Here is a 45970-nt window from a genome sequence, read left to right as displayed (position 1 = left end):
CAGCGACGCCATCGTCACCAACCAGGTCCGAGACCTGGCCTGGAGGATCGACCACGAGGGCGTGCGTCGGATGACTCCCGAGGGACTGTACGGCCGTCGCAAGATGACTGCGCTCGTGCAGCGCGCCAGCCCGGGCACCTCGCCTGGATCGGTGGACCGGGCGATGAGGACCCTGTCCCTGCAAGGGGTTCGACGCTCCAAGGGGATCCGGACCACGATTCCCGGCAAGGACGGCAAGAGAGCTGGCGACCTGCTCGACCGCAACTTCACGGCCGAGGCCCCGAACCGAACCTGGGTCATGGACTTCACCTATGTCAGGACCTGGGCCGGGTTCGTCTACGTCGCGTTCATCCTCGACGTCTTCGCCCAGAAGATCATCGCCTGGAACATCGGCTCGACCAAGGCCGTCGAGCTGGTCGACGTCCCGCTGCGGATGGCGCTGTGGCAGCGTGGCCGCGAAGGCCACCCGATCGTGCCCGGCGAGCTGATCGGTCACGCGGACGCCGGCAGCCAGTACACGTCGATCGCGTTCACCGACCACCTCACCGACGAGGGCATCCTGCCCTCGATCGGGACGGTGGCTGATGCGTATGACAACGCGCTGATGGAGTGCGTGATCGGCCTGTTCAAGACCGAGTGCATCCGCACCACGGTCTTCCACGCCGGCCCCTACCGGACCATCGCCGACGTCGAGTACGCCACCGCCGGATGGGTCGACTGGTACAACACCAGGCGCTTGCACGGGTCGCTTGGCATGATGACACCAACAGAGTTCGAGCAAGCCCACTACGCGACTCTCAACCGAGAGCCGCAACCCGTATAGGAGCGGCAGCGAACCTGGGGCGGTTCAAGTCGCTATCGCGGCCCGCCGGAGCTTCACCACCTCCCATTGAGTCACCGCTTCCTTAAGGAAGCAAGAGGTCTGCTCGTCGCGTCTGCTGGAAAGCTCTATCGAGACGGAGTGGAGCACGTACCGTGTGGAACGTTTGGGAGGCGAAGCGGCCGGTCGATTGTTAGGACGCGCCTTCGAGAGGGTCGTGCGGCAGGCCGTTGGCGTCCTCCCAATCCCAGAGGGCTCGCGAATACCCAGACCGGAACGGAGCGGGCGTGGGGTTCAGTTGCAGCCATCGCCGTGCGGAGTCGGCACCTTTGGTCAAGCAGATCGTGCGTCCGCGTTCGTAGCCATTGAAGTACTCGGTCTCGGCGTACCTTGGATCAGAGGGGGTCACCATGGATCTATTCGAACATTTGTTCGAGTGATTGCGCAAGCTGGATCTGGATCGTCCACGAGGCTCGTGGCCTCTGTGGCGGTTGGTGCCGTGGATCTCAGGATGACTTGATCGGTGGGCGAAATGTGGGCGGGCAGGTGCTCCGAAATCTCCCGAGCTGGATCGAGGTAACTGGTAAGATGACGAGCGATCGTTGTCATTCAGGCCGAGAGCTCTTTGGTCTGACCTGCGGGTTTCGCGTCGTTGGTTCGCCTTCGGGCAGGGGTGCACGGTAGGGATCGCTCTGATGGATTGCTCGGCACATAATGAAAAGGTCGTCGGTTCGATTCCGACAGGCGGCTCCATTAGCCTAGGCGTGTGTCGGCTATCGATGTGAACCAGGAGCGCCTGCGCGATGTGTGCGAGCGCTATGGTGTCGCGTCCCTTGAGCTGTTCGGCTCGATCGCCCGCGATGAGAGCAACGAGGATAGCGATGTCGACCTGCTGTACGTCTTGAAGCCCGGAGTTCGGCTGGGATTCAGGCTTTTCGAGCTGGAAGACGAACTCGCGGTGATCTTCGGCCGGCCGGTCGACCTCGTCGCGCGCACCGCGATCAACAAGTACATCCGCGCGCAGGTGCTCGCCGACGCGCAGCCCCTCTATGCGGCGTGAACTCCTGTTGGTGCGCGAGATGCGCGACGCCGCGGTGATGATTCGCGACCTGGTGGGAGAGCGCGAGGTCGAGGAGATTCAGGAGGAGAATCTTCGGCGCGCCGCCCTCTTGTGGCACTTCACGGTTCTCGGTGAGGCGGCCAGCCAGGTGCCCAGTGAGCTCCGAGCCTCTCACCCCCACATCGCCTGGCGTGCTGCAGCCCGTCTGCGCAACCGGATCGTCCACGGCTATTGGGATATCGACGTGGCCACCTTGGTCGCCACCTCCGCCGACGATCTCCCACAGATGGTCGATGACCTCGAGAATTTGATCGAGGCCCTCGGGTCGGTAGGAGATTCCGACCCTCCAGCTTGAACGGGCTGCCGCCGGTGCCTGCGCCGGTCAGCTCGCGTCGTACCGCTCGCGTGCTGACAGCACCGCGGGCGCGTTCTCGCGGGCCCACGCCTCGACACTGAGCAGCACCGGGCGCAGTGTTCGGCCGAGGTCGGTGAGCTCGTAGACGACACGAGGGGGCACCTCGGCATATGCCTTCCTGGTCACGAGGCCATCGCGTTCGAGCGCCTTGAGGGTGTGAGACAGCATCTTCGGTGAGATTCCGCCGACACTCGCCGCGATCTCGCCGTACCGGGCCGGGCCGTCCGAGAGCACGCCGGTCACGAGAATGGTCCAGCGATCGCCCACCCGGTCGACCAACTGCCTACTGGGACAGTCGGGGTGATACGGATCGAAGTCCGGCTCCTCGCTCACGGCGTCCTCTCGAATCATCGAGCTCTCAGTATGCGACGCTGAAGCGTGCCCGGCGGTGCCGGGGGTTCTCGATCTCGTCGACATAGGCGATCGCGTAATCGGCACCGGAGATGCTCGAATCGCCGTTCGCATCGGTGAGAAGCACGTCGCCGCCGATGCGGAACTCGCCGGTTCGCTCGCCGGGGTTCCACGAACCGAAGCTCGCGGCCGGGCTGACGTAGAACCAGTCCAGGTCGTCATCGGTCTCGCGCAGGGCATCGAGGATCGCCCCGTGCTCGGTGGCCTCGGTGCGGTAGTCGGCCGGGAAATCGGGCGTATCGAAGAGGCGCGGTCCGCCCTCGCTGACATCGAGGGATCCGGCCCCGCCGACGAAGCTCAGTCGCGCGTTCTCGGCGATCGCTGTCTCGATCAGAGTCGGCAGCGCGTCGATGAGCCGTGAGCCGTTCTCCTCCAGCGCGCGAGCCGGGAGGGCCACGACGATCTCGTCGACACCGCGCGCGGCATCGCGCACGAGGTCGGCATCGAAGATCGAGCCGGCACGGGCGGTGACGCCATCATCCACCGACGACACATCGCGGGCGACTCCCGTGACGTCATGGCCGCGGCTGAGCAGCTCAGCGGTGATGTGCCGGCCGGCGTAACCCGTGACGCCGAAGACGAGGACGTGTGCCATGAAAAGATCCTAACTATGAAGGAGATACTTACTATCAAAAGTATAGTGAAAGGACACAAGCTTCCGCCGCCAGCCTCTACGAGGTGGTCGCGGACTCGAGAGGGATGCGAAGAGATCGCTCCGTTGAGCGCGTGCTCGATTCCCGCAGTAGGTTGCGAGGGTGGAACCACAGGTGGGAACGCTCCGTGTCCGATACGACTTCGACGGTGCCGTGGCCGGCAGTGAGCAAGGTGACTGGATCGAGCCCGAGGACGCACTCGCATGGGTCGAACTGCAGAAGTTCGATCACGCCGAGCTCTTCGAGCGCTGGGAGATCTGGCGCTTCGACGGACAGGACTGGGTCTTCGACCGCGGTGTCGACGACACACCGCCCGCGTCCTGACGCGATGGTCGTGACCCACCTCTGAACCAGTAGCGTGAGCGGGTGGATTCTCCCTTCCGCCGCTGCACCGAGGACGAGATCGTCCAAGCCGCCGCGGCCCTTGCCGCCGCCTTCGACGACTATCCCTGGACCCGCTGGACCGTGCCGAAGGACGAGTATCCACGGCGGCTCGAGGAGCTCCAGGCGATCTATCTCGCCCACGCCGTCGATCACGGGCTCGTCCTCGTCGACGAAGGCGTGCGCGCCGTGATCGCCTTCGTCCCTCCCAGTGCTCCGGAGCCCGGAAGCGCGGCGCTGGGGCGTATCGTCGCGCTGCACGGCGACCGTCTCGACGCTGTCGCGGGTGCTGCCACCCCCTCGCCGCCGACGGGAGCGTGGGAGCTCGCCACATTGGGCGTTCATCCGGACCACCGCGGCGAGGGGCTCGGGTCGCGGATCACCACCGCCGGACTGGACGTGGTCGCGGAACTCGATCCGGGCGCGTCGGTCGCGCTGGAGACCTCCGATGAGCGCAACGTGCGACTCTACGAGCGTCTCGGCTTCCGTCTCACGGCCACGACTCCTATCGATCGGGGGCCGACGGTGTACTCGATGCTGCGTGCCGCCGCCGACGCGCACTGAGTGGTCCCGTCCCGAGAGGCGGGACCACTCTGCCGTGCGTGACGGCGGTGCGGCCCCGCGAACACTGGTAGGTGGGAGTGACCGTGGCGCGGGGCCGCGGCGATCTGGTACCCCCTACCCGGCAGGGTGAAACGTGCCCGGGTCAGGCGAGTCCGGCCTGGCGCCGCCGCGACCGGCCGATGATCCACAGGATGATGCCGACGACGAGGAGGGCCACCCCGCCGAGGCCGCCGAACACGGCGAGCAGGATGCCCCCGACACCCGCGAAGATCCCACCGATCGACAGCGGCGGTGCCACCAGCACGTCGCCGCCCGTGCAGCTCAGGCGGTAGTCGCCCGCCGTCGTCGTGCGGAAGGAGTCGAAGCTCCGCCAGGTGTCACCGTGCACGGTGACGCTGCTGGACTGGCTGGTGCCGCGTGCCGGCGGCTCGCCGTCGGGAGTCTGCATGGTGCACGAGGGAGTGGCGTCGCCCTGGCGGCGGTACAGCTGCAGGTCCTCGTCGGCCTCCAGCGTGATCTGGCCGGCCCCGGAGATCACTTCGCCGTCGCCGACCTTGGAGACACTGCCGCCGATCCCGATCACGCCCAGGGCGATGCCCCCGCCGACGCACACCACCGCCGTCAACGCGCCCACGATCGTCAAGACGATCCCGGTGATGCGGAAACCCCGTCCGGGGTCGGTCGGCGGCGGTGTCGACATGAACTCGGCTCCTTCGATCGGCTGACACTCCATCATGGCGCATCGGGCTCCGATGCGGACAGAGGCGATGCCCCGACCCTCCCTCCGGGCCGGGGCATCGCCTCTGCCGGTCAGCGGCGCGCGGCGCTGCCGAGCACGCCCTGAGCCTCGATCTCCACGGTGAGAACCGGGTCGACGAGCGCGCTGACCTCGACGAGCGTCGAACACGGGAAGTCACCGGAGAAGAACTCCGCACGTGCTCTGCCGACCTCGGCCTTCTCGCCGATATCGGTCAGATAGATCCGCAGGGTCACAAGATCGTCCATGACCCCGCCGGCCGCCTCCACCAGATGCCGGATCTTGATGAAGGTCTGTCGGGCCTGGTCATAGGTGGAACCGTCGCCGAGCACCCCACCCGAGCCGTCACCGGCATGCAGTCCGGAGAGGAACAGCTGGCCGCCGACCAGCCGGGCATTGCTGAACATGTCAGGCCGGGGCGGCTCGGCCACCTCGGGTGAGTTGATCGCCGTCATGCTCGCTCCCGCCCGTCTGTCGCCCGGCGCGCGATGGACTCGCGCGTGAGCCGCTCGCGCACCGGCACGAAGTCGTAGGTCGCGTAGACCTCGGTCGAGAAGGTGCCCCACGCGCGCCGCTCGAGCTCCACATTGACGGCATTGAGCCGGCCCGAGGGCAGCCGCAGCGTCACGATCTGGCCGAGACCGACCGCGACCACCCACGAGACGATCTCGACACCCTCGGGCGGGAAACCGGTCCACCACTCGCGTTCGTCCAACTGGCGCTGGAACTCCTCGAGGTGACGGGACTGGTCGTGCCGGAGGACGACGGTGAGCATCAGCTCACCGTCGTCATTCCCCTCCAGATCGCCGCGCTCGCTCATGCCTCGCCGGCGATGCGCTTCGCCTGCTCACGGGCAGCGGCCTGGAACATGCGCCGGATCCGCGCGACTCCGAGATCGTGCTGGTAGAGGTGCTCGCCCTGATCGGCGTCGACGGCGAAGTTCTCCAGCATCATCCGGTCCTGCTCCAGGACCTCCCAGTGCTTCTCCTCGAGCGTGGTCTTGTACAGGAAGCGCCACACCTCGGCCTCCCAACCGGTCACCTCCCGTGTGCGCCAGTGGAACACCGCCGTGACGTTCTCGGTGATCGGCGTGGGGATGCCGACGATGCCGAAGGGCCCGCCGGGGCCGGCGTCCGGGCCGTACGGGATCTCCAGGTCGACATAGGAGAGGCCGTTCTGCTCGACGTACTCGACCCAGTCGAAGTTCTGGCCGCGTTGGTCGGTCTTCTCGAAGAAGAACCCGCGATCGGTCTCGCGGATGCGGAACCGGGCGGTCGTGTCGCCGCGGTACATCGAGTGCGAGTCCGCGTGCAGGAACGCCCCGTGCATCGGGTCGAGCACATTGTCGAGGTAGTAGCGCCAGGGGGCCTTCCACTCGACATAGTTGAGGAAGTGCGTGTGCTCGTCGGAGGCGAGGCGGTCGGGCAGCTTCAGCTCGGGCGCCTTGCTGTCCGGAGTCGCCGGGAACCAGGCGAAGATCGCGCCGGCGCCCTCAGCGACCTCGAGGCTCAGCGTGGCCTGCTTGCCCTCCAACGCGCACCCCGGCATGCCGGGCACCTTGACGACGGTGCCGGTCGGATCGACCTCGACCCCGTGGTACTGGCAGCGCACCCGGTCGCCCAGGTGCTGCCCGATGGACAGCGGGGCGTTGCGGTGCGGGCAGCGATCGGCGAGCACCGAGACGCGTCCCCCGGCATCGCGGAACACGAGCCAGTCCTTGCCCAGCCGGGTCACCTTCTGCATCTCGCCGGGCTTCACGAGCCGCGACGGCAGCACCGGGTACCAGTGGTCGCGGAGGCCGGTCGCCTGCAGTTCCTCGACGGTGAGGGGTCCGGAGTTCTTGCCCGCGGAGTTGACGCGCGGCGCGGTGGTCAGGGTGCTCATGTCATTCTCCCAGTCGTCGCATCTCGGCACGGAAGGTCTCTTCGGTCCACGCGCTGCCGTCCGGCGCGGTGGAACCACGTTCGTTGAGGGCCTCGACGAGCGCCGGAAGCGTCTCGTGGCCTTCGGCGAAGATCGCGTGGATGAGTCCGGCGAGCTTCGTCTCATAGGGCGTCGGCGGCTCGTCCCGGGTCTGCATCGGTTCGAGGTACAGCGGTGTTTCCATGATTCCTCCGGTGGTGATCAAGCGGGGGTAGCGGGAGCCGAAGAGACAGTGACCGCGTCGCTGTCCAGCGATCGCAGGCCCTCGACGATGGAGATGAACGAGTTCGACCACGCGCTGAACGACGCCGGCCGCGAGTCGTGTGCGGGTAGTTCGACGTGGTCGATGACGACGAAGACGCCATTGGGGATCTGTCCGGCGAGGGTCTGGGACTCCTCGAGTCCGCTGGTGCCGTCCGGGCAGGCGGCGACCACGAGGGCAGGCACGGTCACGGACGGCAGATCGTCGGTGACATCGCCGAGGTCGTTCGCCGGGCTGCAGTCGGCGAGCACGAGTGACTTGACGAGATCGGGACGGGTGACCGCGAGCCGTACGGCCACGGCCCCGTCGGGGCCGCTGGCCACGACGTGCACGGGGGAGCCGAACTCCTCGACCGTCGATGCGGCCGCGGACGTGCGCTGGTCGAGGTCCTGGCCGGCCTCAAAGCTCACCGTGAGGTGCGTGTGCTCCTCCAGGCTCGGCCGGGACCAGCTCTCGTGGCTGTGCAGGGTCAGCACGGCGGCCTCGGGCGAATCGATCGCGCCGACGCCGTGGGGGCTGACGGGGGTCTCAGTCACGGTCTTCCTCCTTGCTGCGGGGCTCTGCGGTGGGGCGCTCGGGGACGTGCACCGGCGGTACGAAGGGGGCCGGCGTCGGCGACAGCGCGGTCACGTCGACCTCGATCACCATCGGGGCGCGCAGGTCGACGGCCTTGTGGAGCGCGCTGCGGAACTCGTCCGCGTCGCGGGCCAGCGCGTAGGGCAGCGCGAGGGCGGAGGCGAGGTCGCCGAAGTCGGGGGTGAAGAGGTCGACACCGTGGCGTTCGCCGGAGTGCGCCTCCTGCAGATTGCGCAGCACCCCGTAGCCGCCGTCGTTGAAGATGACGAGCACGCACCAGGGCGCCTCGCCGGCGAGCGTCGCCATCTCGCCGAGGTGGACGACGAGACCGCCGTCGCCGGCCATGATCAGGGTCGGCACGTCCGGTCGGCCGACCGCCGCCCCGATGCCCATCGCCAGCCCTTGGCCGATGCCCCCGCCGAGCGGGAAGATGTTCGACCGCGGGTCGACGATCGGCAGCAGCCGGTTGCCCCAGGAGCTGGACGGGATGGTCACATCGCGGGCGATGATGGATCCGGTCGGGAGGACCTCGTCGATCGCGGCGCAGATGTCGCCATAGGCGCCGATGTTCTCGGTCATCACCGTGCGGACCTTCTCGCGCGTGGCGGTGACGCGATCGGTCCACCCCGCCTCGGCCCCGGCATCGTCGCCGAGCGCCGCGAGTAGCCGGGGGACGATCTCAGCCGCGTCCCCGACGAGGCCGACCTCGGCGGGGTACACCCGGCCGATGGCCGCCGCGTCGACATCGATCGCGATCTGGGTCTGAGGGAGCGGCAGGTGATAGGAGCGCGTCTCATTGGACCGGAAGTGCGTGCCGATGCTCAGTAGCAGGTCGGCATCGCCGATGAGCTCGTCGAGGCCCGGGTTCGAGGCAAAGTTGCCGAGCACGAGGGAGTGGTCCTCCGGAACGCTGCCGCGTCCCGCGTTGCTGGTGAGCAGGCCCGCCCCGACCCGCTCGATGAGCTCGCGCAGCGGAGCACCGATCGTGCGTGCGCCGCCTCCGGCCCACAGCAGCGGGCGTCGGGCGGAGCGCAGCAGGGCTGCCGCGGCCTCGATCTCGTCGTCCTCGGGGCTGCGCGGCTCGCCGATGACGGGTGAGGCCGCGACCTGGCGCTCGGGCTCCCCGAGATACTGCAGGTCGATCGGCCACTCGATGCTCGCCGGCGCATGGGGCAGGGTCTGTAGATCCGCGATGGCGTCCTCGAGCACCCGCTCGGCGTCGTCGACGTGCTCGACCGTGCGGGCGAAGCGCGAGATCGACTCCAGCATCTGCAGCTGACGGGGCACCTCGTGGATCACCCCGCGGCCGGAGCCGAGATGCTCGCTGTCGATCTGACCGGTGATGTGCAGGACGCGGCTGCCGGCGGAGAGTGCCTCGAGCATCGAGCCGGCGGCGTTGCCGGCGCCGGTGCCGGTGCTGGTGATCGCCACGCCGAAGCGGCCGGTCGCCCGGGCGTACCCGTCGGCCGCGTTGACCGCGGCGGCCTCGTGCCGGACCGGCACGAAGCGCAGCTCGCGATCGACGGCCTCGACCAGCGGGAGATTGTGGATGCTGACGACGCCGAAGGCGACCTCGACACCATGCCGGCGCATGACGTCGACGAGGATGTCGCCGCCGGTGGGCTGCTGAGGATCGGACATGGGTTCTCCTGGGGGTCAGACGTAGCGGGCGACGCCGCCGCCGACGTCGATACAGGCGCCGGTGGTGTAGCCGGACAGGGGGGACAGCAGCGAGACGATCGGGAAGGCGACCTCCTCGGCGGTGCCGAGCCGGCCGAGGACGATGCCCCGGTCGGCCGCGAGCCGGCCGGTCCACTCGGCGTAGTCGAGGTCGCTGCCGGAGGACTCGTACCGCCGGGTCCACTGGCCGGTGTCGACGAGGCCGAGCAGCACGGAGTTGACGCGGATGCCGTCGGCGCCGAGGGAGTGGCTGAGCGTCTGCGTGAGGTTCAGCAGTCCAGCGCGCGCCGCGGAGGTGATCGCCAGCTTCGCCTCGGGCTGGCGGGCGAGGATCGCGTTGACCGCCACGACCGAGGCGACCTCGGAGGCCGCGAGATGCTTCGCCGCAGCCCGGACGATGTTGAGGACGCCGAACAGCTTCAGCTCGAACTCCTCGCGGATCTGGTCATCGGTGGTCTCGTCGATCGTCGCCATGAGCGAGCGCCCGGCATTGCAGACGACACCGTCGATGCCGCCGAAGGCCTGGACGGCGGAGTCGACGAAGGAGCCCATCGCGGCGGCATCGGTGACATCCGCGGAAACCGCGTGGATCCGGCCCGGAGCCTCGGTGTCGGCCTGGGCGGCGCGCAGGGTCGCGTCGAGGCGCTCGGCGTCCCGTGCGCAGGCGGCGACATTCGCGCCCTCGGCGAGCAGCATCCGGGCGGTGGCCAGCCCGACGCCCGAGCTGGCACCGGTCACCAGGACGGTGCGGTCGCGCAGTCGCAGATCCATCGCATTCCCTTTCAGTCGAAGATCGAGGTCAGTGCATGACGAAGCCACCGTCGACGACGAGCGTCTGGCCGGTGACGTAGCGGGCATCGTCGGACAGCAGGAAGGCCACGGCCCCGGACATGTCCTCCGGGGTCTGGTCGCGGTCGAGCGCACGGCCCGTGCGGTACAGGTCGTAGCGCTCGTCGGGCACGGTCTCGGTCGCCTCGACGCGGGTCAGCCCGGGGGCGACCGCGTTGACGCGCACCTCGTCGGGCCCGGCATCGCGGGCCATCGCCCGGGTCATGGAGATGATCGCTCCCTTGGAGGCGATGTAGTGCGCGAGGCGCGGGGAGCCGTAGAGCGCGGCATCCGAGGCGAGGTTGACGATCGCTCCGCGATGCTGCGCGATCTGCGAGTAGAGGGCGCGAGACACCAGCCAGGTGCCGCGGACGTTCACGTCGAGAACGCGACTGAAGGCGTCCTCGGGGATCTGGTGGAAGGGCAGGCCGCCGACGCCATCGGCGAGCGCGGCGTTGTTGACCAGGCCGTGCGCGCCGCCGAGGGCGCGGACGGCCTCGCCCAGTGCGGAGACCGAGTCCGCATCGGCGACATCGGTGTCGACCCGGTGCGCCTCGATGCCGAGGCCGGCCAGATGCGCGAGCCCCTGCTCGGCGACCTCGCTGCGCAGCTCGGCCACCACGATACGGGCGCCGTCGCGGCCGAGGCGTTCGGCGATCGCCAGGCCGAGGCCGCGCCCGGCGCCGGTGACCACGTACAGCGGAGTCTCGCTCATCGGCTCATCCCCTCGGCGACGGGAAGGTCGGACAGGAAGGCCAGCAGCTCGGCGGTGACCTCGGCGGGCCTTTCCTGGGAGGCGGCATGGCCGGCGCCGGCGATCTCGGCGTACCGGGCTCCCTGGATCTCGCGGGCGAGCAGCCGGGACTCGTCGACACCGGTGACGCGGTCCTCGTCGCCGACCACCACGAGCGTGGGTACGCGGAGCGTCGGCAGCAGCGGACCGGTGTCGCTCTGGGCCATCATCTCGGCGGCGCCACGGTAGCCGGGCACGCGGACGCTTCCCATGTGGTCGGTGACCTCGGCCGCGATCGCCGGGTCGGCGCCGTCGGCGAGCAGCCGGGGGGCGCGGCGCGCCGCGAAGTCGGGTCCGCCGAGCTCGATCAGCTCGTCGACCCGCGCTCGCATCCCGGCGGCCTTCTCCTCGGTGGTCCCGGAGCCCCGGGTGCTGTCAATGAGGGTGAGGGAGGCGACCCGCTCGGAGGCGCGCGCCGCGACGTGGGTCGCGATCACCCCACCCCAGGAGACGCCGACGAGGTGAGCCTCGGCCGCACCCATCTCGTCCAGGAGCCGGAGAACGGCGTCGACATAGGTGCCCGGAGCATCGTCCCCGGGCATGTCGGCACCGGGGTCGGGGGATGCGCCGTAGCCGGGAGCATCCCAGGCGACGGTGTTCCAGCCCGCCTCGGCGAGCAGCTCGCCCATCGCCGAGAACGCGTCGGCGCGGCCGCCGATGCCGTGCAGGAGGAGGATCGGGGTCGTCCGGGGAGAAGAGGAACCCGAGGGGGCCCAGGTACGCACGGCGACATCGGTGGGCTGGGGGCCGGTCACAGCACGGTCTCCTTCCGCCCGGCGAGGTCGCGGATCGCACGCAGCACGCTGAGCGGGACCAGACCGGAGGTCGCCGGATTCTCCGGAGACGGCCGGTTCGCGATCTGGAAGCGATAGGTGCCGGTGGTCGACTCGACGGTGATCTCGTGGGTCGTCACGGTACATGTGGGGTCGGCGAAGACCGCTGCCTCGACGAGCGAGCGGGAGCCCGCGGCTGCCGCCACAGCCATCGCGACATTCGCGGAGGCCGGGAAGGCGCCGGCGATGTGCTGGGGGCTTCCCCGCAGCACCTCCACACGGCTGACGGCGTCGAGCAGCTCGGCGCGCTGGCCTTGGGACATCCAGTCCTGGATCAGCGTCCGGGGCTTCTTGGTGGTCTCGATACGGGCGTACTGCAGTGTGCCTGCATCTGCGACGGCCCGGAGCACGTCGAGTCCCCCGATCGCCCCGGTCGACAGGTAGAGCCGGCCGGGCCCGGCAGAGAGCCGGTCGTGCAGGTCCTCATCGCCGAGTGCGCCGATGGAGAGTACGAGCAGGTCCACCCCGGCGGCGATGACCGAGGTCCCGAGGGAGGCCACGGCCGGCTGCCCGGCCGCCTCGACGACCAGATCGGCCTCGCCCAGCCAGGTATCGCCCTCAATGGGCTCGCCATCGGGCCGAGTCGCGCCGCGGCGGTCGACGATCGCGGTCAGCTGGGCCCCTTGGACATGTCCGGACGCGAGCGCCTCGCGCACCGGCGCCCCGATCGCCCCCTTGCCCAGCACGACGACCCGCAGGTCGCCCTCGCGGGGACGAGGCGCGGTTGGCACGGGAACGGCTACGGCTTCGCTCATCGTCGTGCTCGCTCAGGCGGTGGTCGAGAGGCGGGCGAGGTGGCCCGAGTCGGGGATGCCGGCCATGTGACGGCGGATCTTCTCGGTCGGGGGACCGGCGGTGCCCCACTGATCGGACAGCTCGGGGGTTCGCTTCCACACGCGGCAGAGCCAGCTGTCCTCGTCGATCTGCGCGACCTCGGAGGTGTACTCGCACACCAGCCCGGCCGGATCGGTGAAGTAGGAGAAGGTGTTGTCGCCGGGTCCGTGGCGACCCGGCCCCCACTCGGGGCTGACACCGGTCTGCTTGAGCTTGCCGATGCCGCGCATGAAGTGGTCGACGGTCGGCATCTCGTAGGCGACGTGGTTGACCGAGGTCCACGGGGCCTGGTTGAAGGCGATGACGTGGTGGTCGCTATTGCAGCGCAGGAAGGCCATCTGGTGCTCGGACCAGTCCGAGATCCGCATGCCCAGCACCTCGGTGTAGAAGGCACAGGCGGCGTCGATGTCGACGGTGTTGAGCACGACGTGGGCGATCTTGCGGGGGATCGCCTCGCGACCGTTGGCGTCCTGAGCGGTGACCGCGTAACGGTCGGCGCTGAGCTCGATGAGGCGTCCCTCGGGGTCGACGAACTGCACGCCGTAGCCGCCCGCGGCATCGTCGAGCGGGCCGGGCTCGTGGATGATCGGCACGCCGAGGGCCTCCAGCGCGCGGGCAGCGTCGTCGACCTCCCGGCGCGTGGCGACGGCGAAGACGATGCGGCCGAGGGCGTTCTCCTCATGGTGGCCGAGGTGCAGGATGTGGTGCTCCTCGCCGGTGCCGCGCAGCCAGGCGACGTCATCGCCCTGGTCGACGGCGCTGAGTCCCCATGAGCCGGTGTAGAAGTCGATCGCCGCCTGGGGATCGGGCACGAGCAGCGAGACCGAGCGCAGCGAGCGCACGGTGGCGACGGGAGGTCCGGGGTTGACGATCACGGAATCGGTCACGGTGGGCTCCAAAGGGGTCGAAGGATCAGGAGACGTCGAGGGTGAGCTCGGGGGTGAGCGCACGCGAGACGCACACGAACATCGTCGTCTGCGCGCTCTTCTCGTCCTCGGTGAGCAGGAAGTCGCGGTGGTCGACGGTGCCGGCGATCACGCCGGTCTCGCAGGTGCCGCAGATGCCCTCCGTGCAGGAGCTCGGCATCGGGACCCCGGCGGCCTCCAGCGCGGCGAGCGCGGTGGTGTCGACCGGCACGTGGATGCGGCGGCCGGAGCCGGCGCAGACGATGTCGAAGGGCTGATCCCCGCCCTCGGGCGGGGCGATGGGCTCGGGCGCCTTGAAGCGCTCGAGGCGCAGGCGGCCCGGATCGGCCAGCTGCTCCTCGACGGCGGCGAGCAGCGGCTCGGGGCCGCAGACATAGACGAGGGTGCGGCCGTCGACATCGGCGAGGGTCGCCGCCAGATCGGGCGGGCCGCCGGCCTCGTCGTCGGCATGCAGCTCCACCTTGCCCGCGCCGATCCGATCCAATTCGGCGAGGAAGGCCATGGTGGTGACCCAGCGGCCGGCGTAGAGCATGCGCCAGTCGGCGCCGCGGCTCTCCAGCTCGCGGGCCATCGCGAGGATCGGGGTGATGCCGATGCCACCCGCGATGAGCAGGTAGCGCTCGGCGTCCTCGAGGCCGAAGTTGTTGCGGGGCCCGTCGACGGTGATCAGGTCGCCGACGCGCAGCTGCGTGTGCACATAGGCACTGCCGCCGCGTGAGCTCGGCTCCCGCAGGACCGCGACGGTCCAGCCGTCGCGGTCCTGCGGATCGGAGCAGAGAGAGAACTCCCGGACGAGACCCCCGGGGAGATGCAGCGCGAGGTGAGCGCCGGGCTGCCAGGAGGGCAGTTCCTCTCCTGACGGGTCGCAGAGCCGGACGCTCAGGACGCCGTCGGCCTCCCAGCGCATCTGGCTGACGCGCAGCTCGCGTGAATCATTCCTGGTGTCCATCGCAGGTGTGCCTCCCTGTGGTGGTGAATCGGGTCAGTCGCGCGTGACGCCGTACATCTCCGACGTCTTGGGGTAGGTCGGCAGCTGGGGCTTCTGGGTGCCGATGATGACGCAGAAGAGCGCGTCCTCGGTGCCCGGATTGCGCAGGCTGCGCGGCACGCCGGCCGGCACGACGATGAGGTCGCGGTAGCCGAGCACGCGGGTGGCGGTCTTGGTGCCGTCCTCGACATCGTGGACGGTGACCTCGACCTCGCCCTCGAGGACGAAGAAGGCCTCCTCGACGTCATTGTGCGTGTGCTCGGGGCCGACCGCGCCGGAGGGGAGCCGCATGTTGGAGAAGGTGAAGCCCTTCGAGGGGATGATGTTGTCATCGCCCTCGTGGTTGCCCGTCGCGCCGGAGCCGACGTAGCGGATCTGGGCGCGGCGGAAGCGATCGCCGCCCTTCTGGGCCTGGAAGCCGAGCGTGTCCCAGTCCTCGTTGCGGGTCTCACGCGAGGCAATGCAGGAATCGATCAGCTGCTCGAGCTCGGGGTTGGCGTCGACATTCGCATCGGTGGTGGTCATCGGGTGACTCCTTCAAGCTGTTGTTTCAGAGCTAAGATATTTAGTACTATGAGGCGTGTCACGCTGCGCGTCAAGGCGTGATCGCTGAGAAAAGCGATATCCGAGCACGCGTGAGAAGCCGATCGGCCCAGCTTCCCAGGGTTCACCGGTCCTTCAAAAATATCTTTGCCCTAAGGAGATTTTCATGACTCTATCCACGGTCGACGGCATCGGTCCGGTCACCGGGTGGTCCGATGAGATCCTCGTGGCCGGCCGGTGGCGCCGTGGCGGCGGCGACCTCATCGAGACGCGCGACCCCGCCACCGGTGCCGTCGTGCACGCCTTCCACGGCGCCGCGCTCGAGGATGTCGAGGAGGCGGTCGCGGGCGGCCACGCCGCGGCACGCGAGAGCGGCTGGCGCGATCTGCTGCCCCATGAACGGGCCCGTGTGCTGTACCGGATCGGCGATCTCATCGAGGAGCGCGCCGACGAGATCGCCCGCGTCCAGACCGCCGACACCGGCAAGACGCTCGGCGAGACCCGCGCCCTCGCGGCGAGCGCGGCCGGCACCTTCCGCTATATGGCCGCGGCCCTCGAGACCATGGAGGAGTCGGTCACCCCGCAGCGCGGCGGCAGTCTCACGATGACCGTGCACGAGCCTTATGGGGTCGTCGCGGCGATCACCCCCTGGAACTCGCCGATCGCCTCGGACGCGCAGAAGGTCGCTCCGGCACTGGCGGCGGGCAATGCGGTGGTGCTGAAGCCGCCGGTCTGGGCACCGCTCGTGTCCCTGCTGCTCGGCCGCATCTGCGAGGAGGCGGGTCTCCCGCCGGGTCTGCTGTCGGTGCTCCCCGGCTCGGGGCGCATCATCGGCAATGCCCTCGTCGCCCATCCGGGCGTCGGCAAGATCTCGTTCACCGGCGGCACCACGACCGGTCGCAGCATCGGTCGTGTCGCCGCCGACAAGGTCATGCCCGTCACGCTCGAGCTCGGCGGGAAGTCGCCGACGATCGTCTTCCCCGATGCCGACCTCGATCAAGCCGTAGCCGGCGTCGCGTACGGGATCTTCTCGTCCAGCGGGCAGAGCTGCATCGCCGGCTCTCGGGTATTCGTCCATGCCGAGGTCTACGACGAGTTCGTGCGCCGTCTGGTGGAGCGTGCCGAATCGCTGCGGGTCGGCCCGGGCACCGACCCGGCGACCGATATCGCCCCGATGGTCCACCACGACCATCGCGATCAGGTTGCGGAGATGGTGCGGCAGGCGGTCGAGGAGGGCGCGCAGGTGCTCACCGGAGCCCGTGTGCCCGAGGACGAGGTGCTGTCCGAGGGCGCCTACTATCTGCCGACGATCCTCGGCGGGGTCCGCAATGAGGACACCATCTGCCGTGAGGAGATCTTCGGCCCCGTCGCCGTGGTGCTGTCCTTCGAGGACGAGAGCGAGCTCATCGCCCAGGCCAATGACAACGACTTCGGTCTCGCCTGCGGCATCTGGACCGCCGACTACCGGCGTGCCTGGCGTATCGCGCGGGCCGTCGAGGCGGGAACGGTCTGGATCAACACCTACAAGCAGTTCAGCATCTCGACGCCGTTCTCCGGGCACAAGGAGAGCGGCCTGGGGACGGAGAAGGGCCGCGACGGCATCGCCCAGTACATGCGGCAGAAGAGCCTGTACTGGGATCTCACCGGCGAGCCCATCCCCTGGGGCCGCCACTGAGACCACACTGGCGGTGAGCCTTCGGTGGTCGAGTAGCCCAAGGGAGGACCCGGCCCTCGGTGGTCGAGCAGCGAGACCACGGTTGCGGTAGGTGGTTTCGATACGCCGCTCGTTCCTCGCGGGCTACTCAACCACCGACCCGGCCCTCGGTGGTCGAGTAGCCAAAGGCCGTCCACGGCCGACGCGTATCGAGGCCACGTTGGGTGGGGATGGTTTCGATACGGTCGCTCGCTGAGCGAGCTTCCTACTCAACCACCGAACGTGGCCCTCAGCCTTCCGTCAGCCGGCGTCGAGGTTGGGTTCGTCGCGGCGGCGTTCGGCCATCTCGAGGGAGACCTCCAGTCGCGACAGCAGCTGGGCGAGCTGACGCTGTTCGGCCCGGTTCAGTCCCGCTAGGAGGGTGTTCTGCTCGTCGAAGTGCCGCTGGAGGACGGTATCGATGAGGTCCTTGCCTTCCGCGGTCAGTTGGATGTAGACGATCCGGCGGTCGTGCGGCTCCTTGGAGCGCTCCACCAGGCCGGCGTCGACGAGTCGGTCGATGCGTTGGGTGATGCCGCCGCTGCTGACCAGGCCGATCTCGGCCAGCTGCCCGGCGGTGCGCCGGTAGTCCGGGCCGCTGCGTCGCAAGGAGGCGAGCACGTCGAAGGAGGCGGTGGTGAGGTTGAACTCGGCGAGGATCTCGCTGACGAGCGCCTGGTAACGCAGGTCGCAGCGGTGGAGGCGTCCGAGCACGCCGATGCTACCCACGTCCAGATCGGGGATCTCCCGGCTCCACTGGTCGATGATGAGGTCGACCAGGTCCGATGATCGCCTGGGGCGCGATGTCGCCATTGTCGAAATCTCCTCAGCGGTAAGGTGTCGCACCGTCCTCGGGCGCTACCCGACAGTACCTCGCGGGTGGGGTCACGTCTGTGGTTTGCCTACCCTCACAAAAGGTACTCGATCCAGTGGTAGTTGTCTCTCATTTGATGTCGGGCAGGTAAAAAAAGTCTCTTAGAGCTTGACCTCTTAGATAAAAGATGTCCACACTGGTGCGACATCAGCGACGTGATCGGGGACACACCCCGGTCCACCCCCCAGGAGTTCACGGATGCGCACACGCTGGAAGCTCGCGGCCCTCGCCGCCACCACGCCCTTGCTACTCACTGCCTGCGGGGGTGACGGCGGCGACGGAAGCGGGGACGGTGACGAGCTCACCGAGATCACCGTCGGCGTGCTGCCGCTCGCGGACTACGCCCCGGTCTACTGGGCCGAGGACCACGGCCAGTACGAGGAGCAGGGCCTGAAGGTCACCTTCGAGCCGCTGCAAGGCGGCCCGGTCGGCATCCAGCAGGTCGTGGCCGGCGAGCTGGACTTCGCCTTCTCCAATGCCATCAGCTCCACCGTGGCCAGCGCGCAGGGCGCCCCGGTCCAGACCGTCGCCCTCGTGAGCGGTCTCGGCGAGGACGAGCTCGGCGTCTTCGTCACCCCCGAGTCGCCGATCGAGGAGCTCGGGGACCTCGACGGCGCGACCGTCGGCATCAACACCACCAACAACATCGGCGACGTGACCTTCGCCCGGCACGCACAGGAGGAGGGCGTCGACGCCGAGCCCGAGTGGGTCGAGGTGCCCTTCCCCGAGATGGTCGCGGGGGTGCAGAACGGATCGATCGAGGCCGGCTACCTCCCCGAGCCCTACGCCACCGCGGCGCGACAGGCGGGTCTTCGCCAGGTGGCCAATCTCGTGCAGGGTGAGACGGTCGGCCTGCCGGTCTCGACCTTCGTCACCAGCACCCAGTTCGCGAACTCCGATGCCGACACCGTCGAGCGCTTCGCCAAGGCGCTGAACGCCGCCCGCGATGACATGGAGGGCAAGGACGACGAGTTCCGCTCCTGGTGGCCCGAGGCGACGGACGCCGACCCCGAGGCGACCGCCGAGATGCACCTTCCCGTGCTCGACGTGCAGCTCAGTGTCGAGGGCATGCAGGACATCGCCGACTTCATGGCCGAGCTGGGAATCATCGACGAGGGCTATGACGCGTCCGAGTTCACGATCGTCAACGAGGACTGACGTCCCCCGGGCCGTGCCGCGCGGGTCCCAGGCTCCGCGCGGCACGATCCACACCACCAGAGGACTGATTCGATGCAATTGATCCACGATCCGCTCACGCGGCGCACCCAGGTGGTCCTGGGCGTCGTCGGCGTGGTCGGCTTCGTCGCGGTGCTGGAGCTGGTGATCCGCACAGGGCTGCTCTCCGGCGAGGGTCTGCCCCTGCCGAGCGCCGTCGGCGGCCAGGTCGTCAACCTGCTCGGCGATGGCGAGTTCTGGACCCAGATCGGCTTCACGCTGCGGCAGTGGCTGCTCGGACTGGTGATCGCCTCGGTCGTGGGCATCATCCTCGGCGGCCTGATGGGGGCAGTGCCGACGATCTTCTCGATGTTCCTGCTGCCGGTCGAGATCCTCCGCCCGCTGCCGTCGATCGCCGTCGGGCCCCTGCTCGTCCTGATCCTGGGCGCGGGCATGTTGCCGCTCTCGCTCACGGTCGCGCTGGCGTGCATGTGGCCGATCCTCTTCAACTCCATGTACGCGGCCCGTGCGGTCGATCCGGTGGCCATCCAGACCGCCCGGACGCTGCACGTCTCGCGCGCCGGGATCCTGATGCAGATCCGCCTCCCCGCCGCGCTGCCCTTCATGTTCACGGGCATTCGCGTGGCCGCCTCGATCGGACTGATCGTCGCGGTGAGCGCCGAGCTGCTGTTCGGCTCCGGGCAGGGCATCGGCGGCTACATCCTGGTGGCCAGCACCAATGCGAGCAATCTCGACGGCGTCTACGCGGCGACCCTCGTGGCCGGTGTGCTGGGTGTGCTCGTCACCGGCGTCCTCGCCTCCATCGATCGACTGGCCTTCGGCTGGAAGGAGGGGTTGGCTCAGTGACCTCCATGACCCACGACGAATCGACGGCGATGCCGTCCACGCGTCTGCCCCATCGTCTCGGACCCCTGCTGAAGACCGCGGCCATCCGGCTGATCGTCCCGGTCCTGCTGGCCTTCCTCTGGTGGTTGGGCTCGCGCAGTGAGACCAACGGCCTGTTCATCGCGCCTCCGCTGGAGGTCGCGCAGCGGGTGATCAGCGATTTCCTGAGCACCGATCCACGCCACTTCTTCCTCGGCGATGTCGCCCGCGGCGACCTCATCCCGAGCCTGTGGCGGGCCACCCTCGGCTTCTGGCTGGCCGTGGTGGTCGGCGTGGGGCTCGGCATCGCACTCGGCCTGCAGCCGGTGCTCGCGGCGCTCTTCCAGCCGCTCGTGCACCTAGGACGCTCGCTGCCGACGCCGGCTCTCATCGGCGTCTTCTTCCTGCTGTTCGGCACCGGCGACTGGCCGAAGGTGCTGCTGATCGCCTTCGGCATCGTCTGGCCGATCCTGTTCAACACGATCGACGGCGTGCAGAGCATCGGCACCGCGCGAGCCCATGTCGCCTCGGTCTTCAAGATCTCCTCGTGGGATGTGCTGACCCGCATCGTGCTCCCCGGCGCCGCCCCCAAGATCTTCGCCGGTGTCCGGGTCGCGCTCTCGCTCTCGCTGATCCTCATGATCATCTCCGAGCTCCAGCGCTCCAAGAACGGGCTCGGCAATCTGCTCGTCGCGAACCAACGGAACTTCGACTATCCGGGCTTCTGGTCCGTGCTGGTGGCGCTGGCGCTCATCGGCATCGTCCTGAACGTCCTACTCGTCCAGATCGAACGCCGGGTCCTGGCCTGGCACAGAGGAGTGACCCTTCAGCATGACTGACCACGCCACCGAGACCCCCGCCCCCGCGGAGCTGGTACTCGACGAGATCTCGAAGACCTACGGGCAGAATCGCGCGGTCGGCAACATCAGCGCCACCATCCCGGCCGGGAAGGTGTCGGTCATCGTGGGTCCTTCGGGGGCCGGCAAGACCACGCTCCTGCGCATCATCACCGGCCTCGAGGAGGCCACGAGCGGTCGCGTGCTGTTCGACGGCGAGGTCGTCAACGGCGTGCCGGAGGGACTCGCGATGGTCTTCCAGGATTACTCGCGTTCGCTGTTCCCATGGATGCGGGTCGAGGACAATGTCGCCTTCCCGCTGCGCCGCCGGACGTCCAAGGCCGAACGCGCCCAGCGCGTCGAGGAGGCGCTCAAGGCCGTCGGCCTCGACGGCAAGGGCCGGCTGTACCCGTGGCAGATGTCCGGGGGCATGCAGCAGCGTGTCGCGATCGCCCGGGCGCTGGCCTGCCAGCCGCGGCTGCTGGTGATGGACGAGCCCTACGCCTCAGTCGACGCCCAGACCCGCGCGGAGCTGGAGGACCTGCTGCTGTCGATCCAGGCGCAGCTCGACATCACGGTGCTGGTGGTCACGCACGATATCGACGAGAGCGTCTATCTGGCGGACCGGATCATCGTGCTCTCCAAGCCGCCGAGCACCGTCGCCGAGGTGATCGACGTCGGCCTGGCGCGTCCGCGTGATCAGATCACGACCAAGGAGGAGGCCGAGTTCGTCCATGCGCGAGCACACGTACTGCGGCTGCTGCGCGGTACCGCGACGCCGGACGATGCGTCGGACGTGCGGGTGGCCTGACCAGATGAGGGAGACGAACATGGCCGAGCGCGATATCGCGATCATCGGCGGAGGCATCGGCGGTATGGCCGCGGCCATCGCGCTGGACAATGCCGGACACCGGGTCCGGGTCTTCGAGCAGGCCCCGGGGCTCGGCCGGGTGGGCGCCGACATCAACCTCACCCCGAACGCCGTCCGTGCGCTGGACGGGCTCGGTGTGGGCGAGGAGTTGCGGCGCACGGCTGCCCGGCCGACCCACCGCCTCAGCCGCACGTGGGACACCGGCGAGGTGACCTCGCGACTGGAGATGTCCGATGCGGCCGAGCGGGCCTACGGCTCCCCGCAGCTGACGATGCACCGGGCCGACCTGCTCGCGGCCTTGCAGCAGGCGCTGCCGGAGGGCTCCCTGCAGCTCGACAAGCGACTGACCTCGCTGACCGAGGATGCGGATGCTGTCGAGTTGGGCTTCGTCGACGGCACGACCCATCGGGCGGATCTCGTCGTCGGTGCGGACGGGATCCACTCGGCCGTCCGCACCGCCGTCCATGGACAGGAGCATCCGGAGTTCACCGGCGTCGTCGCCTTCCGCGCGGTCGTGCCGGCCGAGAAGCTCTCCGATCAGGCCGATCTCGGAACGTTCACCAAGTGGTGGGGGCCCGATCCGCAGACGCAGATCGTCACCTTCCCACTCAACCGGGGCGAGGACGTCTTCATCTTCGCCACCGCCCCGCAGGACAGCTGGCTCGAGGAGTCGTGGACCACGCCGGGTGACTCCGATGAGTTGCGTTCGATGTATGCGTCCTTCCATCCCGAGGCCCGGCGGCTGCTGGACGCGGTCGACGAGGTGCTGAAGTCGGCGCTCTACGTCCGCGACCCGTTGCCGCGCTGGTCGACGGATCGGGTGACCCTGCTCGGCGATGCCTGCCATCCGATGATGCCGTTCATGGCGCAGGGCGCCGGGCAGGCGATCGAGGATGCCGTGGTGCTCGCCCGTGCGCTGGCCGAGCCCGGTGAGCTCGCCGACCGTCTCCGCGCCTATGAGGAGGCGCGCCACGACCGTACGGCGACGATCCAGATCGGCTCACGCGGCAACGAATGGCTCAAGGACTCCGGCGACGGAGACTGGGTCTACGGCTACGACGCCTGGACCACCCCCCTCTCCTGACCTCCTCGCTCCCTTCCCGAGGGCGGTGAGTGGTGAACCAACCTTCGCCCGATGCGGTGGTTGATGGCGCACCTGTATCGGGTCCGTATCGATCGCGGTGAGTGCTCAACCACACTGCGATCGGGATGGTTGATGGTGCACCGTCTTGTGCCGAGGCCGGATCCCGGTGAGTGGTCAACCATCGGTCTGGGGTGCGTGGCGGGGTGCGCCGCGAGGATGGTTGATGGTGTACCGCCCCGGCGTCGTGGATCGAGGGCGGTGCGGGGTCACCCACCGGTCTTGCCACGGACGACTGTTCGAGGCGTGATGGTTGCTCATTCACCGCCCATGTGCGACCGCGCGCCGGGGCGATGCCAATGCGGTGGTCGGGCGCCTTGAGACGACGGGCCGTGAGGGACTGCCGGGGCTACACTGAGGGCCGTGCTCGCCGCTGTCGCCCGTGCCGCGCGGCCAGGGGGAGAGTCTGACCGAGGGGGAGCGATGTCGCGTGCCGTCCGTTGGTCGATGGCGCTCGCCGTCCTGTTGACGCTCCTGCTCGGTGGACCGGCGACGGCGATGCCGGCCGAGCAGGACGATCCAGTCCTCCGCGTCGGCACCGAGGGCACGTATCCGCCGTTCACCTACCGCGATCCCGATACCGACGAGCTGACCGGTTACGACATCGAGGTCATCGAGGCGGTCGCCGAGCGCGCGGGTTGGCGGCTGGAGTTCGTCGAGACCCAGTTCGACGCGATCTTCCCCGCCCTGGATGCCGGTCGCGTCGACATCATCGCCAATCAGGTCTCCATCAATCCCGAGCGCGAGGCCCGGTACGCGCTGAGCGAGCCGTACACCTACTCGCGGGGTGTGATCGTCACCCGATCCGATGACGACTCGATCCAGAGCCTGGCCGATCTGAAGGGCAAGACCACTGCACAGTCGAGCACCACCAACTGGGCCGCGATCGCCCGCGATGCCGGCGCGAATGTCGAGGCGGTGGAGGGCTTCGCCCAGGCCGCGGAGCTGCTGGTGCAGGGCCGGGTCGATGCGATCGTCAACGACAACATCGCCGTCCTCGACTACCTCGCCACCACCGGTTCGGACGCGGTGAAGATCGCCGCGGATGCCGACCAGGAGACCTCCGAGCAGGCACTCGTCTTCCGGCAGGACGACGCCGCCCTGCGCGACGAGGCCGACCGGGCGCTGAACTCGTTGCGCGAGGACGGCACGCTCTCCGAGATCTCCGACAGTTACTTCGGTGCCGACGTGTCCATCGAGGACGGCGGCGAGGCGACCACCGAGGGGCGCGGCGGGCGATCGATGTGGGACGTACTCCGGGCCGAGGCGTGGCCGATGACGCTGGCGCTCGTCAAGGTCACGATCCCGCTCACCGCGGCGAGCTTCGTCCTCGGTCTCATCCTCGCGCTGGGCGTCGCCCTGGCCCGCATCTCGCGGACCCGCTGGCTCTCCTGGCCGGCGGGGGCGTTCGTCTCGATCATTCGCGGGACGCCGCTGCTCCTCCAGCTCTTCGTCGTCTTCTACGGCCTGCCGCAGCTCGGACTCACCTTCGATCGCTTCCCGGCCGCGGTGGCGACCTTCAGCCTGAATGTCGCCGGCTATGCCGCCGAGATCATCCGGTCGTCGATCCTGGCCGTGCCTCGAGGACAGACCGAGGCCGCCCGCACGATCGGCCTGGACTATCGCCAGACGCTTCGGCGCATCATCTTGCCGCAGGCCCTGCGCACGGCCGTCCCGCCGCTCTCGAACAGCCTGCTCTCACTGGTGAAGGACACCTCGCTCGCCTCGGTGCTGCTGGTGACCGATTTGTTCCGCGTCGCTCAGGTGGCGGCGGGGGAGAGCAACGAGTTCCTCGCGCTGTACGCCTTCGCCGGGCTCTACTACTGGATCGTGTGCTGGCTGCTGTCGCGGGCCCAGCACCGGCTCGAACGTCGACTGGATCGGTACGTGACATGACCTCCTCTCCGCCGCTGTTACGCGCTCACGGACTGCACAAGTCCTTCGGTGACCGTTCCGTCCTGCGCGGCGTCGATCTCGAGGCCTCGCAGGGCACGGCCACGGCTCTGCTCGGACCGTCGGGCTCGGGCAAGACGACGCTGCTTCGCTGTCTCAACGCCCTCGACGTCCCCGAGAGCGGCATCGTGTCGATCGCCGATGTCGAGGTCGACTTCGACCGGCTGCCGGCATCGGGACGCGGCCGCGAGGCGATCCTGAGGGGGCTGCGTGCGCAGTCGGGCATGGTCTTCCAGCAACACCACCTCTTCCCGCACCTGACCGCGCTCCAGAACATCATCGAAGGCCCGGTCACCGCTCAGCGGCGCCCGCGCGACGAGGCGGTCGCCGAGGGCCGTGCGCTGCTGGCGCAGGTCGGTCTCGGCGATCGGGAGGACGCGTATCCCTCGCAGCTGTCGGGAGGACAGCAGCAGCGGGTCGGCATCGCCCGTGCACTGGCGATCACGCCGCGCGTCGTGTTGTTCGACGAGCCGACCTCGGCCCTCGATCCGGAGATCGTGGGTGAGGTCCTCGCCGTGATCCGCGATCTGGCGAGTCAGGGATGGACGATGCTGATCGTGACCCACGAGGTGCGGTTCGCCGAGGCGGTGGCCGATCAGGTGCTGTTCCTCGACGATGGTGTCGTCATCGAGCGGGGAACGCCGGCTCAGGTCATCGGCGATCCCGAGCGGGAGCGCACGCGGCGGTTCCTGCGCCGGGTGCTCAATCCCGGCGTCGAATGATCAGCGGGACTCGAGAATGAGGGTGTCCCCGGCCACCCGCACCTGACGCAGGTCGTCGACGCGGGCGTCGACCTCGGCTCCCTCGAGGTGGTCCCCGACACCGACCACGGCGGCGACTCCCGCGGCCCGTGCGGCGGCGACCCCGGCCGGCGCGTCCTCGAACACGACACAGACCGACGGCTCGAGGCCGAGACCCTTGGCGCCCAGCAGATAGGGCTCCGGGTCCGGCTTGCCGTAGGTGACGTCCTCGGCGGCGACGATGTGCTCGGGCCGGGCGATGCCGACGGCGTCGAGGCGGGCGCGGACGAGGCGGCTCGTCCCCGACGTGACGACGGCCCATCGGCCTCCGGGGAGAGCGGCGGTGAGGCTCGCCGCTCCGGCGATGCCGTGCGTTCCCGCCGCCCCTTCGATCTCGGCCTCTTCCAGGAAGCTCTCGGCCTCCGCCCTCCGGTCGGCGACCACGAAGGAGGCCACGATGTCAGCGGCGCGCACACCGTGGCGCATCTGCGTGCGGTAGTCGAACTGCGGGGCATAGCGTTCCGCCCAGACGTCCCACGCGGCACCGGCGGCCTCGAGGGAGTCCACGAGCACACCGTCGCAGTCGAACAGGACACCGCCGAACCGAAACTCCATACCCCACATTCTCCCTGTCCAGATGTGGCCACCTGTGGCCGGTTCGGGTGTGGTGAAACGGGCCACAGGTGGCCACATCTCGGCAGGAGCCGAGGCTCAGGTGAGGGCGGACAGCCGGTCGAGGGCTTCGGCGAGGACATCGGGGCGTTTGCAGAAGGCCCAGCGCACGAGCGGCCGGCCGGCCTCTCGGTCGTCGTAGAAGACCTCCTGTGGGACCGCCACCACGCCCGCGAGCTCGGGAAGCCGGCGACAGAAATCGATGCCATCCGTATAGCCCAGGGAGCGCACGTCGGTGGTGGCGAAGTAGGTGCCCTGCGGCGTGAAGACCTCGAAGCCGATATCGCGCAGGCCGTCGCAGAGCAGATCGCGCTGGCCACGCAGACGGTCCCGGAAGGCCTCGAAGTAGGCGTCATCGGCCCCCAGCGCCGCTGCCGCGGCGGGCTGAAGCGGCGCGCCGGAGGTGTACGAGAGGAACTGCTTGACCCCCATGACCGAGCGCAGCAGTTCCGCGGGACCGGTAGCCCAGCCGACCTTCCAGCCGGTCAGCGAGAAGCTCTTGCCGATGCTGGAGATCGTGATCGTCCGCTCGCGCATGTCCGGCAGCGTGGCGATCGGGACATGCGGCTCGTCGAAGGCGAGGTGCTCATAGACCTCGTCGCTGATGACGACGAGGTCGTGCGCGACCGCCACCGAGGCGATCGTCTCGAGTTCCCCGCGGTTCAGCACCGCCCCGGTGGGATTGTGCGGCGAGTTCAGCAGGATCGCGGTGGTCCGAGGGGTGATCGCGGCCCGCAGGGCATCGAGCGGCACGCGGAAGTCAGGGGTGCGCAGGGTGACGGGGACCCGCGTCGCGCCGGCCATCTGGATCATCGCGACATAGGAGTCGTAGTAGGGCTCGAGGACGACGATCTCGTCGCCGGGGTCGAGCAGGCCGAGCAGCGACGCGGCGATCGCCTCGGTGGCGCCGGTGGAGACGATGACCTCGGTATCGGGATCGACGACCAGGTCGTACCAGCGGTGCTGATGCTCGGCGATCGCCCGGCGCAGCTCGGGGATGCCGATGCCGGGGGCGTACTGGTGATGTCCGTGACCTCGGACGGTGTCAGCCGCGTAGGTGAGGATCTCGTCGGGTCCATCGGTGTCCGGGAAGCCCTGGCCGAGGTTGATCGCCCCGGTGCGCTGCGCCAGCGCGGTCATCTCGGCGAAGATCGTGGTGCCGAGGCCGGTGAGGCGTGCGCTGGAGGTCTTCATCGGCTACGACGATACCCGCGGTCCGCGCTGAAAGGTGCTGAAGACAGAGGTCGGCCCGCCGTTCTCGGGGGGTGAAACGGCGGGCCGTCGGCAGCTGCGAGGGAACCTCTGTGCTGCATGTTCAACTATACACACCAGGTGCAGGGCGGCAAGCACTTTCGGGAAAAGAAATCTCGCGTCCGGTCCCCGGAAGCGAACAGTACCCACTCTAGGCCGTGTTGCGGAAGTCCGCGTGGCGCCCGGACGACCCTGCATCCCGTCTGACGGCGTTCTCGGCCCTCGCGAGACGACACCTGGTATGGCTTCGGTCCTCGGCCTTGTCAGCCGGGCGCGGATGCCGCCCGGGCTAATCACGCCGACTTCCGCAACACGACCTAGGCCCGAGATGAGAGACTGACATGGTGACGACGCAGACGACCTCGCGCCGCTCGGGCCGCGCTCTCGGGGCCCTCGGCCTCGCCTTGGTGATCGCGGGCCTCGCCGTGCTCGGCTATGTGGCCTGGCAGTACTGGGGTACCACCTGGCTGGCCAAGAAGGAGCACGAGTCGCTGCGCACCACGATCGTCCAGGACTGGGATCGCGGCGACGATGCCACGGAGATCAAGGGCGAGGGGTTGTTGCGGGTTCCGCGATTCGGTGCCGACTACGAGGTGCCGATCCTCCTCGGCTTCGACGATCCCACCTTCGCGAAGGGCATCGGCATGTACCCCGAGGGCGCCAAGCCGGGCGAGGTCGGCAATCTGGTGCTCGCCGCCCACCGTGTCACGCATGGCGAGCCGTTCCGCCACTTCTTCGATCTCAAAGCGGGTGACGACATCATCGTCGAGACGCGCACCGAGATCTTCACCTACCGGCTCCGCGACAACGGCGATGCGACCCGCGTCGACTTCCGCACCACGTGGCCGCTGCAGCCGGTGCCGTCGCCGGATGCCGCCGGCGTCGAGCCCACCGAGAAGCTCGTGACGCTGTTGACGTGCTCGGAGCTTTTCCACACCGACGACCGCAGTGTCGCGGTCGGCGAGCTGGTGGACGTGCAGACCAAGAGCGACGCCGGCTGACCTTTGCGGGTGTCCCCGGCACCCTGCTCCGGTTGCCGCGAGCTGCCGCGGGCACGATGGCACCACTCGCGATACCGCCGTCACCGGACGGAGCGGTCTCCACACATCACTAGGCTGAGCCCATGCACGATTATCAGCGCGAGTTCATCGAGTTCGCCATCGAGCACGATGTCCTGCGATTCGGCGAGTTCACGTTGAAGTCCGGACGTCCCTCGCCGTACTTCTTCAACGCCGGGAGCTTCGACACCGGAGCCCGGCTCGCGGCTCTGGGCCGGTTCTACGCCGCGGCCATCGCGCAGAGCGGGCTCGAGTTCGATGTCCTGCTCGGGCCGGCATACAAGGGGATTCCGCTCGTCTCGGCCGCGGCGATCGGGTTGGCGGACGAGGGCCGTGACGTCCCCTGGGCCTTCAATCGCAAGGAGATCAAGGATCACGGTGAAGGTGGGCTCTTCGTCGGTGCTCCGGTCGAGGGACGGGTGCTGATCGTCGACGATGTCATCACCGCCGGCACCGCCATCCGCGAGGTGCTCGATCTCCTCGGCGGCGTCGGTGCGCAACCCGCGGGCGTGGTGGTGGCCATCGATCGCCAGGAGCGCGGCACGAGCGACCAGTCGGCGATCGCCGAGTTGGAGAGCACCCGCGGCGTCCCGGTCCGTGCGATCGTGACGCTCGACGACATCATCGCCTATCTCGAGGAGACCGCGCGCTTCGCCGAGCGCCTGGACGCGATGCGGACGTACCGCGAGGAGTACGGCGCCGCGTGAGCGATGCCGAGATCGGCGTCGGACCGTGGGAGGGTCCGTGGCCCGATGACCCTCGATTCGATCCGGAGCTGCTGGGGCACGGCGACCGGCGCAATGTCGTGGATCGCTATCGGTACTGGACGATGGAGGCCATCGTCGCCGACCTGGACGCGCGCCGTCACGACTTCCACGTGGCCATCGAGAACTGGCAGCACGACTTCAATATCGGCTCGATCGTGCGGACGGCCAATGCCTTCGCCGCGCGCGAGGTGCACATCGTGGGCAAGCGGCGCTGGAACCGGCGCGGCGCGATGGTGACCGATCGCTATCAGCACGTGCGGCACCACGACGGGGTGGAGGACCTCGCGCGGTGGGCGCATGACGCGGGACTGCCGCTGATCGCCGTCGACAACCTGCCGGGTTCGGTGCCCCTCGAGACGACGGAGCTGCCGCGCGCCTGTGTGCTGGTCTTCGGCCAGGAGGGCCCCGGGATCACCGAGGCGATGCGTGCGGCGAGCGACCGCACCGTCTCCATCGCGCAGTTCGGCTCGACCCGGTCGATCAACGCGGGTGCCGCGGCCGCCATCGCGATGCACGCCTGGATCCGCCAGCACGCCGTCACCCGTTCCGCCTAGCTCGATGGTGTGCTGAGGGCGATCGGCAGGGACCTCACACGCACCACCTCGTCACTGATCACCACGACTGCACCTTCGTGCAGCTCAACTGCACACGCCGGCAGATTCGAGGCAAGCACTGCGGCAATGGTCTCGGGTGACAGACCCTGTGTTCGACGAAGGAGCACGAAGGAGGGCTTTTGCGCCTGGCGTGTCGCCAAGATGGTGCCGAAATCGGTGTCGGCAGAAACGATGGTGCGGTTCTCCTCCGCGGCGACGTCGACGATCTCCTCGTCGTCTGCTCGCTGTAGGCCGAGGCTTCGCGTGTCGACAACATCGAACACCGATCCGTTCAAAGACCTCGGAGCTGCCAGGGCAGATTCTGGTCGAGAAGCAGTCTCATGCAGTGAGAAGAGGCAGATGCCGTTCGTTCAAGGTGGCGGCCGCGAAGCGGAGAGCCTGCCTGATGTCCTCGGCCTCGAGTTCGGGGAAGTCAGCGAGAATCTGCTCAGTCGTGCGCCCGTCCGCCACCATCGTGACGACCGTCGCAACGGGCATGCGAAGGTCGCGGATGATGGGCACACCGCCCATCTTCTTCGGATCGACCTGGATCCGCTCGAATGCCATAGCCGAAAGTCTACGCCGGGATCGCCAGCTTTCTCATCTGCTGACGACGGGATCACGCAGCCCAGCCTCGACGGGTTCCACCTAGGCTCGGGGCATGGGTTCTCGTGTGGTGATCGTCGGGGGTGACGCCGGCGGCATGACGGCCGCGTCCGCACTGGTCAAACGTCTCGGTGACGAGGACGAGGTCGTGGTGATCGAGCGGGGCGAGTTCACCTCATACTCGGCGTGCGGACTGCCGTACTGGGTGGCCGGCGAGGTCGAGTCGTGTGACGACCTCATTGCCCGGTCGCCCGACGAACACCGCGAGAACGGCATCGACCTGCGCCTCGGGGCCACCGCCACCTTGCTGGACGCCGATGCCAAGGTGCTCACCACCACCGACGGAGAGCTGAGCTACGACCATCTCCTCATCGCGACCGGTGCTGAACCGGTGTGGCCCGAGGTCGAGGGTGCCGATGCCGAGGGCATCGCGCCCATCACCACCATTCCGCAGGGGCAGGAGATCCTGCGCCAGCTGGATCGCAAGCCCGAGAAGGTCGTCGTCGCCGGCAGCGGGTTCATCGGCACGGAGATGGCCGAGGCCTGCCTGAGACTCGGTCTCGACACCACGGTCATCAGCGCCACCGAGTTCCCCCTCGCCCAGTTCGAGAATCTCGTGGGAGAGCGGGTGCACGAGCAGATGGCTGCCAGGCAGATCGGCTTCCATGGCAATCGCCGGCTCACGGGGTTCCGCACCAAGGACGGCCGGGTGACGGGCGTGGAACTCGACGACTCGACCGTCCTCGACGCCGATCTGGTGATCCTCGCCTTCGGGGTGACGCCGCGCTCGGAGCTGGCCCGGGAGGCGGGACTGCCCCTGGGGCCCAAGGGCGCGATCGTCGTCGACGAGTATCAGTGCGCCGATCGCGCACGCGGGATCTGGGCGGCCGGGGACTGCTCAGCCGTCCGGGACCGTCAGTCGGGCGAACTGTTGCACCTCCCGCTGGGCGACCACGCCAACAAACAGGGCATGGTCGCGGCCTCCGGGATCGAGGCCGCGATCCTCGGGGGCGAGCCCGAGTGGTCGTTCCCGGGAGTCGTCCAGACCTTCATCACCCGCTTCTGCGATCTGGAGATCTCCCGCACGGGTGTCTCGACCGCCGAGGCAGAGAAGCTGGGGTGGGACACGGTCAGCGTGTCCATCGATACCACCACCTGGGCCGGTTACTACCCGGGGGCCGAGCCGATGACCGTCTGGTTGCTGGCCGACCGTCGCACCCGGCAGGTCCGCGGTGTCCAGATCGTCGGCGGGCCGACCGCTGGGCTGCGCATCGACGCCGCCGCGACCGCGATCACTGCCGGGATGCGGGTCGACGACCTCATCATGTTGGACTTCGCCTACGCCCCGCCGTTCTCGTCGGTCTGGTCGCCCCTGCACGTCGCCGTCCGCGCCGCCTACAAACTGCTCTGACCGGTCCAGGGCGAGCGAGGCACCAGCGGGCTGGAATACTGGCGGTAGCGCCCGCTTTCGACACCAGGAGAACTGATGCCCGTCGCAACTCCCGAGATCTACGCCGAGATGCTGGACAAGGCCAAGCGCGACTCGTTCGCCTTCCCGGCCATCAACGTCTCGAGCTCGCAGACCCTCAATGCCGCGCTCGCCGGTTTCGCCGAGGCGGAGTCCGATGGCATCATCCAGGTCTCCACCGGCGGCGCGGAGTACTTCTCCGGCCCCACGGTCAAGGACATGGTGAGCGGATCGCTGGCCTTTGCCGCCTTCGCGCAGGAGGTTGCCAAGAAGTACCCGATCAACGTCGCCCTGCACACCGACCACTGCCCCAAGGACAAGCTCGACGGCTTCGTCCGCCCGCTCATCGAGGCCTCCGCCGAACGCGTCCGAGGCGGCGGCCTGCCGTACTTCCAGTCGCACATGTGGGACGGCTCGGCCGTGCCGCTCGACGAGAACCTGGAGATCGCGCAGGAGCTGCTCGAGAAGGCTGCGGCTGCCCGCATCATCCTCGAGGTCGAGATCGGCGTCGTCGGCGGCGAGGAGGACGGTGTCGAGGCGGAGATCAACGAGAAGCTCTACACCTCGACCGAGGACGCCCTCGCGACGGTCCGCGCGCTCGGCCTCGGCGAGAAGGGCCGTTACCTGACGGCACTGACCTTCGGCAATGTGCACGGCGTGTACAAGCCCGGCAACGTCAAGCTGCGTCCCGAGGTGCTGAAGAACGCCCAGGAGGCCGTCGCCGCCGAGTTCGGCACCGACCGGGCCTTCGACTTCGTGTTCCACGGCGGCTCGGGCTCGCTGCCCGAGGATATCTCGGCGGCGGTGGACTACGGCGTCATCAAGATGAATGTCGACACCGATACCCAGTACGCCTTCACACGGCCGGTCGTCGACCACATGTTCCGCAATTACGACGGCGTCCTGAAGATCGACGGCGAGGTCGGCAATAAGAAGATGTACGACCCGCGCGCCTGGGGCAAGGCCGCCGAGGCCGGCATGGCGGCGCGCGTCCTGGAGGCCAGCCAGAACCTGCGGTCGGCCGGCAACAAGCTCTGATCCGACGACACGAGGGGCCGGGGACGCTGGGGCGTCACCGGCCCTTCGTGCGTTCGACCGCGATCATGAGATCGGTGCGCAGCGTCGCCGGGTCGGCCTCCGGGGACGGCTCGGTCACGTAGAGCTCGCCGAGCGCGACGGGCTCGCCGCTGGCTGAGGACGAGGCCACCGCCGCGAGCTGCTCCCAGCTGGCCTCGAGGGTGTCGTAGCCGCCGATATGGCTCACGGCCACAGTGGGCCCTGGGGGCCACTCGCTCGCCACGATGGTGATGCCGTCCGCGACGACCGGCCCGGCCCACGGTGTGTGGACCGGGAAGCCGATCTCGATGTCGAAGGTGCCGCGCGGGTCGCCGCGGTACAGCGCGAGCGCGGGACCGGCGGGTGTGAGCTCACCCCGGGCGATCGCACCGCCGATCGCCGAGTACGTGGCATCGAAGAGATCGCGCAGGACGTCCATCGTGACCCGCTCGTGTATCGCCATCGCGAGCGGCACGCGCTCGGTGTCGAACCAGGTCACATCGTGGAGCGGGCCGGGAGTCAGGGGCAGCATGGGGTCTCCTTCGTCGTCGCTCCAACCCTGACACGATCCACCGACAGTCGCGCGGTACAGCGTCGGCCGCACCCTGGCCGGCCCGGGTGCGGGGGGAGGTCGCACCGGCCGGCCACGTCGCCGGGCAGCGCCCCAGGAGCCGGGATGACCAGGCACGGCCTAGGTTCTGGGTATGACCAACTTGCTCGGAGAACCGCCGGAGACCCTGTTGCCCGCCGACCCGGGAGCCGATGCTCTCGCCGCCGGATCGACGCCCGCGGAGGTCGCCACGGCCCATCCCGATTCCACGGCTGCCTGGGCGCTGTTGGCCACCGAGGCGCTCGCGGAGAATCGGGATCTGGAGGGCTACGCCTTCGCTCGCACGTCCTATCACCGCTCCCTCGACGGGCTGCGCCGCAACGGCTGGAAGGGGCACGGCCCGGTGCCGTGGTCCCACGAGCCGAACCGCGGCTTCCTGCGTTCGCTCGCGGCCCTGGCGACTGCCTCGGAGCGGCTCGGCGACGAGGCCGAGGCGCATCGCTGCCGCGAGTTCCTGCGCGAGTCCAGTCCCGAGGGCTACGCCGTCCTCGTCGGCTGAGCCGGCAGCGGTAGGCCAGCAACCTCTCCCGTCCTGGGGCGGTAGGCCGGCAACGTTATCGACGCGCGATGAGGTTGATGGCCTACCGCCGCGGAGGTGAGCCTTCAGGCGAGGAAGGTGAGGGCGCCGGGTAGGATCTGCCAGGTGTGATCAGGGCACGGATCGCTGATCTCTCCATCGCTCGTACACCGCAGGCCCTCCCCGTGCACCTCCACTCGCTGCGCGCGCTCGTAGTGCACCAGCGGGGACTCGTCGGTCGTGCGAGTCAACAGACGCACGACGTAGGCGGCGCGTCCGGCCAATGTGTGGGCGAACACGACCTGAACGTCCATCTGCCCGTCGTCGATCTCGGCGGTCGGGAACAGATCGGTCCCGCCACCCACGAAACGCCCATTGCCCACGGACAACTGCGTGATGTGCCCGTGCCGGCGTCGCACCGGACGCCCATCGATCTTCACCTCGACCTTGGCGTCGGGAACGAAGGCCGACTTGGCGGCCCCGATCGCGTACCCGAGGGGCCCCCACCGCTTCTTGTAGCGTTTCGCGCGCACGGCCGCCTCGGCACCCAGGCCGATGCTCGCCGCGTTCACCACGACGGCACCGCCGAAGTCCTCCAGCAGATCGATGCGCCGGCCTTCGGACCCGAGGATGCGCTCCGCGGCCGCCGCGGGATCGAGAGGGAGCCCGAGCGTCCGGGAGAAGTCGTTCCCGGTGCCGAGCGGCACGAGCCCGACGGCGAGATCGTCCAACCGTCCGGCGCGGTGGACGGCGTCGACGACGGCATGCAGGCTGCCGTCACCACCGAACACCACGACGGCATCGAGATCGGGACGCTCGGCGAGGGCCGCGTCGAGCTCGTCGGTCGAGCCGGTCGCGACAGTGTCGACCTCGTGGACACGGGAGAGGACCTCGACGGCGGCATCGATCGACGAGGTGGTCGAGGTGCCGGCGGAGGCGTTGGTGATCGCGAGGAGGCGGGGCATGGTCTCGCCAGCCTACGCGGCCTCGCGATGGCGGACCGTCCGGCCGAACCCGGCCTTTCGTTAGAATACGGGGGTAAGGGCCCCACGCGGGGCTTTCCGCATGCCCTGAGGTGGTGCAACTCCATGCCCGCAGTCGTCATCGTCGGTGCCCAATGGGGCGACGAAGGCAAAGGCAAGGCGACCGATCTGCTCGGCAGCCGGGTCGATTACGTGGTCAAGTTCAACGGCGGCAACAATGCCGGACACACGGTCGTCATCGGTGACCAGAAGTACGCCCTGCACCTGCTGCCCAGCGGCATTCTGAGTCCCGGCTGCACGCCGGTGATCGGCAATGGCGTCGTGGTCGACCTCGGCGTGCTGTTCGAGGAGATCGACGGTCTGGAGGCGCGCGGGATCGACACCTCCAAGCTGGTCGTGTCCGCCAATGCCCACGTGATCGCCGACTACAACCGCACGCTCGACAAGGTCACCGAGCGGTTCCTCGGCAGTCGCAAGATCGGCACCACGGGGCGCGGTATCGGGCCCACCTATGCCGACAAGATGAACCGGCTCGGCGTGCGGGTGCAGGACCTCTTCGATGAGAAGATCCTGCGCGCCAAGGTCGAGGGTGCGCTGGAGCTGAAGAATCAGATCCTCACCAAGGTCTACAACCGGCGCTCGGTCGAGGTCGACGAGGTCGTGGACGAGCTGCTGAGCTATGTCGACCGGCTGCGGCCGATGGTGGCCGACACGTCGCTGCTGCTCGGCGACGCGCTCGATGCCGATCAGACGGTGCTGCTGGAGGCCGGCCAGGCGACGCTGCTCGATGTCGATCACGGCACCTACCCGTTCGTGACGAGCTCTTCGGCCACCGCCGGCGGCGCCTGCACGGGCTCGGGCATCCCGCCGACGCGGCTCACGCGCGTCATCGGCATCGTCAAGGCGTACGCCACGCGTGTGGGCGAGGGGCCGTTCCCGACCGAGCTCTTCGACGCCGATGGCGAGCGACTGCGCGACAACGGCGGCGAGTTCGGCACCACCACAGGGCGTCCGCGCCGTTGCGGCTGGTACGACGCGCCGATCGCCCGGTACGCCGCTCGCATCAACGGACTCACGGACTTCGTGCTCACCAAGCTCGACGTCCTGACGGGCTTCGACCGCATTCCCGTGTGCGTGGCCTACGAGGTCGACGGCGAGCGGGTCGACGAGATGCCGATGACGCAGACCGGGTTCCACCACGCCACGCCGATCTACGAGTACTTCGACGGCTGGAGCGAGGACATCTCCGGGGCTCGCACGATCGACGACCTTCCGGTCAACGCGCAGCGCTATGTCACGGCGATCGAGAAGATGAGCGGCGCGCGCATCTCGGCGATCGGCGTCGGTCCCGGTCGCGACGAGACGATCGTCGTCCACGACCTCCTCTGATCTCGGCTCCGCGGTTCGGCCGGCAGCGGTAGGTGGTCAACCTCATCGAGCCTGAGTGAGGTTGACCAGCTACCGCCACGGCCTGAGTGAGGTTGACCAGCTACCTCTACGAGGAGGGCGCGAGGTTGACCATCTACTCGATGCCGTAGCGGTCGATGACCATGCCGAAGGCATTGCCCCAGGGCGCGGTCTCGAGTGGGACGATCACGGTGCCGCCCTCCGCCAGCCGCTCGACGTACTCCCTCGACTGGGGACTGTCCTCGGCGGAGACGGCCACGCCGTGCGCGGGCGGCCTCGGAGCGGCCTGTCCCGTCGGGACGTCGCTGCCCATGAGCTCGAAGTGGTCGGTGGCGAGGTCACCGTGCATGATCCGCTCGGCATCGGCCGGATCGTGTGCGCCCATGTCGGCATAGCGAGCCAGTTCGAGCGTCCCGCCGAAGACCGATCGATAGAACTCCATCGCCTCGCGGGCCGTGCCGTCGAAGTGCAGGTAGGGGATGAGTCGAGTGGCCATGAGAGCTCCTTCCGCCTGTTCCCAGTGAACTCCTGACGGTGCCGGAGGGGAAGCCCCGTAGGCTGGTGACCCGTGAAGACGCTCGTCATCGGCACCGGCGGCCGCGAACACGCCCTCGCGCTCGCACTCTCCCGCGATCCCCACGTCACCGAGGTGCATGCCGCGCCCGGCAATCCCGGTATCGGGCGGGTGGCCGAGCTGCACGATGTCGACCCTCTCGACGGGGCCGCGGTGGCGTCTCTCGCGTCGTCGCTCGGCATCGATCTCGTCGTGGTCGGACCTGAGGCGCCGCTCGTCGCGGGGGTCGCCGATGCCGTCCGTGAGGCCGGGGTCGCCTGCTTCGGCCCGAGTCGCGAGGCGGCTCGGCTCGAGGGCTCCAAGGCCTTCGCCAAGCAGGTGATGGCGGCGGCCGAGGTGCCGACGGCGCTCGCGCGGCTCTGCGAGACCCCCGAGCAGGTGGCGGAGGCGCTCGACGCCTTCGGACCGCCCTATGTGGTCAAGGACGATGCCCTCGCCGCGGGCAAGGGCGTCGTGGTGACCGAAGACCGTGCGGCCGCCGAGGCGCACGCCTCCTCCTGCGACCGGGTCGTGATCGAGGAGTTCCTCGACGGCCCCGAGGTCTCCCTGTTCGCGATCACCGATGGTCAGACGGTGCTGCCGTTGCAGCCTGCGCAGGACTTCAAACGGGCCTATGACGGCGACGACGGACCGAACACCGGCGGCATGGGCGCCTACACGCCGTTGGCATGGGCGCCGGACGGACTCGTGGAGGATGTCTCCCGCCGGGTGCTGATCCCCACGGTCAAGGAGATGGCCGCGCGCGGCACCCCGTTCTCGGGCCTGCTCTACGCCGGTCTCGCCCTCACCAGCCGGGGCGTGCGCGTCGTGGAGTTCAACGCGCGCTTCGGCGACCCGGAGACCCAGGCGCTGCTCGCGTTGCTGGAGACGCCGATCTCGGCGCTGCTCATGGGGGCCGCGCAAGGGAATCTCGGTGAGGTGGGTCTCCCGCAGTGGCGCGAGGGCGCAGCGCTGACGGTCGTCGTCGCGGCTGAGAACTACCCGGAGTCGCCGGTGAAGGGCGATGTCATCGAGGGCATCGACGAGGCCGATCAGATCGAGGGCGTCGATGTGATCCAGGCCGGAACGGCGGAGGACGGCGACGGCCGACTCGTCACCGCCGGCGGACGCGTGCTCGCGGTCACGGCCGTGGGCGATTCGCTCGGACAGGCCCGCGAGCGCGCCTACGCCGGTGTCGACCGGATCTCCATCCGCGGCGCCCACCACCGCACCGATATCGCCCTTGCCGCCGAGCGCGGCGACATCACCCTCTGACGTTCTCCCGCGCCGCGGACCGATGGTGATGCGTTCGGGTCGCTCCGGCAGCCGCAACGCATCGTCTTCCGTCCGGGCGGGAACGGTTGGTGATGCGTTCGGGTCACCCCGGCAGCCGTAACGCATCATCATCGGTCTGTCGTGCGAGCGCGAGACGGGCGCCGCCGGGCCGGCACGACCACTAGCATCGTCCTCGTGAGCACCGAGGACCCCCGCGGCGACGGACATGCCTTCGATCCGTCGCTGCTGATCGATGTCGCCGCGCAGTTCCTCTTCGACGGGGAGCCGACCCTGCGACAGTCCGAGGTCGCTGAAGCGGCCGGGGTCGACCTCGACACCGCCAACGCGCTGTGGCGCCATCTCGGCTTCCCCGCCGTCGCCGAGGACGAGCCCGGCTTCCTGCCCGCCGATGTCGAGGCGCTGCGGCTGACCGAGCGGCTCGTGGAGCTCGGGGTCCTCGACCGCGACCGGCTCCCGCAGTTCGTGCGGTCGACGGGGCGGACCTTCGCGCGGCTGGCCGACTGGCACATCCGGGTGATGCTCGCCGCGCTCGCCGCCGATGCGGAAGGCGAGGAGGAGCCGACCTCGATCGACGCCTTCGCCGAGGTCATTCCGACCGTCGAGGCGCTCCAAGGCTATGTATGGCGTCGGCACCTGCTGGCCGCCGCGAGCCGGATCGCGCTCGGAGAGGTCGCCTCCGGAGGCGACGTGCCGGTCGTCGTGGGCTTCGTCGACATCGTCGGCTACACCGCGCAGAGCCGCCAGCTCAACGCGCGTGAGCTCGGCGACATGGTCGAGTGGTTCGAGCGGGTCACCACCGAACTCGTCGTCGAGCACGGTGGACAGGTGGTCAAGACGATCGGCGACGAGGCGATGTTCGTGCTGGAGAGCGCGCCCGAGGCCGCTGAGCTCGGTCAGCGGCTCGTCGAACGCGCCGAGGACGACGAGCGGTTCCCCGAGGTGCGGGTGGGAATGGCGTACGGCTCGGTCGTCGCCCGGCTCGGCGATCTGTTCGGCTCCACCGTCAACCTCGCCGCGCGCCTGACCTCGGCCGCGCGACCCGGGCGGGTGCTGGTCGACGACGACCTGGCCGGTCAGCTGCAGGCCGATGAGGAGCGGTGGCGTTTGCGCCGGGCCCGTCGCATCTCGGTGAAGGGCTACGATCACCTCCACCTCTGGTCGCTCAAGCGCGTCGAGCCCGCGAACTGAGCACTGGGGGTCTCCCTGGGAGGTGGGATACGCATCTCGCCCGGGGCGGTGAGCTACCCCGCACCTTCGCGCCTCGGGTGCGGGATGACTCACCGACCATCGTTTCGAGCCGTGCATACGTCACCGCTCCGGCGTGACCGGAACGAACACCGCTCCGCCCGGCGGAGCGCAGCTGCGATACTGGGGGAGTGACCGCACCCAACGTTCTCGCCTCCCGCTACGCCTCCGACCAGCTCGCCGAGATCTGGTCCCCCGAGCACAAGATCCGCCTCGAACGACAGCTGTGGATCGCGGTGCTCAAGGCGCAGCGCGATCTGGGCGTCGAGACCCCGGACGGCGTGATCGAGGCCTACGAGTCCGTCGTCGACCAGGTCGACCTCGACTCGATCGCCGCGCGTGAGCGGGTGACGCGTCACGACGTCAAGGCCCGGATCGAGGAGTTCGCGGCGCTTGCCGGCAGCGAGCACATCCACAAGGGCATGACCTCGCGCGACCTCACCGAGAACGTCGAGCAGCTGCAGATCCGCGCCTCGCTGGAGATCGTGCGCGACAAGGCCGTCGCCACCCTCGCCCGCCTCGGACGGCTCGCGTCCGAGCACGCCGAGCTGGTGATGGCCGGCCGCAGCCACAATGTCGCCGCGCAGGCCACCACCCTCGGCAAGCGCTTCGCGACCGTCGCCGACGAGCTTCTCGTGGGATTGCAGCGGGTCGAGGAGGTCGTCGACCGGTATCCGATGCGCGGTATCAAGGGCCCCGTCGGCACGTCGCAGGACCAGCTGGACCTGCTCGGGGAGGAGGACAAGCTCGCCGAGCTGGAGCAGCGGGTCGCCGAGCACCTCGGCTTCGACCACCGCTTCACCAGCGTGGGGCAGATCTACCCGCGCTCCCTGGACTATGACGTCGTCACCGCACTGGTGCAGCTCGTCGCCGCCCCCTCCAATCTCGCCACGACGGTCCGGCTGATGGCCGGCAACGAGCTGGTGACGGAGGGCTTCAAGCCCGGCCAGGTCGGGTCGAGCGCGATGCCGCACAAGATGAACTCGCGCTCGTGCGAGCGGGTCAACGGCCTCGCGGTCGTGCTGCGCGGTTACGCCTCGATGGTCGGTGAGATCGCCGGCGACCAGTGGAACGAGGGCGATGTCTCCGAGTCGGTGGTGCGCCGCGTCGCGCTGCCCGACGCCTTCTACGCCGCCGACGGCCTCTTCGAGACCTTCCTGACGGTGCTCGACGAGTTCGGCGTGTTCCCGGCGGTCGTGCAGCGCGAGCTCGACCGGTACCTGCCCTTCCTGGCCACCACCAAGGTGCTGATGGCGGCCGTCCGCCATGGTGTCGGTCGTGAGGAGGCGCACGAGGCGATCAAGGAGCACGCCGTCGCCGTGGCCCTGGAGATGCGCGAGCAGGGCACGTCCGAGAACGATCTCTTCGAGCGACTCGCGAGCGACCCGCGGCTCGGGCTGAGCCAGGCCGATCTCGATGCCCTCGTCGCGGAGCCGATCGAGTTCACCGGCGCTGCCCGGTCGCAGGTCGAGGAGGTCGTCGCGCGCATCGCGGCGGTCCTCAAGGCCCATCCCGATGCCGCCGCCTACACGCCCGGCGACATCCTCTGACCCTTCCCCGGGGGCGGTGACTTACGCACCTCTCGGCCCGGTAGGCGGTGACCTGCGCACCCCTCACGGCAGCTGAGACGTGCCTAGGTCACCGCTGAATCGAGGGAGGGGTGCGTAACCCACCGCCCTGGGACTCGCGTCAGGCGGTGAGCCAGGCGACCACGACCGGGTCCGGGTGAGCGTCCCAGGACGCCTCGAGGGTGCCGGTGGCCGAGTCGGGAAGGTCGGCGGGCACGAAGCGAGGGATCTGCGGATCGCCCGTGCCGGTGCCCGAGCCGCGCCCGGTCGCCAGCGTCGCCGGCCGGTCGAGAGCCGTGCCATCGCGCAGCTGAAGCGCCGAGCCACCCCGGCCCTCGGCGATGACCGCTCCGATCTCGGCGAGGAAGACGGGATCGGTCGAGCCGTCGTAGACCCAGCGGTGTCCCAGCGCCGTATGCTCCATCTCGCCGATCAGGTCGGCGCCCTCCAGAGGCGCGTCGCGGTAGGTCAGGGTCACCACCGCGAACCGCCCCGCGACCGGCAGGGGCAGCAGCTGCAGCTCCATGCCGACCTGTCCCGCAGGGTCGTCGAAGCGCAGGTTGGCGGCGAAGGAGGGAACCGGCTCCGTGCTCGGCCACCACGAGGTCGTCGGCAGCCAGGCGCTCAGCAGCTCGTGCTTGCTCGGGGTGAGGGTCGCGTCAGGATGAACGATGGCCATCTCCTCATGCTGTCACGCGCGCCGGGTCAGCGGGCGGCCCCCGCCGGTAGGGTGTCGACGTGGCCCTCGACATCCCCGGCGCGACCCACGTCCACTCGGGCAAGGTGCGCGACCTGTACTCCTACGGCGACCACTACCTGATGGTGGCCTCCGATCGCATCAGCGCCTACGACTTCAGTCTCGAGCCTCCGATCCCCGACAAGGGCGAGATCCTCACGCGCGTGTCGCTGTGGTGGTTCGACCAGCTCAGCCCACTCGTCCCCCATCACGTGGTCAGCACCGAGGTGCCCGAGGTGGTCGCCGGTCGGGCACTCCTCGTGGAGAAGCTGGACATGTTCCCCGTCGAGTGCGTCGTCCGCGGCTACCTCACCGGTTCCGGCCTGGCCGACTATCAGGCCACCGGCGAGGTCTGCGGTGTGCCGCTGCCGGCCGGTCTGGTGGACGGCGACCGGCTGCCGGAGCCGATCTTCACCCCGGCCACCAAGGCCGCCTTCGGTGAGCACGACGAGAACGTCAGCTTCGAGCAGGTCGCCGCGACGATCGGCCAGGAGGCGGCCACCCGGCTGCGCGATCTCAGCCTCGGCATCTACAACCTGGCCGAGCGGACGGCTCGCGAGCGGGGCATCATCCTCGCCGACACCAAGCTGGAGTTCGGTGCCCGGGAGGACGGCACCATCGTGCTCGCCGACGAGGTGCTCACGCCGGACTCCTCCCGTTTCTGGCCGGCCGACGAGTGGGAGCCGGGCCGCGCGCAGTCCTCCTTCGACAAGCAGATCGTGCGGAACTGGCTGACCTCGTCCGCGAGCGGCTGGGACCGTCGTGGCGAGGCGCCCCCGCCGCGCCTGCCCGACGAGATCGTGGAACGCACGCGCGCCCGCTACATCGAGGCCTTCGAGCGTCTCACCGGCCAGACCTGGTAGCTCGCCGACGACCCACGGACGGACTCGCTGGACAGCCCGGGTGAGACTCCCGTTACAGTGAACGTGACATCGTCACTGTCACTGATCACAGGGAGAACCACCGTGGCCAATCTGTCTCGCATCCTCGAGGAATCGGCGAAGAAGTATCCCGACCGTACTGCGATTGTTTTCGGCGATACGCGTTTGACGTATGCGCAGGTCGACGGCGCGGCGAATCAGGTCGCGAATTTGTTGGTGTCGCGCGGTATTGAGCCGGGTGACAAGGTCGCGATCTCGATTCCGAATCTGCCGTACTTCACGATCGTGTATTTCGGTATTCTGAAGACCGGTGCCACGGTGGTGCCGCTCAATATCTTGTTGACCGCGCGTGAGGTTGCCTATCACCTGGATGATTCGGATGCGAAGGCGTATTTCGCGTTCGAGGGCGCGCCGGGTGTGCCGATCGGCGACAACGCGTGGGAGGGCTTCGGTCAGGTCGAGGGCGTCAAGGACTTCTTCTTGATCAAGCTCGATTCGGCGGCTCCGGCGCCGTTGGAGGGACCGGAGTATTACGCCCCGTTGGTCGCCGAGCAGTCGCCGGTCTTCGAGTCGGTGGCGCGCGATGACGATGACACGGCGGTCATCCTCTACACGTCGGGGACCACGGGTCAGCCCAAGGGTGCTGAGTTGCGGCACCGCAACATGTACGACAACGCGGCGTTGGGCGAGTCGACCTTCCAGGCCGATGAGAACAACCCGGACACGTATCTGGCGGTGCTGCCGTTGTTCCACATCTTCGGGCAGACGGTCATCCAGAACGGCTGTCTGCTGTATGGCGGCACGATGGTGATGTTGCCGCGTTTCGAGGCCGAGCCGGCGATCAGGCTGCTGTTGAGTGAGAAGGTGACCTTCTTCGCCGGGGTGCCGACGATGTACTGGGGTCTGCTGGGTGCGCTCGATGAGACGGTCGATGTCGCTGAGATCGCCAGGAATCTGCGGGTGGCGGCCGCTGGTGGCGCGGCGCTGCCTGGTGATATCCACCGGCAGTTCGCCGAGAAGTTCGGTGTCACGATCCTGGAGGGTTATGGCCTGTCGGAGACCTCGCCGGTCGCTTCGTTCTCGCCGTGGGGTAAGCCGCCGGTGGTGGGTTCGATCGGTAGGCCGGTCAAGGGGGTGGAGATGAAGCTCATCGACAACGAGTGGAACGAGATTGCCGATGATCCTGAGGCGATCGGTGAGATCGCGATCAAGGGTCACGGGATCATGAAGGGCTATTACAAGCGCCCGGCCGCGACTGAGGAGGCGATCCATGGTGAGTGGTTCCGTTCTGGGGATCTGGGTCGTCGTGACGAGAACGGTTATTACTTCATCGTCGATCGCAGCAAGGACATGATCATCCGTGGTGGGTACAACGTGTATCCGCGTGAGCTGGAGGAGGTGCTGATGACGCATCCGGCGGTGTCGCTGGTCGCGGTCATCGGCGTGCCGCATGAGTCCCACGGTGAGGAGGTCAAGGCGGTCGTGGTGCGTGAGCCGGGTGTCGAGGTCACCGAGGACGAGCTGGTCGCGTGGGGCAAGGAGCAGTTCGCGGCGTACAAGTACCCGCGGATCGTGGAGTTCCGCGACGAGCTGCCGATGACCTCCACCGGTAAAATCCTCAAACGCGAACTCAGCTGAGTCGCGACGATGATGCGTCGTGGTGGCGATGGCGACCACGACGCATCGTCTTCCGCCTCGGTGGGGACCGATGGTGATGCATCGGGGCTGCTGGAGCGACCTCACTGCATCATCGTCGGTCCGCGACGGCGGTGTCCGGCGAGCCCGATACACTCGGACCGTCACCCCGTCCGTCGTTCCAGGGAGCGCCCGTGGCCCGCGTCATCGTCGATGTCATGCCCAAGCCGGAGATCCTCGACCCCCAAGGCAAAGCCGTCCACGGTGCGCTGCCGCGGCTCGGCTTCACCTCGGTCACCGATGTCCGGCAGGGCAAGCGCTTCGAGCTCGAGGTGCCGAACACGGACGCCGCCACCCTCGACGAGGTCCGCGAGATCGCAGGCACCCTGCTGTCCAATCCGGTCATCGAGGACTTCGAGGTGCGGGTGGAGGCCGGCGCGTGAAGGTCGGTGTCGTCACCTTCCCGGGGTCGCTCGACGACGGTGACGCTCGCCGCGCGGTGCGGATCGCCGGCGGGGAGCCCGTCGCGTTGTGGCACGGAGACCACACCCTCGCGGGTGTCGACGCGGTCGTACTGCCCGGCGGCTTCTCCTATGGCGACTACCTGCGCTGCGGTGCGATCGCGCGCTTCGCTCCGGTCATGGAGCAGGTGATCGAGGCGGCCAAGGGCGGTCTGCCGGTGCTCGGCATCTGCAACGGCTTCCAGATCCTGTGCGAGTCGCATCTCCTGCCCGGCGCACTCATCCGCAACGATCACCGCACCTTCGTGTGTCGCGATCAGGTGCTGCGCGTCGAGAATGCCGACACCGCCTGGACCCGCGACTACTCCGCCGGCCAGGAGATCACCATCCCCTTGAAGAACGGCGAGGGCGGCTTCGTGGCCGCGCCGGATACGATCCGCGAACTGGAGGAGTCCGGCCGGGTCGTCGCGCGCTATGTGGGTGTGAACCCGAACGGCTCGATGAACGAGATCGCCGGGATCACCAACGAGCGCGGCAACGTGGTCGGTCTCATGCCACACCCCGAGCACGCGGTCGAGGACCTGTGCGGCCCCGGCACCGATGGCCTCGGTTTCTTCACCTCGGTCCTGCAGACCGTCCTGGCCTGACCCCTTCCTGGGCGGTGACGTGCGCACCTCTCGCCCGGTTGGGCGGTGACGTGCGCACCTCTCACGCGGCGTGAGAGGTGCGTAAGTCACCGCTCACTGGCGGTATCGCACCGCTGCACGACGAGCGATGCGGTCCTAGGCTCGAAGCATGAGCACTGAGGTCAGCCACAACGAGTCCGAGCAGCGGTATGAGATCCACGTCGACGGTGAACTCGGCGGGTATCTCGTCGCGCAGCCCGATGGCGATGTCGTGACCCTGCCCCACACGGAGATCGACGAGCGCTTCGAAGGACAGGGCTTGGCGAGTCAGCTGGTGACCGCGACGTTGGAGGACATCCGCTCACACGGGCAGCGGATCCGCCCGACCTGCCCCTATGTCAAGCAGTTCCTGGAGAAGCACACCGAGTACGCCGACCTCGTGGCGGAGTGACATCTCGCGGGGATGCTCCTATGGATGTCAAGCGGCGAGGGTGAGGCGTCTGGGCTCGACGTGGTCAGCGGTGAGGACGTAGTAGATCTCGCGGGCGATGAGTCGTTTGAGGCAGCGGATGATGTCTTTCTTCGA

Annotated in this window: 53 protein-coding genes; 28 read left to right on the top strand and 25 right to left on the bottom strand. The window is 68.7% G+C overall.

The window, feature by feature from the left end; genetic code table 11:
- The 3 genes from FNM00_RS16425 to FNM00_RS16415 all read left to right on the top strand — a co-directional run.
- The coding region (locus FNM00_RS16425; protein WP_185973197.1) for an IS3 family transposase at positions 1–823 on the top strand (823 nt) is incomplete at its 5' end.
- A gap of 778 nt (positions 824–1601) precedes the next feature.
- Positions 1602–1880: a nucleotidyltransferase family protein gene (locus FNM00_RS16420; protein ID WP_246065206.1), complete on the top strand. Its 279-nt coding sequence runs from the start codon at positions 1602–1604 to the stop codon at positions 1878–1880.
- Complete coding sequence (locus FNM00_RS16415; RefSeq protein WP_143914621.1) at positions 1870–2235, top strand: HepT-like ribonuclease domain-containing protein; 366 nt, start codon at positions 1870–1872, stop codon at positions 2233–2235. The genes FNM00_RS16420 and FNM00_RS16415 overlap by 11 nt, the downstream gene beginning before the upstream one ends.
- A 27-nt stretch (positions 2236–2262) precedes the next feature.
- Here FNM00_RS16415 and FNM00_RS16410 read toward each other — a convergent pair whose 3' ends face one another.
- Positions 2263–2646, bottom strand: coding sequence for a winged helix-turn-helix transcriptional regulator (locus FNM00_RS16410; RefSeq protein WP_143914620.1), 384 nt, complete (start codon positions 2644–2646; stop codon positions 2263–2265).
- A gap of 7 nt (positions 2647–2653) precedes the next feature.
- On the bottom strand, positions 2654–3301 hold the full coding sequence (locus FNM00_RS16405) for an NAD(P)-dependent oxidoreductase (protein ID WP_143914619.1): 648 nt from the start codon (positions 3299–3301) through the stop codon (positions 2654–2656).
- Positions 3302–3461: 160 nt separating this feature from the next.
- Between FNM00_RS16405 and FNM00_RS16400 the strand changes: the two genes are divergently transcribed.
- Together FNM00_RS16400 and FNM00_RS16395 are read left to right on the top strand one after the other, a co-directional pair.
- Complete coding sequence (locus FNM00_RS16400; RefSeq protein WP_143914618.1) at positions 3462–3683, top strand: hypothetical protein; 222 nt, start codon at positions 3462–3464, stop codon at positions 3681–3683.
- 42 nt (positions 3684–3725) lie between these two features.
- Positions 3726–4304, top strand: a complete 579-nt coding sequence (locus tag FNM00_RS16395) for a GNAT family N-acetyltransferase (RefSeq protein ID WP_143914617.1) — start codon at positions 3726–3728, stop codon at positions 4302–4304.
- Between the two features lie 142 nt (positions 4305–4446).
- Here the strand turns inward: FNM00_RS16395 and FNM00_RS16390 are convergent, their stop codons facing one another.
- The 14 genes from FNM00_RS16390 to FNM00_RS16325 form a co-directional block, all read right to left on the bottom strand.
- Positions 4447–5004, bottom strand: coding sequence for a hypothetical protein (locus FNM00_RS16390; protein WP_143914616.1), 558 nt, complete (start codon positions 5002–5004; stop codon positions 4447–4449).
- Between the two features lie 110 nt (positions 5005–5114).
- Positions 5115–5516, bottom strand: a complete 402-nt coding sequence (locus FNM00_RS16385; protein ID WP_143914615.1) for a RidA family protein — start codon at positions 5514–5516, stop codon at positions 5115–5117.
- The gene (locus tag FNM00_RS16380; protein ID WP_205198363.1) at positions 5513–5881 is read right to left on the bottom strand and encodes a hypothetical protein; all 369 of its coding nucleotides are present in this window, start codon (positions 5879–5881) and stop codon (positions 5513–5515) included. The genes FNM00_RS16385 and FNM00_RS16380 overlap by 4 nt, the downstream gene beginning before the upstream one ends.
- Positions 5878–6945, bottom strand: coding sequence for a Rieske 2Fe-2S domain-containing protein (locus FNM00_RS16375; RefSeq protein WP_143914614.1), 1068 nt, complete (start codon positions 6943–6945; stop codon positions 5878–5880). Before FNM00_RS16375 ends, FNM00_RS16380 begins: the two co-directional genes overlap by 4 nt.
- Before the next feature lies 1 nt (position 6946).
- Positions 6947–7168, bottom strand: a complete 222-nt coding sequence (locus FNM00_RS16370; protein WP_143914613.1) for a recombinase-like helix-turn-helix domain-containing protein — start codon at positions 7166–7168, stop codon at positions 6947–6949.
- A gap of 17 nt (positions 7169–7185) precedes the next feature.
- Complete coding sequence (locus FNM00_RS16365) at positions 7186–7782, bottom strand: alpha/beta fold hydrolase (RefSeq protein WP_185973196.1); 597 nt, start codon at positions 7780–7782, stop codon at positions 7186–7188.
- Positions 7775–9463, bottom strand: a complete 1689-nt coding sequence (locus tag FNM00_RS16360; RefSeq protein WP_143914612.1) for a thiamine pyrophosphate-binding protein — start codon at positions 9461–9463, stop codon at positions 7775–7777. Before FNM00_RS16360 ends, FNM00_RS16365 begins: the two co-directional genes overlap by 8 nt.
- Before the next feature lie 15 nt (positions 9464–9478).
- Entirely contained in the window at positions 9479–10273 is a 795-nt protein-coding gene (locus tag FNM00_RS16355) for an SDR family oxidoreductase (protein ID WP_143914611.1), read from the bottom strand.
- Between the two features lie 28 nt (positions 10274–10301).
- Complete coding sequence (locus FNM00_RS16350; RefSeq protein ID WP_143914610.1) at positions 10302–11045, bottom strand: 3-oxoacyl-ACP reductase family protein; 744 nt, start codon at positions 11043–11045, stop codon at positions 10302–10304.
- Entirely contained in the window at positions 11042–11878 is an 837-nt protein-coding gene (locus tag FNM00_RS16345; protein WP_221933786.1) for an alpha/beta fold hydrolase, read from the bottom strand. The genes FNM00_RS16350 and FNM00_RS16345 overlap by 4 nt, the downstream gene beginning before the upstream one ends.
- Complete coding sequence (locus FNM00_RS16340; RefSeq protein ID WP_143914609.1) at positions 11875–12711, bottom strand: aspartate dehydrogenase domain-containing protein; 837 nt, start codon at positions 12709–12711, stop codon at positions 11875–11877. The genes FNM00_RS16345 and FNM00_RS16340 overlap by 4 nt, the downstream gene beginning before the upstream one ends.
- A gap of 12 nt (positions 12712–12723) precedes the next feature.
- Positions 12724–13677: a VOC family protein gene (locus FNM00_RS16335; protein WP_185973195.1), complete on the bottom strand. Its 954-nt coding sequence runs from the start codon at positions 13675–13677 to the stop codon at positions 12724–12726.
- Between the two features lie 25 nt (positions 13678–13702).
- Complete coding sequence (locus FNM00_RS16330) at positions 13703–14665, bottom strand: PDR/VanB family oxidoreductase (RefSeq protein WP_143914608.1); 963 nt, start codon at positions 14663–14665, stop codon at positions 13703–13705.
- Positions 14666–14698: 33 nt separating this feature from the next.
- Positions 14699–15229: a cupin domain-containing protein gene (locus FNM00_RS16325; RefSeq protein ID WP_143914607.1), complete on the bottom strand. Its 531-nt coding sequence runs from the start codon at positions 15227–15229 to the stop codon at positions 14699–14701.
- Positions 15230–15413: 184 nt separating this feature from the next.
- Here FNM00_RS16325 and FNM00_RS16320 point away from each other — a divergent pair, with 184 nt between their 5' ends.
- Positions 15414–16922 (top strand): aldehyde dehydrogenase, encoded by a 1509-nt coding sequence (locus tag FNM00_RS16320; RefSeq protein ID WP_143914606.1) that lies wholly within the window; start codon positions 15414–15416, stop codon positions 16920–16922.
- A 279-nt stretch (positions 16923–17201) separates the two neighbouring features.
- Here the strand turns inward: FNM00_RS16320 and FNM00_RS16315 are convergent, their stop codons facing one another.
- Positions 17202–17753, bottom strand: coding sequence for a MarR family winged helix-turn-helix transcriptional regulator (locus FNM00_RS16315; RefSeq protein ID WP_143914605.1), 552 nt, complete (start codon positions 17751–17753; stop codon positions 17202–17204).
- Positions 17754–18012: 259 nt separating this feature from the next.
- Between FNM00_RS16315 and FNM00_RS16310 the strand changes: the two genes are divergently transcribed.
- From FNM00_RS16310 to FNM00_RS16280, 7 genes are all read left to right on the top strand, one after another.
- Positions 18013–18972 (top strand): ABC transporter substrate-binding protein, encoded by a 960-nt coding sequence (locus FNM00_RS16310; RefSeq protein WP_143914604.1) that lies wholly within the window; start codon positions 18013–18015, stop codon positions 18970–18972.
- 72 nt (positions 18973–19044) lie between these two features.
- Positions 19045–19836 carry an ABC transporter permease gene (locus tag FNM00_RS16305; protein ID WP_143914603.1) on the top strand — a complete coding sequence of 264 codons (792 nt, stop codon included), beginning with the start codon at positions 19045–19047 and terminating at the stop codon, positions 19834–19836.
- A gap of 5 nt (positions 19837–19841) precedes the next feature.
- Positions 19842–20693 (top strand): ABC transporter permease, encoded by an 852-nt coding sequence (locus FNM00_RS16300; RefSeq protein WP_143914626.1) that lies wholly within the window; start codon positions 19842–19844, stop codon positions 20691–20693.
- Positions 20686–21501, top strand: coding sequence for an ABC transporter ATP-binding protein (locus tag FNM00_RS16295; protein WP_143914602.1), 816 nt, complete (start codon positions 20686–20688; stop codon positions 21499–21501). The genes FNM00_RS16300 and FNM00_RS16295 overlap by 8 nt, the downstream gene beginning before the upstream one ends.
- A 4-nt stretch (positions 21502–21505) precedes the next feature.
- Positions 21506–22645 (top strand): FAD-dependent monooxygenase, encoded by a 1140-nt coding sequence (locus FNM00_RS16290; RefSeq protein WP_221933784.1) that lies wholly within the window; start codon positions 21506–21508, stop codon positions 22643–22645.
- Positions 22646–23125: 480 nt separating this feature from the next.
- A complete protein-coding gene (locus FNM00_RS16285) occupies positions 23126–24598 on the top strand; it encodes an ABC transporter permease subunit (RefSeq protein WP_143914601.1) in 1473 nt (490 codons plus the stop codon).
- Positions 24595–25377: an amino acid ABC transporter ATP-binding protein gene (locus FNM00_RS16280; protein ID WP_143914600.1), complete on the top strand. Its 783-nt coding sequence runs from the start codon at positions 24595–24597 to the stop codon at positions 25375–25377. Before FNM00_RS16285 ends, FNM00_RS16280 begins: the two co-directional genes overlap by 4 nt.
- Here FNM00_RS16280 and FNM00_RS16275 read toward each other — a convergent pair whose 3' ends face one another.
- Together FNM00_RS16275 and FNM00_RS16270 are read right to left on the bottom strand one after the other, a co-directional pair.
- Positions 25378–26010, bottom strand: coding sequence for an HAD-IA family hydrolase (locus FNM00_RS16275; RefSeq protein WP_185973194.1), 633 nt, complete (start codon positions 26008–26010; stop codon positions 25378–25380). It lies immediately after the preceding gene.
- Positions 26011–26106: 96 nt separating this feature from the next.
- Positions 26107–27261 carry a pyridoxal phosphate-dependent aminotransferase gene (locus tag FNM00_RS16270; RefSeq protein WP_143914598.1) on the bottom strand — a complete coding sequence of 385 codons (1155 nt, stop codon included), beginning with the start codon at positions 27259–27261 and terminating at the stop codon, positions 26107–26109.
- A gap of 401 nt (positions 27262–27662) precedes the next feature.
- On the opposite strand from FNM00_RS16270, the gene FNM00_RS16265 reads away from it, so the two are divergent.
- The 3 genes from FNM00_RS16265 to FNM00_RS16255 all read left to right on the top strand — a co-directional run bounded on the left by FNM00_RS16265 (position 27663) and on the right by FNM00_RS16255 (position 29697).
- Positions 27663–28319: a sortase gene (locus FNM00_RS16265; protein WP_221933783.1), complete on the top strand. Its 657-nt coding sequence runs from the start codon at positions 27663–27665 to the stop codon at positions 28317–28319.
- Between the two features lie 122 nt (positions 28320–28441).
- Positions 28442–29083, top strand: coding sequence for an orotate phosphoribosyltransferase (pyrE, locus tag FNM00_RS16260; RefSeq protein WP_143914596.1), 642 nt, complete (start codon positions 28442–28444; stop codon positions 29081–29083).
- Positions 29080–29697 (top strand): TrmH family RNA methyltransferase, encoded by a 618-nt coding sequence (locus FNM00_RS16255; RefSeq protein WP_143914595.1) that lies wholly within the window; start codon positions 29080–29082, stop codon positions 29695–29697. Before pyrE ends, FNM00_RS16255 begins: the two co-directional genes overlap by 4 nt.
- On the opposite strand, the gene FNM00_RS16250 is transcribed toward FNM00_RS16255, so the two are convergent.
- Positions 29694–30020, bottom strand: coding sequence for a DUF5615 family PIN-like protein (locus FNM00_RS16250; RefSeq protein WP_143914594.1), 327 nt, complete (start codon positions 30018–30020; stop codon positions 29694–29696). The two genes, FNM00_RS16255 and FNM00_RS16250, sit on opposite strands and share 4 nt — an antisense overlap.
- A gap of 55 nt (positions 30021–30075) precedes the next feature.
- On the bottom strand, positions 30076–30303 hold the full coding sequence (locus tag FNM00_RS16245) for a DUF433 domain-containing protein (protein ID WP_143914593.1): 228 nt from the start codon (positions 30301–30303) through the stop codon (positions 30076–30078).
- A 94-nt stretch (positions 30304–30397) separates the two neighbouring features.
- Between FNM00_RS16245 and FNM00_RS16240 the strand changes: the two genes are divergently transcribed.
- Both FNM00_RS16240 and fbaA read left to right on the top strand, forming a co-directional pair.
- A complete protein-coding gene (locus FNM00_RS16240) occupies positions 30398–31753 on the top strand; it encodes an FAD-dependent oxidoreductase (RefSeq protein WP_143914592.1) in 1356 nt (451 codons plus the stop codon).
- A 75-nt stretch (positions 31754–31828) separates the two neighbouring features.
- Positions 31829–32848 (top strand): class II fructose-bisphosphate aldolase, encoded by a 1020-nt coding sequence (gene fbaA, locus FNM00_RS16235; RefSeq protein ID WP_143914591.1) that lies wholly within the window; start codon positions 31829–31831, stop codon positions 32846–32848.
- A 34-nt stretch (positions 32849–32882) separates the two neighbouring features.
- On the opposite strand, the gene FNM00_RS16230 is transcribed toward fbaA, so the two are convergent.
- Positions 32883–33398: a GyrI-like domain-containing protein gene (locus FNM00_RS16230; RefSeq protein ID WP_143914590.1), complete on the bottom strand. Its 516-nt coding sequence runs from the start codon at positions 33396–33398 to the stop codon at positions 32883–32885.
- A 172-nt stretch (positions 33399–33570) separates the two neighbouring features.
- On the opposite strand from FNM00_RS16230, the gene FNM00_RS16225 reads away from it, so the two are divergent.
- Positions 33571–33975 carry a DUF3151 domain-containing protein gene (locus tag FNM00_RS16225; RefSeq protein WP_143914589.1) on the top strand — a complete coding sequence of 135 codons (405 nt, stop codon included), beginning with the start codon at positions 33571–33573 and terminating at the stop codon, positions 33973–33975.
- A 104-nt stretch (positions 33976–34079) separates the two neighbouring features.
- Here FNM00_RS16225 and FNM00_RS16220 read toward each other — a convergent pair whose 3' ends face one another.
- Positions 34080–34958, bottom strand: coding sequence for a diacylglycerol/lipid kinase family protein (locus tag FNM00_RS16220; protein ID WP_143914588.1), 879 nt, complete (start codon positions 34956–34958; stop codon positions 34080–34082).
- A gap of 123 nt (positions 34959–35081) precedes the next feature.
- Between FNM00_RS16220 and FNM00_RS16215 the strand changes: the two genes are divergently transcribed.
- A complete protein-coding gene (locus FNM00_RS16215) occupies positions 35082–36365 on the top strand; it encodes an adenylosuccinate synthase (protein ID WP_143914587.1) in 1284 nt (427 codons plus the stop codon).
- 133 nt (positions 36366–36498) lie between these two features.
- On the opposite strand, the gene FNM00_RS16210 is transcribed toward FNM00_RS16215, so the two are convergent.
- On the bottom strand, positions 36499–36879 hold the full coding sequence (locus FNM00_RS16210; protein WP_143914586.1) for a VOC family protein: 381 nt from the start codon (positions 36877–36879) through the stop codon (positions 36499–36501).
- Positions 36880–36951: 72 nt separating this feature from the next.
- Between FNM00_RS16210 and purD the strand changes: the two genes are divergently transcribed.
- The 3 genes from purD to purB all read left to right on the top strand — a co-directional run bounded on the left by purD (position 36952) and on the right by purB (position 41027).
- Positions 36952–38211, top strand: coding sequence for a phosphoribosylamine--glycine ligase (purD, locus tag FNM00_RS16205; protein ID WP_143914585.1), 1260 nt, complete (start codon positions 36952–36954; stop codon positions 38209–38211).
- A 195-nt stretch (positions 38212–38406) separates the two neighbouring features.
- Positions 38407–39420, top strand: a complete 1014-nt coding sequence (locus FNM00_RS16200; protein WP_246065205.1) for an adenylate/guanylate cyclase domain-containing protein — start codon at positions 38407–38409, stop codon at positions 39418–39420.
- Positions 39421–39608: 188 nt separating this feature from the next.
- Positions 39609–41027, top strand: coding sequence for an adenylosuccinate lyase (purB, locus tag FNM00_RS16195; RefSeq protein ID WP_143914584.1), 1419 nt, complete (start codon positions 39609–39611; stop codon positions 41025–41027).
- A 139-nt stretch (positions 41028–41166) separates the two neighbouring features.
- Here purB and FNM00_RS16190 read toward each other — a convergent pair whose 3' ends face one another.
- The gene (locus tag FNM00_RS16190) at positions 41167–41724 is read right to left on the bottom strand and encodes a maltokinase N-terminal cap-like domain-containing protein (protein ID WP_143914583.1); all 558 of its coding nucleotides are present in this window, start codon (positions 41722–41724) and stop codon (positions 41167–41169) included.
- 59 nt (positions 41725–41783) lie between these two features.
- Here FNM00_RS16190 and FNM00_RS16185 point away from each other — a divergent pair, with 59 nt between their 5' ends.
- The 5 genes from FNM00_RS16185 (at position 41784) to FNM00_RS16165 (ending at position 45835) form a co-directional block, all read left to right on the top strand.
- Positions 41784–42644, top strand: a complete 861-nt coding sequence (locus FNM00_RS16185; RefSeq protein ID WP_143914582.1) for a phosphoribosylaminoimidazolesuccinocarboxamide synthase — start codon at positions 41784–41786, stop codon at positions 42642–42644.
- A 102-nt stretch (positions 42645–42746) separates the two neighbouring features.
- Positions 42747–44300: a long-chain-fatty-acid--CoA ligase gene (locus FNM00_RS16180; protein WP_143914581.1), complete on the top strand. Its 1554-nt coding sequence runs from the start codon at positions 42747–42749 to the stop codon at positions 44298–44300.
- Between the two features lie 191 nt (positions 44301–44491).
- Complete coding sequence (purS, locus tag FNM00_RS16175) at positions 44492–44740, top strand: phosphoribosylformylglycinamidine synthase subunit PurS (RefSeq protein WP_143914580.1); 249 nt, start codon at positions 44492–44494, stop codon at positions 44738–44740.
- Complete coding sequence (purQ, locus tag FNM00_RS16170; RefSeq protein ID WP_143914579.1) at positions 44737–45405, top strand: phosphoribosylformylglycinamidine synthase subunit PurQ; 669 nt, start codon at positions 44737–44739, stop codon at positions 45403–45405. The genes purS and purQ overlap by 4 nt, the downstream gene beginning before the upstream one ends.
- Before the next feature lie 148 nt (positions 45406–45553).
- Positions 45554–45835, top strand: a complete 282-nt coding sequence (locus FNM00_RS16165; protein ID WP_143914578.1) for a GNAT family N-acetyltransferase — start codon at positions 45554–45556, stop codon at positions 45833–45835.
- Positions 45836–45970: the final 135 nt, after the last annotated feature.

Origin of the sequence: Aeromicrobium piscarium, from assembly GCF_007421815.1 — a bacterium.
In the GTDB taxonomy this organism is placed as follows: Bacteria; Actinomycetota; Actinomycetes; order Propionibacteriales; family Nocardioidaceae; genus Aeromicrobium; species Aeromicrobium piscarium.
This window is presented reverse-complemented; position numbering and strand designations above follow the sequence as displayed.

Excerpts from the sequence above, each read along its gene's own strand:
- FNM00_RS16355 (WP_143914611.1), bottom strand. The coding sequence starts at position 10,273 with ATGGATCTGCGACTGCGCGACCGCACCGTCCTGGTGACCGGTGCCAGC.
- FNM00_RS16280 (WP_143914600.1), top strand. The coding sequence starts at position 24,595 with ATGACCTCCTCTCCGCCGCTGTTACGCGCTCACGGACTGCACAAGTCC.
- FNM00_RS16305 (WP_143914603.1), top strand. The coding sequence starts at position 19,045 with ATGCAATTGATCCACGATCCGCTCACGCGGCGCACCCAGGTGGTCCTG.
- FNM00_RS16385 (WP_143914615.1), bottom strand. The coding sequence starts at position 5,516 with ATGACGGCGATCAACTCACCCGAGGTGGCCGAGCCGCCCCGGCCTGAC.
- FNM00_RS16325 (WP_143914607.1), bottom strand. The coding sequence starts at position 15,229 with ATGACCACCACCGATGCGAATGTCGACGCCAACCCCGAGCTCGAGCAG.
- FNM00_RS16230 (WP_143914590.1), bottom strand. The coding sequence starts at position 33,398 with ATGCTGCCCCTGACTCCCGGCCCGCTCCACGATGTGACCTGGTTCGAC.
- FNM00_RS16330 (WP_143914608.1), bottom strand. The coding sequence starts at position 14,665 with ATGGACACCAGGAATGATTCACGCGAGCTGCGCGTCAGCCAGATGCGC.
- FNM00_RS16370 (WP_143914613.1), bottom strand. The coding sequence starts at position 7,168 with ATGGAAACACCGCTGTACCTCGAACCGATGCAGACCCGGGACGAGCCG.
- FNM00_RS16350 (WP_143914610.1), bottom strand. The coding sequence starts at position 11,045 with ATGAGCGAGACTCCGCTGTACGTGGTCACCGGCGCCGGGCGCGGCCTC.
- FNM00_RS16285 (WP_143914601.1), top strand. The coding sequence starts at position 23,126 with ATGTCGCGTGCCGTCCGTTGGTCGATGGCGCTCGCCGTCCTGTTGACG.
- FNM00_RS16245 (WP_143914593.1), bottom strand. The coding sequence starts at position 30,303 with ATGGCATTCGAGCGGATCCAGGTCGATCCGAAGAAGATGGGCGGTGTG.
- pyrE (WP_143914596.1), top strand. The coding sequence starts at position 28,442 with ATGCACGATTATCAGCGCGAGTTCATCGAGTTCGCCATCGAGCACGAT.
- FNM00_RS16190 (WP_143914583.1), bottom strand. The coding sequence starts at position 41,724 with ATGGCCATCGTTCATCCTGACGCGACCCTCACCCCGAGCAAGCACGAG.
- FNM00_RS16360 (WP_143914612.1), bottom strand. The coding sequence starts at position 9,463 with ATGTCCGATCCTCAGCAGCCCACCGGCGGCGACATCCTCGTCGACGTC.
- FNM00_RS16290 (WP_221933784.1), top strand. The coding sequence starts at position 21,506 with ATGAGGGAGACGAACATGGCCGAGCGCGATATCGCGATCATCGGCGGA.
- FNM00_RS16215 (WP_143914587.1), top strand. The coding sequence starts at position 35,082 with ATGCCCGCAGTCGTCATCGTCGGTGCCCAATGGGGCGACGAAGGCAAA.
- FNM00_RS16380 (WP_205198363.1), bottom strand. The coding sequence starts at position 5,881 with ATGAGCGAGCGCGGCGATCTGGAGGGGAATGACGACGGTGAGCTGATG.
- FNM00_RS16165 (WP_143914578.1), top strand. The coding sequence starts at position 45,554 with ATGAGCACTGAGGTCAGCCACAACGAGTCCGAGCAGCGGTATGAGATC.
- FNM00_RS16295 (WP_143914602.1), top strand. The coding sequence starts at position 20,686 with ATGACTGACCACGCCACCGAGACCCCCGCCCCCGCGGAGCTGGTACTC.
- FNM00_RS16275 (WP_185973194.1), bottom strand. The coding sequence starts at position 26,010 with ATGGAGTTTCGGTTCGGCGGTGTCCTGTTCGACTGCGACGGTGTGCTC.
- FNM00_RS16340 (WP_143914609.1), bottom strand. The coding sequence starts at position 12,711 with ATGAGCGAAGCCGTAGCCGTTCCCGTGCCAACCGCGCCTCGTCCCCGC.
- FNM00_RS16320 (WP_143914606.1), top strand. The coding sequence starts at position 15,414 with ATGACTCTATCCACGGTCGACGGCATCGGTCCGGTCACCGGGTGGTCC.
- FNM00_RS16240 (WP_143914592.1), top strand. The coding sequence starts at position 30,398 with ATGGGTTCTCGTGTGGTGATCGTCGGGGGTGACGCCGGCGGCATGACG.
- FNM00_RS16220 (WP_143914588.1), bottom strand. The coding sequence starts at position 34,958 with ATGCCCCGCCTCCTCGCGATCACCAACGCCTCCGCCGGCACCTCGACC.
- FNM00_RS16375 (WP_143914614.1), bottom strand. The coding sequence starts at position 6,945 with ATGAGCACCCTGACCACCGCGCCGCGCGTCAACTCCGCGGGCAAGAAC.
- FNM00_RS16270 (WP_143914598.1), bottom strand. The coding sequence starts at position 27,261 with ATGAAGACCTCCAGCGCACGCCTCACCGGCCTCGGCACCACGATCTTC.
- fbaA (WP_143914591.1), top strand. The coding sequence starts at position 31,829 with ATGCCCGTCGCAACTCCCGAGATCTACGCCGAGATGCTGGACAAGGCC.
- FNM00_RS16310 (WP_143914604.1), top strand. The coding sequence starts at position 18,013 with ATGCGCACACGCTGGAAGCTCGCGGCCCTCGCCGCCACCACGCCCTTG.
- FNM00_RS16415 (WP_143914621.1), top strand. The coding sequence starts at position 1,870 with ATGCGGCGTGAACTCCTGTTGGTGCGCGAGATGCGCGACGCCGCGGTG.
- FNM00_RS16315 (WP_143914605.1), bottom strand. The coding sequence starts at position 17,753 with ATGGCGACATCGCGCCCCAGGCGATCATCGGACCTGGTCGACCTCATC.
- FNM00_RS16390 (WP_143914616.1), bottom strand. The coding sequence starts at position 5,004 with ATGTCGACACCGCCGCCGACCGACCCCGGACGGGGTTTCCGCATCACC.
- FNM00_RS16405 (WP_143914619.1), bottom strand. The coding sequence starts at position 3,301 with ATGGCACACGTCCTCGTCTTCGGCGTCACGGGTTACGCCGGCCGGCAC.
- FNM00_RS16225 (WP_143914589.1), top strand. The coding sequence starts at position 33,571 with ATGACCAACTTGCTCGGAGAACCGCCGGAGACCCTGTTGCCCGCCGAC.
- FNM00_RS16410 (WP_143914620.1), bottom strand. The coding sequence starts at position 2,646 with ATGATTCGAGAGGACGCCGTGAGCGAGGAGCCGGACTTCGATCCGTAT.
- FNM00_RS16210 (WP_143914586.1), bottom strand. The coding sequence starts at position 36,879 with ATGGCCACTCGACTCATCCCCTACCTGCACTTCGACGGCACGGCCCGC.
- FNM00_RS16300 (WP_143914626.1), top strand. The coding sequence starts at position 19,842 with ATGACCCACGACGAATCGACGGCGATGCCGTCCACGCGTCTGCCCCAT.